General features: G+C 43.7%; 51 protein-coding genes and 1 riboswitch (1 of these 52 running past the window's edge). Of the genes, 27 read left to right on the forward strand and 24 right to left on the reverse strand.

Translation table 11 applies throughout. The annotated features are described in order from the left end of the window. The first annotated feature begins 553 nt into the window (after positions 1–553). From FTT75_RS09325 to FTT75_RS09350, 6 genes are all read left to right on the forward strand, one after another. A complete protein-coding gene (locus FTT75_RS09325) occupies positions 554–1444 on the forward strand; it encodes a VacJ family lipoprotein (RefSeq protein WP_005095841.1) in 891 nt (296 codons plus the stop codon). 102 nt (positions 1445–1546) lie between these two features. Further along, positions 1547–2515 carry an RsbU family protein phosphatase GigA gene (gigA, locus tag FTT75_RS09330; RefSeq protein ID WP_005095839.1) on the forward strand — a complete coding sequence of 323 codons (969 nt, stop codon included), beginning with the start codon at positions 1547–1549 and terminating at the stop codon, positions 2513–2515. 112 nt (positions 2516–2627) lie between these two features. Further along, positions 2628–3146, forward strand: a complete 519-nt coding sequence (gigB, locus tag FTT75_RS09335; protein WP_004647542.1) for an anti-anti-sigma factor GigB — start codon at positions 2628–2630, stop codon at positions 3144–3146. Between the two features lie 20 nt (positions 3147–3166). After that, complete coding sequence (locus FTT75_RS09340; protein ID WP_159138730.1) at positions 3167–3994, forward strand: carbon-nitrogen hydrolase family protein; 828 nt, start codon at positions 3167–3169, stop codon at positions 3992–3994. Between the two features lie 105 nt (positions 3995–4099). Continuing rightward, positions 4100–4525 carry an organic hydroperoxide resistance protein gene (locus FTT75_RS09345; protein ID WP_005095836.1) on the forward strand — a complete coding sequence of 142 codons (426 nt, stop codon included), beginning with the start codon at positions 4100–4102 and terminating at the stop codon, positions 4523–4525. A gap of 176 nt (positions 4526–4701) precedes the next feature. Continuing rightward, positions 4702–5094 carry a DUF4951 domain-containing protein gene (locus tag FTT75_RS09350; RefSeq protein WP_180186302.1) on the forward strand — a complete coding sequence of 131 codons (393 nt, stop codon included), beginning with the start codon at positions 4702–4704 and terminating at the stop codon, positions 5092–5094. Between the two features lie 49 nt (positions 5095–5143). Here FTT75_RS09350 and gspE read toward each other — a convergent pair whose 3' ends face one another. Continuing rightward, positions 5144–6631: a type II secretion system ATPase GspE gene (gene gspE / locus FTT75_RS09355; RefSeq protein WP_180186303.1), complete on the reverse strand. Its 1488-nt coding sequence runs from the start codon at positions 6629–6631 to the stop codon at positions 5144–5146. Between the two features lie 144 nt (positions 6632–6775). On the opposite strand from gspE, the gene FTT75_RS09360 reads away from it, so the two are divergent. Together FTT75_RS09360 and FTT75_RS09365 are read left to right on the forward strand one after the other, a co-directional pair. Continuing rightward, on the forward strand, positions 6776–7555 hold the full coding sequence (locus FTT75_RS09360; protein WP_180186328.1) for a hypothetical protein: 780 nt from the start codon (positions 6776–6778) through the stop codon (positions 7553–7555). 9 nt (positions 7556–7564) lie between these two features. Beyond that, positions 7565–8488, forward strand: coding sequence for a mechanosensitive ion channel family protein (locus tag FTT75_RS09365; RefSeq protein WP_005095828.1), 924 nt, complete (start codon positions 7565–7567; stop codon positions 8486–8488). A 47-nt stretch (positions 8489–8535) separates the two neighbouring features. Here the strand turns inward: FTT75_RS09365 and FTT75_RS09370 are convergent, their stop codons facing one another. Continuing rightward, positions 8536–11244, reverse strand: a complete 2709-nt coding sequence (locus tag FTT75_RS09370; RefSeq protein WP_180186304.1) for a DUF2339 domain-containing protein — start codon at positions 11242–11244, stop codon at positions 8536–8538. A gap of 161 nt (positions 11245–11405) precedes the next feature. Between FTT75_RS09370 and polA the strand changes: the two genes are divergently transcribed. After that, the gene (gene polA, locus FTT75_RS09375) at positions 11406–14168 is read left to right on the forward strand and encodes a DNA polymerase I (protein WP_180186305.1); all 2763 of its coding nucleotides are present in this window, start codon (positions 11406–11408) and stop codon (positions 14166–14168) included. A gap of 302 nt (positions 14169–14470) precedes the next feature. Here the strand turns inward: polA and FTT75_RS09380 are convergent, their stop codons facing one another. Genes FTT75_RS09380 through ppx form a run of 5 tightly spaced genes read right to left on the reverse strand, consistent with a single transcriptional unit; the run spans position 14471 to position 19590 of the window. Continuing rightward, a complete protein-coding gene (locus FTT75_RS09380) occupies positions 14471–15040 on the reverse strand; it encodes a YggT family protein (RefSeq protein ID WP_005095820.1) in 570 nt (189 codons plus the stop codon). A gap of 19 nt (positions 15041–15059) precedes the next feature. Beyond that, entirely contained in the window at positions 15060–15899 is an 840-nt protein-coding gene (gene proC / locus FTT75_RS09385; protein WP_005095818.1) for a pyrroline-5-carboxylate reductase, read from the reverse strand. Positions 15900–15901: 2 nt separating this feature from the next. Further along, the gene (gene tilS, locus FTT75_RS09390) at positions 15902–17278 is read right to left on the reverse strand and encodes a tRNA lysidine(34) synthetase TilS (RefSeq protein ID WP_180186306.1); all 1377 of its coding nucleotides are present in this window, start codon (positions 17276–17278) and stop codon (positions 15902–15904) included. Further along, on the reverse strand, positions 17215–18039 hold the full coding sequence (locus FTT75_RS09395) for an acetyl-CoA carboxylase carboxyltransferase subunit alpha (RefSeq protein ID WP_180186307.1): 825 nt from the start codon (positions 18037–18039) through the stop codon (positions 17215–17217). The genes tilS and FTT75_RS09395 overlap by 64 nt, the downstream gene beginning before the upstream one ends. Positions 18040–18069: 30 nt before the next feature. Further along, entirely contained in the window at positions 18070–19590 is a 1521-nt protein-coding gene (gene ppx, locus FTT75_RS09400) for an exopolyphosphatase (RefSeq protein WP_005095810.1), read from the reverse strand. 260 nt (positions 19591–19850) lie between these two features. On the opposite strand from ppx, the gene trxA reads away from it, so the two are divergent. The 3 genes from trxA (at position 19851) to FTT75_RS09415 (ending at position 22458) form a co-directional block, all read left to right on the forward strand. Continuing rightward, positions 19851–20177: a thioredoxin gene (trxA, locus tag FTT75_RS09405; protein WP_004278266.1), complete on the forward strand. Its 327-nt coding sequence runs from the start codon at positions 19851–19853 to the stop codon at positions 20175–20177. A gap of 322 nt (positions 20178–20499) precedes the next feature. Continuing rightward, a complete protein-coding gene (gene rho, locus FTT75_RS09410) occupies positions 20500–21768 on the forward strand; it encodes a transcription termination factor Rho (RefSeq protein ID WP_005095808.1) in 1269 nt (422 codons plus the stop codon). Positions 21769–22170: 402 nt separating this feature from the next. After that, positions 22171–22458 (forward strand): hypothetical protein, encoded by a 288-nt coding sequence (locus FTT75_RS09415; RefSeq protein WP_180186308.1) that lies wholly within the window; start codon positions 22171–22173, stop codon positions 22456–22458. A gap of 100 nt (positions 22459–22558) precedes the next feature. Here FTT75_RS09415 and FTT75_RS09420 read toward each other — a convergent pair whose 3' ends face one another. The 3 genes from FTT75_RS09420 to pheS form a co-directional block, all read right to left on the reverse strand. Next, positions 22559–22855 carry an integration host factor subunit alpha gene (locus tag FTT75_RS09420; protein WP_180051037.1) on the reverse strand — a complete coding sequence of 99 codons (297 nt, stop codon included), beginning with the start codon at positions 22853–22855 and terminating at the stop codon, positions 22559–22561. After that, on the reverse strand, positions 22852–25233 hold the full coding sequence (pheT, locus tag FTT75_RS09425; protein ID WP_180186309.1) for a phenylalanine--tRNA ligase subunit beta: 2382 nt from the start codon (positions 25231–25233) through the stop codon (positions 22852–22854). Before pheT ends, FTT75_RS09420 begins: the two co-directional genes overlap by 4 nt. A 136-nt stretch (positions 25234–25369) precedes the next feature. Further along, complete coding sequence (gene pheS / locus FTT75_RS09430) at positions 25370–26350, reverse strand: phenylalanine--tRNA ligase subunit alpha (RefSeq protein ID WP_005095803.1); 981 nt, start codon at positions 26348–26350, stop codon at positions 25370–25372. 158 nt (positions 26351–26508) lie between these two features. On the opposite strand from pheS, the gene FTT75_RS09435 reads away from it, so the two are divergent. Continuing rightward, positions 26509–27531 (forward strand): hypothetical protein, encoded by a 1023-nt coding sequence (locus FTT75_RS09435; RefSeq protein WP_180186310.1) that lies wholly within the window; start codon positions 26509–26511, stop codon positions 27529–27531. Positions 27532–27986: 455 nt separating this feature from the next. Here FTT75_RS09435 and rplT read toward each other — a convergent pair whose 3' ends face one another. From rplT to FTT75_RS09460, 5 genes are all read right to left on the reverse strand, one after another. Continuing rightward, complete coding sequence (gene rplT / locus FTT75_RS09440; RefSeq protein ID WP_005095799.1) at positions 27987–28346, reverse strand: 50S ribosomal protein L20; 360 nt, start codon at positions 28344–28346, stop codon at positions 27987–27989. An 11-nt stretch (positions 28347–28357) separates the two neighbouring features. Then, positions 28358–28552 carry a 50S ribosomal protein L35 gene (rpmI, locus tag FTT75_RS09445; RefSeq protein WP_004278281.1) on the reverse strand — a complete coding sequence of 65 codons (195 nt, stop codon included), beginning with the start codon at positions 28550–28552 and terminating at the stop codon, positions 28358–28360. A gap of 196 nt (positions 28553–28748) precedes the next feature. Next, positions 28749–29171, reverse strand: coding sequence for a YqaA family protein (locus tag FTT75_RS09450; protein WP_180040494.1), 423 nt, complete (start codon positions 29169–29171; stop codon positions 28749–28751). Positions 29172–29178: 7 nt separating this feature from the next. Next, entirely contained in the window at positions 29179–29469 is a 291-nt protein-coding gene (locus tag FTT75_RS09455) for a hypothetical protein (RefSeq protein WP_005095794.1), read from the reverse strand. Between the two features lie 75 nt (positions 29470–29544). Further along, complete coding sequence (locus tag FTT75_RS09460; protein WP_005095793.1) at positions 29545–30165, reverse strand: glutathione binding-like protein; 621 nt, start codon at positions 30163–30165, stop codon at positions 29545–29547. A 281-nt stretch (positions 30166–30446) separates the two neighbouring features. On the opposite strand from FTT75_RS09460, the gene FTT75_RS09465 reads away from it, so the two are divergent. Next, positions 30447–30902, forward strand: coding sequence for an Hsp20 family protein (locus FTT75_RS09465; RefSeq protein WP_005095791.1), 456 nt, complete (start codon positions 30447–30449; stop codon positions 30900–30902). A gap of 103 nt (positions 30903–31005) precedes the next feature. Further along, positions 31006–31557 carry a hypothetical protein gene (locus FTT75_RS09470; protein ID WP_074384065.1) on the forward strand — a complete coding sequence of 184 codons (552 nt, stop codon included), beginning with the start codon at positions 31006–31008 and terminating at the stop codon, positions 31555–31557. 43 nt (positions 31558–31600) lie between these two features. Here FTT75_RS09470 and infC read toward each other — a convergent pair whose 3' ends face one another. From infC to FTT75_RS09490, 4 genes are all read right to left on the reverse strand, one after another. After that, positions 31601–32098, reverse strand: a complete 498-nt coding sequence (gene infC, locus FTT75_RS09475) for a translation initiation factor IF-3 (RefSeq protein WP_004647518.1) — start codon at positions 32096–32098, stop codon at positions 31601–31603. Positions 32099–32157: 59 nt separating this feature from the next. After that, positions 32158–34080 (reverse strand): threonine--tRNA ligase, encoded by a 1923-nt coding sequence (gene thrS / locus FTT75_RS09480; RefSeq protein WP_005095787.1) that lies wholly within the window; start codon positions 34078–34080, stop codon positions 32158–32160. Positions 34081–34304: 224 nt separating this feature from the next. Next, positions 34305–35474, reverse strand: a complete 1170-nt coding sequence (locus FTT75_RS09485; RefSeq protein ID WP_180186311.1) for an alanine racemase — start codon at positions 35472–35474, stop codon at positions 34305–34307. 12 nt (positions 35475–35486) lie between these two features. Beyond that, positions 35487–36770, reverse strand: a complete 1284-nt coding sequence (locus FTT75_RS09490) for a D-arabinono-1,4-lactone oxidase (RefSeq protein ID WP_180186312.1) — start codon at positions 36768–36770, stop codon at positions 35487–35489. A gap of 233 nt (positions 36771–37003) precedes the next feature. On the opposite strand from FTT75_RS09490, the gene FTT75_RS09495 reads away from it, so the two are divergent. Continuing rightward, entirely contained in the window at positions 37004–38644 is a 1641-nt protein-coding gene (locus tag FTT75_RS09495; protein ID WP_005095781.1) for an acyl-CoA synthetase, read from the forward strand. A gap of 123 nt (positions 38645–38767) precedes the next feature. Here the strand turns inward: FTT75_RS09495 and trpB are convergent, their stop codons facing one another. Together trpB and FTT75_RS09505 are read right to left on the reverse strand one after the other, a co-directional pair. After that, positions 38768–40012, reverse strand: a complete 1245-nt coding sequence (gene trpB / locus FTT75_RS09500) for a tryptophan synthase subunit beta (RefSeq protein ID WP_180186313.1) — start codon at positions 40010–40012, stop codon at positions 38768–38770. Further along, entirely contained in the window at positions 39993–40637 is a 645-nt protein-coding gene (locus FTT75_RS09505) for a phosphoribosylanthranilate isomerase (RefSeq protein ID WP_100329207.1), read from the reverse strand. The genes trpB and FTT75_RS09505 overlap by 20 nt, the downstream gene beginning before the upstream one ends. A 144-nt stretch (positions 40638–40781) precedes the next feature. Then, positions 40782–40993, forward strand: a riboswitch (cobalamin riboswitch). Between the two features lie 37 nt (positions 40994–41030). Here FTT75_RS09505 and FTT75_RS09510 point away from each other — a divergent pair. The 7 genes from FTT75_RS09510 (at position 41031) to FTT75_RS09540 (ending at position 49587) form a co-directional block, all read left to right on the forward strand. Then, complete coding sequence (locus tag FTT75_RS09510; protein WP_180186314.1) at positions 41031–42884, forward strand: TonB-dependent siderophore receptor; 1854 nt, start codon at positions 41031–41033, stop codon at positions 42882–42884. A 94-nt stretch (positions 42885–42978) separates the two neighbouring features. Continuing rightward, complete coding sequence (locus FTT75_RS09515) at positions 42979–43563, forward strand: cob(I)yrinic acid a,c-diamide adenosyltransferase (RefSeq protein ID WP_005172582.1); 585 nt, start codon at positions 42979–42981, stop codon at positions 43561–43563. 142 nt (positions 43564–43705) lie between these two features. Continuing rightward, positions 43706–44419 carry a glycerophosphodiester phosphodiesterase gene (locus FTT75_RS09520; protein ID WP_005095772.1) on the forward strand — a complete coding sequence of 238 codons (714 nt, stop codon included), beginning with the start codon at positions 43706–43708 and terminating at the stop codon, positions 44417–44419. Between the two features lie 440 nt (positions 44420–44859). Then, positions 44860–46023, forward strand: a complete 1164-nt coding sequence (locus FTT75_RS09525; protein ID WP_005095770.1) for an acyl-CoA desaturase — start codon at positions 44860–44862, stop codon at positions 46021–46023. A 139-nt stretch (positions 46024–46162) separates the two neighbouring features. Next, positions 46163–47608 (forward strand): YdiU family protein, encoded by a 1446-nt coding sequence (locus tag FTT75_RS09530; protein WP_180186315.1) that lies wholly within the window; start codon positions 46163–46165, stop codon positions 47606–47608. Between the two features lie 74 nt (positions 47609–47682). After that, a complete protein-coding gene (locus tag FTT75_RS09535; protein ID WP_180186316.1) occupies positions 47683–48054 on the forward strand; it encodes an MmcQ/YjbR family DNA-binding protein in 372 nt (123 codons plus the stop codon). 48 nt (positions 48055–48102) lie between these two features. Then, the gene (locus tag FTT75_RS09540) at positions 48103–49587 is read left to right on the forward strand and encodes a DKNYY domain-containing protein (RefSeq protein ID WP_180186317.1); all 1485 of its coding nucleotides are present in this window, start codon (positions 48103–48105) and stop codon (positions 49585–49587) included. 216 nt (positions 49588–49803) lie between these two features. Here FTT75_RS09540 and FTT75_RS09545 read toward each other — a convergent pair whose 3' ends face one another. Together FTT75_RS09545 and baeS are read right to left on the reverse strand one after the other, a co-directional pair. Then, positions 49804–50490, reverse strand: a complete 687-nt coding sequence (locus FTT75_RS09545; protein WP_004278304.1) for a response regulator — start codon at positions 50488–50490, stop codon at positions 49804–49806. Positions 50491–50503: 13 nt separating this feature from the next. Then, positions 50504–52156: a sensor histidine kinase efflux regulator BaeS gene (gene baeS / locus FTT75_RS09550; RefSeq protein ID WP_180186318.1), complete on the reverse strand. Its 1653-nt coding sequence runs from the start codon at positions 52154–52156 to the stop codon at positions 50504–50506. Between the two features lie 135 nt (positions 52157–52291). Between baeS and FTT75_RS09555 the strand changes: the two genes are divergently transcribed. From FTT75_RS09555 to FTT75_RS09565, 3 genes are all read left to right on the forward strand, one after another. Then, positions 52292–52903 carry a hypothetical protein gene (locus FTT75_RS09555; RefSeq protein ID WP_180186319.1) on the forward strand — a complete coding sequence of 204 codons (612 nt, stop codon included), beginning with the start codon at positions 52292–52294 and terminating at the stop codon, positions 52901–52903. A 303-nt stretch (positions 52904–53206) separates the two neighbouring features. Further along, positions 53207–55009: an acyl-CoA dehydrogenase C-terminal domain-containing protein gene (locus FTT75_RS09560; protein WP_005172595.1), complete on the forward strand. Its 1803-nt coding sequence runs from the start codon at positions 53207–53209 to the stop codon at positions 55007–55009. Positions 55010–55177: 168 nt separating this feature from the next. Then, a complete protein-coding gene (locus tag FTT75_RS09565; protein ID WP_180186320.1) occupies positions 55178–56959 on the forward strand; it encodes an acyl-CoA dehydrogenase C-terminal domain-containing protein in 1782 nt (593 codons plus the stop codon). A 62-nt stretch (positions 56960–57021) separates the two neighbouring features. Here FTT75_RS09565 and FTT75_RS09570 read toward each other — a convergent pair whose 3' ends face one another. Next, a complete protein-coding gene (locus FTT75_RS09570; protein WP_005095746.1) occupies positions 57022–57228 on the reverse strand; it encodes a hypothetical protein in 207 nt (68 codons plus the stop codon). A 173-nt stretch (positions 57229–57401) separates the two neighbouring features. Here FTT75_RS09570 and FTT75_RS09575 point away from each other — a divergent pair, with 173 nt between their 5' ends. Continuing rightward, positions 57402–57671, forward strand: the 5' portion of a protein-coding gene (locus tag FTT75_RS09575; protein ID WP_005095743.1) for a phosphate-starvation-inducible protein PsiE. It continues 228 nt past the right edge of the window; only the first 270 of its 498 coding nucleotides appear in the window; its start codon is at positions 57402–57404; the stop codon falls past the right edge of the window.

A 57671-nucleotide genomic window follows, 5' to 3' on the forward strand; every position in this document is an offset into this window, starting at 1 on the left:
CAAACTCTTCAGTTTAAAATCAGTAGTGCCTAAAGGACACCAATCTTGGCTCATCAATTTTCTGACAAATATTTCTCAAATAAACTTCGAGTCATTTCTACCATCAATCAATGAAAATAATTTCGATCGATCAACCAGTAAAAATCCACACAAGTTGTTCTTCATAAGCTCTTAAGGATCTTCTTGCTGATTCGTCACCAGCAAGCTAGGTCGGCTATATTACACTGAATTTCTAAAGTGTCAATCCGTAATTCAAATTAATTTAAACTTAACCTACAAAACCCAATCTTAACACTTCGTGCTAAGTTACTGTTTTATCAGAAGTTTTAATCTTCATCACTGCCGATGGATGTGCATTCTACAGCATTTCAGAGCGCTTGCAACACCTTTTTCAAGAAAATTATTTTGCATGTACATTTTTTACTCTTTTTGTGTATTTTCATTCATTTTTTATACAAATTTGCTTAAATGATGTCTATTCGTGAATATAACGTTTATTATTTTTATACTAATAAGTAGTGCTCTTTACTCAGACAAGGCCTCGGGTTTCCTTATGCATCGTTCTATTTACTTATCTATATGCTTATTTTCTCTAGTATCAAGCGTACATGTTTTCGCAGAGGTCAACACGGATGTGGAAAATGAATCTTTGAAAACGCCACTCAGAACCAAAATATCGGCCAAGGCACAACAATTACAGACACAGCTAAAAGTCGATGCCAGTGCAGCACAGGCTGAAGAAGTCAAAGATCCTTTCCAACCGTTAAATAGAAAGATTTATCAGTTTAATGATGCGATTGACCGTACTGTGGTACGTCCTATAGCTGTTCAGTATGTTGAGAAAGTTCCACAGGATGTCCGCGGTAGCTACACCAATTTCCGTAATAACCTGGGTGAACCCTGGAATGTAGTCAATCAGCTGATTCAGGGCCGTCCGACCCGCGCAGCAAAATCCTTGGGACGTTTTACCATTAATACTTTAACGACCTTAGGTTTGGCTGATCCGGCACGTCGCCTTGGTTTAAGTCATGAAGACGAGAGATTTGGAACTACTTTGGGTTATTATGGTGTTGCGTCTGGTCCTTATATTATGTTGCCATTTTTAGGCCCAAGTTCAGTGCGTGGGGTGATTGGTACTGCTGTAGATAGTCAAACCCGCCCACAAAAATATCTTCTCGAAGATGAAGATGGGCTTTACTGGACCGACCAGTTCTGGCGTGCCATTGATAACCGCTCGGAAATACTGGATGTTGAAGGGGTGCTGACCGGTGATCGTTATGCCCAGATTCGGGATATTTACTTGCAACGCACCAACTACGCGATTGCTGAAAAGAAAGGTACAGAACAAGATACCCTATTCCTAGAAGATGACTTCGAAGAAGATAGTTCTGAAGATGTACCTTTTGATGAGAACAATATTGAATCTTCAGAAGAAGATCTTTAAGTTCATGCTTGATGTATGATTGCTAGTGAAATCTGTTCGCTAGCAATACCTTGCTTGTTATAGTACATCGTATAACCAACCCTGAGATCGAATCACTTTTTTATGTATTTCATTCAACCGACTCGTGATATTCCCTATTTAGATCAGGTACTTGATACGCTTCCGCATATTCAGATGATCTATCTGGATGATCATGAGCTGTATGATTCTACGATTATCGCAATTGCAGATGTACATGACTATCTGAAATATAAGTGGAATCTGCCTACCATTGTGCTGGCCTTAGAGCATGAAGGCACAGCGTTGGCTCAGGCTTGGGAGCAAGGGGCGCTGGCAGGCTGGATCTGGAATAAACTTCCTGAAAATCCTGACCTGGCGCTGCAAAAAATTGATGCGCAATATAAACGTAACCAAGATAGCCGTGATCTGCCTTCTGCGGCAGAACTACAAAAAAGATTGTTACCCAACCCGATTAAACTGACCAATTATGAGGTCGAAACTTATTTTCAGCCTTCAGCCTATCTTTCAGGAGATTGGTATGATTACTGGAAAATTAGCGACAAAGAAGTGATTTTCTATTTGGCCGATGTATCTGGACATGGCGTCACCAGTAGTTTACTCACGTCCTGGATGGCTGCTTTTCACGGTCGCTCCAAAACGCCGCGCGAGCTGATTAAAAAGCTTAACGGCATGCTAATGCAGGAAAATATTGAAAAGCACATCACCATGATTGCCGGGATTTTAAATCTGGAAACCCATGTATTAAAATGGTCCAGTGCCGGACATTATCCCCCACCGATTATATTTGAACCCAATCAAGAGCCTAAGATTTTCTCTACCAGCAGCTTCCCTTTAGGTCTGACCGAAGAGCTTGAGGTTGAAGAAAACGAATGGGTATTAAGCCCTAATGCCCGTTTTATCATCTGTTCAGATGGTGCACTGGAACCCTTTGATGGTGGATTAAATGAGCAATTTTCGCAATTATTACATCACTTGCAGAATGAGTCATTTCAGGCTCCAGAACATGTGGCCGACGATATCGCCTTTTTAAGCTTTATCCGCGTAAATTAGCAGTATATTTACAGACTTTATAAGCACTTAATTTGATTACCACTTTCAGCTACTTGAGTATCAATACACCCTATGGGATAATTTAATATCCTTCTCTGCAAATGGCATTTATATGTCAACAGGTCATGTTGAATATGCAAGTCTGAATGGAACGCATATTTTTAAGCTTATCGGCGAAGTGCGTGCCCAATCTTGTATTAGTCTAGACAAATTACTGAACAAAATTGAACAGCAGGACAACGTAGTTGGCGCTATCGTTGATCTCACCGAAACCAGTTTTATTGACAGTACCGTACTCGGTGTTTTGGCCAAGTTAGGACTGAAACTCAAGCAAGTACATAATATTCAAGCTGTTATGCTTTCTACCAATTCCGACATTACTACTTTGGCCAACAGTATGGGACTGAGCCAGGTGTTTGTGATTCTGAATTATTGTGGCGATCCGAATGTCTGCACCCGTGCGCTGATGGAAGAACATGTGACGCATCAAAATATGCTCAATACCGTTCTGGATGCGCATAAAACCTTGATGAAGCTAAATCAAAGCAACCAGAATATGTTTGAACCTTTAGTCAAACAGTTACAGAAAGAGCAAGACAATTTAGATAAAATCTCCGAGCAAAAGGTATAACGACTATATAAGAGGACCGCATGACTTTACTTTCTGTTGCACAAATGAATTCTCAAAATGAAATTGACGCCAATTTTGTGGAGATTGAGTCTTTAATTCAACAAAGTAAGGCCAATGGTGCTGAGTTAATTGTTTTCCCGGAAAATTTCGTCTGTTTCGCAGCAGGCAAACAACGCGAAACTGCTGCACAATTTGAAGTCATTCAACAACGTCTGGAACAACTTGCCCATCAATATCAAACCTGGATTGTGGCCGGGACTTTGCCCTGCCCTTATCGTCCGGATGGTTCAATCATTCAAGATGGCCGGGTGCGTACTGTCAGTCTGTGTATCAGTCCTGAACGAACCGAAGCGCGTTATGACAAAATTCATTTGTTTGATGTGCAAGTCGGCGATGCTGTCGGTGGTTATCAGGAGTCTAAATTCTTTGAACCCGGCACAGATGTGGTCGTTGCCAAGACTCCTTTTGGCAATATCGGCTTGATGGTCTGTTATGACCTGCGCTTTCCAGAACTGGCTTTAAGCTTACGTGCTAAGGGTGCAAATCTCCTGACTGCGCCTTCTGCATTTACCTATACCACCGGTGAAATGCACTGGCAGTTATTGCTGCAAACCCGTGCCATGGATAGCCAGTGTTCGGTACTTGGCGCTGCTCAACAAGGCTGGCATGGTGAAAAACGTCAGACTTGGGGGCATGCAGCTGCCACCAATAGCCGCGGCCAACTGTTGAATATGATCCATGCTGATGGCGCACATTTGATTACGGTGGACTTTGATTTAAGTGAACAGCAAAAAATCCGTGAATCCATGCCTTTAATGCAACATCGTAAACTGCTACAACTTTCTTAAGAAACCTGCCCGGATACTTGCATAAATTAACAAAATCCCTGCTTATTCTTCAGGCAAAATCGCCGAGCATAGAAGCTCCATGAACAATAAATAGGGATTAAGCTCATGTCATTAGAAAAAGCCGTCTATACCGCACATGCCAAAGCCACAGGTGGTCGTGATGGCCGCGCCACCTCTGACGATCAGATTTTAGATGTACAATTGGCCGTGCCCAAAGAAATGGGGGGACCTGGTGGTGGAACCAACCCTGAACAGCTCTTTGCCGCAGGTTATTCGGCATGTTTCTTGGGTGCGATGAAATTTGTTGCCAATCGTGACAAACTGAATATGAGTAAAGATGCTTATATCGAGGGTGATGTAGGAATTGGTCCAATTCCGACCGGGTTTGGTATTGAGGTGACTTTAAATATCCATCTTGAAGGTATGGATCAGCAAGAAGCGCAAAAACTGGTAGATGCCGCGCATATTGTCTGTCCGTATTCAAATGCAACCCGCAATAATATTGATGTGAACTTAAACGTCATTACTTAATTTTTCGATTCAACCGCTATCCTGAAAAAATGCTTCAGGATAGCTAGAGCGCTATTATAAAATTTTAATCGCTGCATCTTCCCTTAAAGGCCAATTCTATTTTCAAAACAAAAGCAAAAATCTTAATACTTATATATAATGATTCTTATTTGCAATAATTTATTTTAAATCACCTTATGTTTAAATTATTTATTTCTAGTTCTCTCCTGTTCAGCATTGCGACTGCCTCTTTTGCAGAGCTGCAAATTTCAGAAAAAGTTCACCCCCAAGTAAAATCTGTAGTTAATGCCGAGATTGAACGTCTGCCCATTCCTGCAACACCCAACAATATGATTCTGCCTGAATTTGGTAAAGGTATCATTGGTTGGGGTGCTGGCCCCAAAGATGCCGAAGTCCGTTTCCAGCGTGTCACCATAACCGATGTTGAAAAAATGAAACAGGATGGGGTTACTTTAGAAATGGCGCAGGCCTGGCAGACCTTCTATGAAAATGAAACTCAGCGGAATCCGGGTAATCCGACTGCACCTTTTCGGGCCCAACTGATGAAAAAAATCGTCAGCCTCTGGTAAATATCCAGATATCCTGAGGACAAGTCATTAAAAGCAGCAGATTAGAAAATTATTCTGCTGCTTCATTGGTGACCCGTAACACTTCTTCAATGGTAGTTTTCCCTGCCAATACCTTGCGCAGACCATCATCCCGAATCGAACCGGATTGCTGCCGTGCATAGTTTTCTATTTCGTATTCGGCCGCATTGCCATGAATCAAGCGGCGCATGTGATCATCGACTGGCACAATTTCATAAATCGCGGTACGACCACTAAAGCCAGTATTGCCACAACGTTCACAGCCTTGAGGTTGCGGTAATCTTAACTCTTGGGGATGCTCAATATTGCCAAATAGATTCTTTTCGAAAGCATCTGCTTCATGCCAGGTCGCGCAATGTGGACACAAGGTACGCACCAGACGTTGGGCAATTACTCCAATTAAAGAACTGGACAGCAAAAATGGCTCAATGCCCATATCTTTCAGACGGGTCACTGCACCAATGGCGGTATTGGTATGCAAGGTTGATAAAACCAGATGCCCCGTCAATGAAGCCTGCACGGCAATTTCTGCCGTTTCCAGATCACGAATCTCACCAACCATCACTACATCCGGGTCCTGACGTAACATGGCTTTTAATGCACGGGCAAAGGTCATATCCACTTTGGTATTGACCTGCGTTTGTCCAATGCCTTCCAGCTGATATTCTATCGGATCTTCAGCCGTGAGGATGTTTTTGGAACCATCATTCAAGTCTGAAAGCGCCGCATATAAAGTGGTGGTTTTACCCGAACCGGTCGGGCCGGTCACCAGAATAATCCCGTGCGGGCGATGTACTAAGGTCTTGAGTCGATCATAGTCATTATTCATCAAGCCCAAATGGGTCATGTTTAAACGGCCGGCCTGCTTGTCCAGCAGACGCATCACCACACGTTCACCATAAGAAGATGGCAAAGTGGATACACGCACATCAACTTCACGACCAGCCAGGCGCAAGGAAATACGGCCATCTTGTGGGATACGTTTTTCGGCAATATCCAGTTTGGCCATGACTTTAATACGTGAAACCAGAAGCGGTGCCAGTTCACGGCGTGGCTGGACAATTTCGCGTAACTGGCCATCGACCCGTAAACGCACCGACAGTTTTTTCTCAAAAGATTCAATATGAATATCGGAAGCCCCGACACGAATCGCTTCGGATAATAGTGCATTGATCAGACGTACAATTGGCGCATCATCTTCCTGATCCATCAGGTCTTCAGCTTCAGGTACGGAATCGGCCAGACTGAGTAAATCCGGATGATCTTCCAGGCCGGCAGCCACCTGCTGTGATTCCCCGCTATCGCCGGCAAAACTGGAACTAAGTAACTGGTTAAATTCCTGGTCACTACACAGCTGAAAATGAGCCGGATAACCGAGCAGACGGCGAGCTTCCTGCAATGCAAGCATCGAGGTATTGTCACGACGCAGAATAAAGGCCTGATCTCCCTCATAACGCAACAGCACACCATGGCGCTTGGCAAAGCTATATGGGATTTGTAATTGTTTAAGTACTTGCATCGCAGATTATAATAATGATGAAAAAATTTAAATTGAGTGTACTCTAAGCATATGACAGCGTGAAGTATGTTTTCAAAGATTTAGCAAGAAAGGGTGCCAAGATTGCCGCAAGATAAAGATGAATTAATCCCGAATACAGCAAAAATGCGCTGGTGGGGGGAACAGAATTTTGAAATAAATCAGTCTAAAGCCTGGCAGTTTGGCTCCTTGCTGTTTCGTCTGACCCGAGGGATTCAGGAATGGCGACTGGAATATTTCCGTCCTTCTGTGCAATACGATTATGAGCAGCAATGGCATCAGATTGATGATCCGAATTTTGCCTTTCCACCGCCCATGAAAATTGAACGCTATATGTTCAAATCCACACAAAACAAATTGCAACTGATGCCTCGCCTTGCAGACCGATCTGTGGTGATCAAGCCGGTCGATCCGATTTATATTCCTGCCGGACAGCGCGGTACGCTTTATATCAGTACGCCTTTATGGATTGCCGGTTTTATTGAGGGTCAACGTGAACCGATTTTCGACTTGCCGATAATCTTGCCAAAAGACACCTGGTTTGGACCGAATCATCGCTCGGGGGAAATCTGCTATGCCACTGCAGTCGATGGCAGAACCGAACTGAAACAGTTACATCCGCGGGCCTTTCGTGCAGTCACGCCGATTGAGTTTCACAATACCAGTAACCAGCAATTGCGCTTTGACCGGATGAATGTTCCGGTACCTGCCCTGCCGCTTTTTTACAGTGAAAGTACCGGTCGCTTATGGACCTCACAAATCCGGGTCTTGCATGAAAGTTCGGACCGTCCACCGCGTATTCGGGTGGAGAACCGTACCCCGCCAAATGCCGGTGAAGTCGCCTATCTGCATCCACCGCGTGATCCGGCGGGCGCTTTATTTAATATGTTTGATTCATTTTTCTAAGGGCGTCTGATGCCAAGTTCAAATATTCCGACCGAAGTCACCAACAGCCTGAAGGGAGTATTTACCAATATCAATACCGACCGTTTAACCGAAATTTTGGTCGCGGTGGTGTTATGTTTTATTGGTTTCCTGATTGCGCGCTTTATTTCCAATACCTTTATTCGGACCATTGGTGTACGTTTTAATGCCCATCAGAAGCTGGTCTGGCGCCGCGGGATTTTCTATTTTATTTTCCTGCTGTTTGTAATGGCCAGCCTGAAAGAAGCCGGTTTTAAACTGAGTGTCTTCCTCGGGGCTGCCGGGATTCTCACCGTAGCCTTGGGTTTTGCGTCACAAACCTCGGCATCCAACCTGATCAGCGGTCTGTTCCTGATTGGTGAGGGTTCTTTCGAAGTCGGCGATACTATTCAAATCACCTTGATTCGTGGGCATACCATTGAAGGTGAAGTGATTTCGATTGACCTGCTTTCAGTCAAACTCCTCACGCAGGATAATATCTATGTACGTTTGCCGAATGAACAGCTGATTCGGGCACCGGTACAGAACCTGTCAAAATTTCCGATACGGCGTATTCCGATTACGCTGGCGATCAATTTCCACGAAGATATTATTAAAGTACGAGAAGTGCTGCTGGATGTCGCCAATAAGTATCCATTAGTTTTGGCTGACCCGAAACCTGCAGTCACCGTTACCGCCTTTCGTGAATCATCCATCGAGTTGTTATTTGCGATCTGGTGCCAGCAGGAAAATTATCTGAAAGTACGCGATGAAATGCAGGAACGGATTCGTAATGGCTTTGTCGATAATCAGATTGAAATTCCAGTGCCGAAAATGGGCTTTGTCGACCATCCATTATCTCGCCCCTTAGAGAATGTTGATATTGACCAATACGCCAATGACAAGGCCCTCAAAAGAGAGCCTGATCTAAAATAACCCTTCGATTCCCTCTCCTTTTTAAAGGAGAGGCTTAGGGAGAGGATTCAATCAGTTTTCTCTGGCATCGGTGCAATATAGGCAATCAGCAGCATCACCCCACCTGCCAGCAAGAAGGAAATGACTCGCGTCAGGGTGCCAATATGCGACAGGTCAAAGAGCACCAATTTTAAGGTCACAACCACCAGAATACTGCCGCCTAAAATCCACATCGGCTTCAGGTTTTTTAAGGTTGCCGTCCACATGGTGATCCAGGCCAGTAATACCCAAAGTACAGTCAAGCTGAGTTGCACCGTCGCATTACCCCATAGCTCCATATCATTAAACGGCGTGTGTAAATACACATGTAAAGCTCTTAAAACCATATAACTGGAAAGCCATAACAGGCTCAACACCATCAAGACTGCGATCATGCCCTTATCACGGCCAACCTTAATCTGTTGCAACAGCATCCAGATAAAACTGGCAAACATGGCGATACTGATCAGGTCAAAAGGATTCAGAATCGGCAACCAGTAATACTGGAATGCTTGCTGACTAAATAACTGTGAACATACCAGCCAAGTGGCCATCAGCAATAAACAACACTTGGTTTGCCAAAGCTGCTGCCAGCCTGATTGCAGGTCCTGTCGATAGCACCACAGGCAAAACAATAAAGGTAAGATCACCATACTGAAATAAGGCATGCTCGGGATCAGACACAGACTGGCCAAAGCCAAACTGCTAAAAACGCCCAAACTCATCCATTCTTTGGATAGCTGCAAACCAGCCAGCGGTCTGAGCCACAGAATCGCTAATAGCATCGCCGAAAGGGCAAAAACCCCGCGCTCCAGACCGCTATCCCAGACAATCACCGCATTTTGACTGCGATCCAGTGTCAGAATCACTGCAATGACCAGCAAGGGTGAGATACCACTCCACTTCGGTAGCAACCAGGACCATTGCTGATTTTTGCGCAGAATCATTTCATTCAACAGCACATAGCCCAGTGTGATGATGAATAAACTCAACACATAGGCTTGCTGACTCGAAAATTCATCTTCCAGCAAGGCAAAGAGCATTAAACTGGCTGCAACACTTAAAGTACTTAAAAAACTGACACTCAGACTATCCAGTTGCTGCTGGTATTTTTCTTTAAGCTGACTGATCGCCACCACTGCCACATAACACAGACTCAAAATCCAGAAAATCATCCGCGGTGTGGGATTGATTTCGACCAGATAATACAGGCTGCTAAATCCGGCCATCAACAATAAGCCCATACTTAAATAATGCGCCACCCGGACATTTTTCTCTAAGGCCCACAGATAAATTAGTACCCCTTCCACAGCCCAACCAACCACACTCCATTGTTCGGTCAATAAGATCGGTGGCACCAGTGCCAGAAAAATTAGCATCAGACTCAGATAACTTTGTGAAATAAGCTGAATCGTTTGTTTTTGGCGCAATAAAGTCCAACAAGTGGCAAAGACCCCTGCGAACAACAGACTTAGACCGGCTTGCCAGAGTTTTTGATCGGGCTGATTAAAGTGAATCAGATACAGAAAAATATAAGCAGTAATCGGTGCGGCAAAAATCAAGGCCAAGTCGAGTACCGGTTTTAGCTGAAAACGGGACAAATCCTGTCGTGCCAGCAACTGGCTAAAACGAAAACCCAGCCAGATAAACAGCGCACTATGCGCCAGAATCAGCGCAGTCATGGCATAACGCTCATGAGTATCACCATGAATCAGGCTATACATTCCACCGACAATCGCCGTAATTAAAAAGGCAATCTGATTGAGAATTTTCCAGGGGCGGAAGCTGCTCAGCACTGCCACCCCGACATTAATCAGCAAGTAATAACTGATCAGCTCAACAGCGGAAGCATCTCGGATTGGCAAGGTAAACGGCGCCAGATAAGCAATCAGCAAAGCCATTATGGCCAGTTCGATACTTTCCTGTTTCAGACTTAAATACAGCGTCATTGCCAAAATGATGATAAATACACATGCTGCCAGCGGTAGGGTTGGAATCACCAGATTGTAATAGGCAAAGAATAAAGTCAGGAACAGACTCCCTAAACCTAATCCTTCCAGCGCCAAAGCAAAACTGCGGTTTTTAGGAATCAGCCGATAGCCCAGTCCTGTTACAAACAAACTGGCCAGCGCAACCAGACCTAATTTAGCAGCCAGACTCAGCTGCCAGTGCTCGGTGGCAAAACGCAGCAACAAAATAACCCCGATCACTAAAATACTAATGGCGACTTTTAAGACCGGATTACCCTGGAAAAGCCAGCGCTGCACTTGATCGATGAGATTAGGCGTGGACTGAGAATTTAGAGCCGGTTGAGCAGTCACAGGTGCAGCATCAGACCAGTTCGGTGGTGTCGAGGGTGGTGGATCGGCAGAATAAGATTGCGACTGTAACTGTATCAAGCGTCCTTCCAGACGTTGCAGCCATCGGAGTAAAAAGAACACCCAAGCGGTAATCCCGATGCCCATCAACCAGTCAAGCTCGGCCAGCCCACCAACAATTGCAATAATTGAAGAGACATATAAAGGAACTTTTGAATTGCGTTCCAGAGACCTCTGCTGCTGTGCAGCCAGTTGCTGTAGCGGGGCTTCTACTGCGCTGACATATTGCATCACACTGAAGAGAAAACCCACGCCACACAGATAAGTCACAATCTGATAATCCAGATACCAGGCACTGATCCCGACAATTAGCAGAGTAATCAGCCAGATCATGCGTAACTCATTGCGTCCTGCAGCCATTCTTATATTTCTCTTTCCTGAATCATTCCATCATACAACAGCTTGTGCTGCTTATTTCATCTTCAGCCGATATTCGCTAAGCTGTAAACTCAGACTCGCCTCAGCGAGCGCAGTAAAAATCACGTACAATAGCGCTGTATTTTGAATAAGGAATTGATTACATGCCACCATTTGTCTTGGTCGATGGCTCTTACTTTTTATTTCGTGCCTTTCACGCACTGCCACCATTAACCACGTCAACCGGTTTACATACCAATGCAATTCGTGGTGCGATTTCTGCTATTCAAAAACTGATGCGTCGGATCCAACCGACCCATATGGCGGTGATTTTCGATACGCCAGAACCGACGTTCCGGCATGAGCTTTCACCGATTTATAAAGGTGACCGCCCGAGCATGCCGACGGAATTATCCGAACAGATTCCTTATTTGCATGCCTTGATTCGTGCACTGGGTATTCCCCTGCATACCTTGCCGGGTGCCGAAGCCGATGACATTATCGGAACATTGGCCAAACGTGCCGAAGCCCTGGGACATCAGGTGCTGATTTCGACTGGTGATAAAGATATGGCGCAATTGGTCACAGACAAAGTGACCCTGGAAGACAGCTTTAAAGAAAAGCCGCTGGATGTCGATGGCGTGTTTGAAAAGTTTGGCGTATGGCCAAATCAGATTATTGATTATCTGGCCCTGATGGGCGATGCTTCTGATGGCATCATGGGCGTGCCGGGTGTCGGTGCCAAAACCGCGGCAAAACTGCTAACCGAATATGGTTCGATTGGCGGCATTTTAGAAAATGTCGACAAGATCAAAGGCAAAGTTGGTCAAAATATTAAAGAGCATGTGGATGGCATTGCACTGGACCATCAACTGGCCAGTATTGTGATCGATCTGGATCTTAACTTTGGTTATGACGATTTAAAACTGGGTGAGCCGAATGTCGAGACCTTACGTCATTTGTACACCGAGCTGGAATTTCGTAATCAGCTACAATCCTTAGATCACCCAAACAACCCGAATCATTCAAATTATAAACAGGCGGCAAGATCCATTACCGCCAAACCGGCAACTCTGCCAGACACCACAGAAGATCATGCTTCTGTGACCAGTGGCGATGATCAGCTAGGTCAAGCAACCTATCATAGTGTGTTAAACCAGCAGGACTGGGACAAGCTGTTTGCGCGCTTAAGTAGCGAAAAACGTTTTGCCTTTGATACTGAAACCACCAGTCTGGATTATCGTATCGCGCAGATTGTCGGCTTCTCGGTCGCCTTTGATGCCAACGATGCCTACTATGTTCCTTTGGCCCATGATTATGAAGGCGCACCGGAACAGCTCAATCGTGAAGTCATCTTGGCACAGATCAAGCCGATTCTGGAAGATGACAGTGTACAGAAAATTGGGCATCATCTGAAATACGATGCGCATGTACTGGAAAACCATGGCATTCATTTGGCAGGCTGGTATTTTGATACCATGCTGGCATCGTATGTGCTGAATTCTGTGGCAACCCGTCATGGTATGGATGATGTGGCGCGTCTGTATTTGAGCCATCTGACCACGACCTATGAACAAGTTGCCGGTAAAGGAGCCAAACAGAAAACCTTTAACCAGATTCCGCTGGAAACCGCTGCACATTATGCTGCTGAAGATGCTCATGTCACTTATCGTCTTTATGAAGTTTTGGATGAAAAACTCAAAGTCCATCCTGAATTAAGTCAGCTTTTGCATCGCATTGAAATGCCGGTGGCACGTGTATTAACGAAAATGGAAGAAAATGGCATTCAGTTAGATGTGCATTTCCTTGACCAGCTCAGTGAAGAATTTGCACAAACCATTCAGAATCTGGAAAACCAGATTATTGAATTAGCAGGCCAAAGTTTTAATGTCAGCTCACCAAAACAAGTCGGTGAAATTTTGTTTGATAAGCTGGGCCTCAAAGGCGGCAAGAAAACCTCGACTGGCCAATACAGCACCAGTGAAAGTATTTTAGAAAAACTGGATCATCCGATTGCCGCATTGATTTTGGAATATCGTGGCCTGTCTAAACTGAAAAGCACCTATACCGATGGTTTATGCAAACAAGCCAATAATGACAGTGGCCGCGTACACACCAGTTATCATCAAGCGCTGACTGCAACGGGTCGTCTATCTTCAACAGATCCAAATTTACAAAATATTCCCATTCGCGAGAAAATTGGCCGTCAAATTCGTAAAGCTTTTGTAGCACCGAAAGGTCGTGTGCTGCTCGCTGCCGATTATTCACAAATTGAATTACGCCTCATGGCGCATTTTTCCCAAGACGAAGCCTTGGTACATGCCTTTAATCACGGTCAGGACGTGCATCGTCGTACTGCAGCAGAAGTTTTGGGCATCGCTTTTGAAGAGGTGACAAATGATCAACGTCGCCAAGCCAAAGCCGTGAATTTTGGTCTGCTCTATGGCATGTCTGAATTCGGTCTAACCCGTCAGTTGGGCTTTACTCGTCAAGAGTCACAAGAATACATTAAACAGTATTTCCATCGTTATCCGGGGATTTATGAATATATGCAACGCACCCGTCAGGTGGCACTCGATCAAGGTTTTGTCGAAACCGTTTCTGGTCGTCGTTTATATACACCGGATATTGATGCTCGTAATATGATGGTGCGTAAAGCGGCAGAACGTGCTGCAATTAATGCCCCGCTACAGGGTTCGGCTGCAGATATCATTAAAATAGCAATGATTGAAGTCGACAAGATGTTGCCAAAAGATCAGGCCAAAATGCTGTTGCAAGTCCACGATGAACTGGTGTTTGAAGTCGATGAAGCTATTGCCGATGAACTGGCACCGAAACTGGCTGAAGTCATGCAATCGGTATTGCAGATTTCTGTACCGTTGGTGGTTGAAGTCGGTAAAGGTAAAAACTGGGATGAGGCGCATTAATGCGCTTCTAAGCCCCTTCCTCCTTATAGGAGATGAGGCATATATTCGGCAAGGGGATGCAGGTTGGTTTTAAACCCCTCTTCCCTTACGAAGCAATGTCCTCATCCCAAAGGAAGAGAAAATTTCATTTACTTATTCCTATGCCTTTCTTGAAGTCCATAATTTTGAGTTGGAAGATGTAAGGTAAAGCCCCTCTTTGAAAAAGAGGGGTTTGGGGAAATTTAAACCCCTCCCAACCTCCCTTTAGAAAAGGGAGGCGCAAATAAAAAGGACGCCTCAGCGTCCTTTTTATTTGAATCCGATTAAAGTCCGGTCAACAATACAATTGCCACCTGATTCATGATCATTTCAATGATGATCAAGGTTAAAATAGCAAAAATTGGAGAGAGATCGATCATCCCCATATTTGGCATAATCTTACGGAAAGGTGCCAGCAATGGTTCAGCCAACTCCTGAACCACTTCAATATACGGTGAACGAGACTGAGTAAACATCACCACCCAACTTAAGATAATCGTAGCGAAAATCAAATAACGACAGAAACGGATCAAGTCCTGCATCATGGTGACAAAGGTCAAAATCAGTAAATGCACAGGACCATTCGGCATGCCACCAGAGAGATACATCATGCCGAAAATTTTCAGCAAATACAGTACCACCAATAATGCCAAAGCGGCAGTATTGACACGGCCTTTGGCCAAAGTTGGGAAAATTCGACCAAACACATCTACAATTTTAGTGGCTTTTACAGTCGAAAGAACCACGGGATTGTAGGGGCTGACAGCAGCCAATTGCATTAAAAATCGGAAGAATACGAGCAAAATCGCGACGTTAATGATAATGCCAAAAATTAGCGCAGAATTTGCACCCATACTTGAACGTTCCTAAAAATTAAACTGAAGATTTGCTGCTTTCACTGAGCTCTTGTGCCAGTTCTTGACTGCGTTTTTGTGCAGCAGCAAGTGCGGCCTGAATATTTTGAGAAATCTGGGCGCGATCGAAGACTTCAAGTGCTGCCTGTGTCGTTCCATTTGGAGAGGTCACATTTTTACGCAGCTCGGCTGGGGTGTTCGAACTGGTGATCGCCATTTGTGCCGCACCTAAAGCCGTTTGCAAGGTCAGCGCCGTAGCCACTTTTTCATCCAGCCCTAAATTTTTGCCCGCACGAATCATACTTTCCATCATATAGAAAAAGTAAGCCGGCCCCGAACCCGATACAGCAGTCACCGCATCAATTTGCGCTTCTGAATTCACCCAAATGGTCAAGCCCGTAGAGGCTAAAACCTGACTGGCCAAATCACGGTCACTATTTTCTACATCTTCATGGGCGTATAGACCATGCGCCCCGGTTTGTACCAAGGCTGGCGTATTCGGCATGACCCGTACAATACGCGCTGTCCCCAATAAGCTTGCCAATGTCGCTATTTCCGCACCGGCAACAATGGAAATAATCAGCTTATCATTGACCAGACCTTTTAAAGGCTGTAACACTTGTGCCAAAACTTGAGGCTTTACCGCAAACACCACAATATCTGCATCCTGAATTGCAGCGCTATTATCATCGGTCACGTTGATTTCTTTTTCCGCCAGTAAGGCACGGACTTGTTCGACCGGATCAGAAACTGTAATACGTGTTGTTGGCAAACCACGCGAAATCAGGCCACCAATTAAGGCTTGGGCCATATTACCGCCACCAATAAAACTAATATTACAATTTAAAGCTGCACTCATGTTTAATGCTCGTTGTTGAGTTCTAAAGTTGAAGAAACCGAAATCGGCAGCCATCCCCCTGCTTCACAATATGCAGATTGGGCCAACCAAAATCCTTTAGGGGTAAACACGCCTAGCATAACATTATCTGTGCTTAATATTTGAATAGTATGCCGAACCCAAGGAAATATTTGCGCTTCCTGAATGGCTTTTTTCAGCGGCCAGGCGCCAACACGACCATAGAGATGGATCTTTTCACCCCCCTGACGCTGCTGCAAGTATAAGGGCTGCTGCAATAATGCTGCGGATAAACCCACCTTTGCAGATTCAATGACATATTTTCCGGACAAGACCTGCACATGATCTTTTAACGCAATTTTCAAGGTTTTTAGGCCAGTTTGAAGCTGTTGCTGCTCGGCCAAATAAACCTCTGCTGTCAAACGATATAGTTGCTGCTGATAGCGTACATAGTAATAATCTTTCCAGTGTAAGGCCGCCTGAGCATCGGGTTTGGCATGAATCACCTCGCGTTGCAAACGCTCGACCATATCTAAAGAGGGACGATACTGCGCTTCGCCTTTCATCCAGGCGGAGAGTAACTGGCGTTGCCGTGATCTTGAAAGTTGTAGAAGTTTAGACAAATCAAGTTGCGTATCGGTTCCACACGCCTGTAAATCTTGTTGTAGCACTTCTTGCAAAATTTGCTGGGCATCTTGCATCAGTTCACTGGTGCGTACCAGCGCAGACTGCATTTTCGGATAACGTTCACTCAAAACTGGCCATAAGGTCTGGCGTGCCCAGGCCCGGTCATAATGGGTATCAGCATTGCTCGGATCTTCAATATTTTGAATATTTAAGTGTTTTGCCCATTGGCAAATCTGTTCACGGGAAATATCCAGCAGTGGCCGCCAAATGGTGAGATTTTCACGTACATCAACCTGTTTCATGGCCGCCAAACCATCCACGCCAGTACCAGACAATAAACGTAACATTAAGGTTTCTGCCTGATCCTGTTGATGATGCGCCAGCACCAGAATTTCATCCGTTTGCAAATGTTGTAAATAAGCCTGATAACGGCAATGACGCGCTTGCTGTTCCAGATTACCATGAGCCACATGAACGGGCTGGAGGATGCAGGGAATATCCAGTTGCTGACACTGCTGCTGGACAAAAGTGCCCCATGCACTGCTGATACTTTGCAGCTGATGATCCACATAGATTGCCCGAATTTTTCCCGGGCACAAAAAAAACATCAGATGCAGAAGCAGCATAGAATCTACGCCGCCACTGCATCCGATGAGAAATTTTGTTCCTGCAGGAAATTCCTGCAGCTGCTTTAAGATGCCAGACCTAAATTGTCGCTGCCAAACTTCATTAAACGCTGGTAACGTGCTTCGCATCGTGCTTGTGGTTCCATAGCTTGCAGTTCATTTAAGGCTTCTTTCAGTACCGCTTTCAAGCTGTTCATGACCTGATCCGGATTTAAATGAGCACCTTCACCCTCATCCACCACATATTCTACAATACCCATCTTCTGCAGTTTTTCTGCAGTCAGCGCCAAGGCTTCACTGGCCTGTTCGGCTTTTTCGGCAGTTTTCCAAAGAATCGATGCACAGCCTTCAGGTGAAATCACTGAATAGATACTGTGAGACAGCATCACCACACGGTCTGCCACACCAATACCCAGTGCGCCACCTGAACCGCCTTCACCGAGTACAGTTGCAATCACCGGTACTTTCAAATTGGAAAGCTGCGCCAGACTGGTGGCAATGGCTTCAGCCTGACCACGTTCTTCTGCACCAACTCCCGGATAAGCACCCATGGTATCAATAAAGGTGAAGACTGGCAGATTAAAACGTTCAGCCATATCTAACAGACGCTGCGCCTTACGATAACCCTCAGGGTTACTCATGCCAAAATTATGCTGTAATTTTTCACGGGTACTACGACCACGATGCTGACCGACGATCATCACCGGTTGACCATCAAAACGCGCCAGACCACCGATCATCGCACCATCATCACCATATAGGCGGTCACCATGTAAAGCATCAAATTCAGTGAATATTTCACCCACATAGTCCAGAAATTGTGGACGTTCCGGATGACGTGCAATCTGCACTGTCGCCCATGCTTTTGATGGAGTCGCTTTATTTTTCATAGGTTAACCGTTTTCATCCCTATAAAGGTATTAATTAACAAACTGTTCGGATTGAATCGAGAGTTCAATCTCCCAATTTTTAAATTGCTGCTGTTCATCATGCAGTTCAGCCACCAGCAATGGCCATTGTTTGGCATCACCAGACACGCTGAGCTGCCATTGTTGCGCATTTTCAACCTTGAGTTCAATGGCAGGAAGCATCTCATCACTACGACTGTGATTGACCAAAACCGACAGACGAAGCAGCAAACATAACCATAAAAGTTTCGATCCACCGACTTTCATCACATCATGCTTGGCATCAACGCGCAATTTGCGGCGATGGTGTGCGACCAAATGTGACAAATGATTTTGGTCGACTTGTGAGAAACCGGCAATATCCGAGTGTTGTAATAAATAGGCACCATGACGATGATAACCACTATGGCTGATCGCCAAACCAATCTCATGCAGATAGGCAGCACGACGTAACAGATCGCTATCCTCTATCGTCAGGCCCAGTTCATGTTCCACGTCATTAAACAGTTTTTGTGCAGTCTGGACCACACGCTCGGCCTGTTTGGCATCGGCATTATAACGACCAATCAGGGCATGTACGGAACGATCACGGATATCTTCATGCTTGAAACGGCCAAGCAAGTCATACATCACGCCTTCACGCAGCGCACCATCCGAATAAACCAGATGATTAATTCCGAGCACATCAAACACAGCATAGAGAATGGCAATCCCAGCCGGCAATACCGCGCGGCGGTCTTCTTTGAGACCTTCGAATTCCATATCCGAGACATATTTATATTTGAGCAGTTTGTCTTTGAGTTTTTCCAGGCCTTCACGGGTGAGCTGTTCTTTGTCATTGCTCCAGCCCATATTGATACAAATCTGACGACAGGCCTTGATCGTGCCACTGGAACCGACCACCGCATCCCAGCCGGCTTCTTTATAGGTATTGGCAATTCCGGAGATTTCTTTACGCGCCGCAGTAACCGCTTTATCAAAAGCTTTGGCACTGATCTCACCATCCTGAAAATAAGCCTTGGTAAAGGCGACACAGCCCATCTGCACCGATTCAGTATGAATCGGCTCGAACTCTTCACCAATAATCAGTTCAGTCGAACCGCCACCGATGTCAACCACCAGACGACGACCACTGTTGGCCATGGTATGCGAAACCCCGAGATAAATCAGACGGGCTTCTTCACGGCCGGCAATAATTTCGATTGGTTTGGGTAGAATTTCTGCAGCTTTTTGAATAAATTCATGCCCATTTTTGGCTTGACGCAAGGCATTGGTCGCCACAATCCGTAAACGATTTGGCTGAACTGCACCTAAACGTCCGACAAAACGTGCCAGACAGGCCAAACCCCGTTGCTGTGCAGCTTCGGTTAAATTTTTATTTTCATCGAGTCCGGCGGCAAGCTGAACTTTTTCTGACATTGATGCCACTTTTTTAACTTCGCCATGATCTACACGTGCGATGGCCAAATGAAAGCTATTTGATCCCATATCGATGGCGGCAAGTAATTCTTCATCAATCAAAAAGTCAGACATTCCGGAAATAAACCTTTAACGAATTGTGCTTAGAGTAATTCACATGCATGCAATTTAAAAGCCATTTGTAGCGACAATTTGATGCATGATTCTTTTTTATATGGAGAACAATAGTGAGACACGATCATCACTATCGTGATCATCCATTAGACAAAATAACATTAAGCATTGAAAATTTACAGATTCCCCTACATTGTTAAAGATGGCTATGTAATACTAATAATTAGTTATCTTTAAAATATTAATCTGGAGCACATTCCATGTCTGGCAACATCGTAAACACTACTGACGCAAACTTCGAAGCAGACGTTCTTCAATCAGACGTACCTGTACTGGTCGACTTCTGGGCGGGCTGGTGTGCACCATGTAAAGCAATTGCACCCGTACTAGAAGTGCTTGCTGATGAATACCAGGGCAAAGTTAAAATCGTGAAAGTTGACGTAACTTCTTGCGAACAAACTGCCGTAAATTTCAACATCCGTAATATCCCGGCTTTGTTGATGTTCAAAAATGGTGAAGTTGTTGCAACTCAAGTGGGTGCTGCGCCAAAATCTAAACTGACTGCGTTTATTGATGACAATATCTAAGCCCAGCATTTTCAGTAAAAAATACGCGACTGACAATCGCGTATTTTTTTCGGCTATAAATTGACAAAGCCGACATTTTCTCTTATATTTGCTACTCAAGAGATAAAGGATCTTAAATCCTGCCAATTTCTTACAAGACACATTACATAAGATGCCGCTCGGCAATAGAAATTGTTTTTCACATTTTTCTTTGAAACACTCAAACAGATCTCTGAATTGTTCTTTTGCAAATTCAATTGCTTTCGTTTGAATGCTTGTATGCGGCCGAATGTTACTCCCTTTCTAACCTGTACCTCAGAACTTTGATTCTATCTGACCACCTATGAATTTAACCGAACTCAAGAAAAAACCGATTGGCGAACTCATCAAGATTGCCGAGTTTATGGGCCTTGAAGGTATGGCTCGTAACCGTAAGCAAGACATTATTTTTGCCATCTTAAAACGTCATGCAATGAATGGCGAAGAGATTTTTGGTGATGGCGTTCTAGAAATTTTGTCAGATGGTTTTGGCTTTTTACGCTCAGCCGCAGGTTCTTATTTAGCAGGCCCTGACGATATCTATGTCAGTCCTTCTCAAATTCGTCGTTTTAACCTACGTACTGGCGACACCATTACTGGCACTATTCGTCCACCAAAAGAAGGCGAACGTTATTTTGCCTTACTTAAAGTTAATCAGATTAACTACGACACCCCTGAAAATTCACGTAATAAAATCTTATTCGAAAACTTGACCCCATTGTTCCCGACTGAACAGCTGGTGATGGAACTCGGTAATGGTACCACTGAAGATTTAACCACACGTGTGATCGACTTGGTGGCACCGATTGGTAAAGGTCAACGTTCAATCATTGTGGCACCGCCAAAAGCCGGTAAAACCATGTTGCTGCAAAGTATTGCGCAATCGATTGTTCGTAATAACCCAGAAGCTATTCTGATTGTGCTTCTCATTGATGAACGTCCAGAAGAAGTCACCGAAATGGAACGTACCGTTCGCGGTGAAGTGGTTGCGTCGACCTTTGATGAATCACCTGCACGTCATGTTCAAGTCGCTGAAATGGTGATTGAAAAAGCCAAACGTCTGGTTGAGCACAAAAAAGATGTGGTGATTCTACTGGATTCGATTACCCGTCTGGCACGTGCGTATAACACGGTGATTCCTTCATCAGGCAAGGTTTTGACCGGTGGTGTAGATGCGCATGCATTAGAACGTCCTAAACGTTTCTTCGGTGCTGCACGTAATATTGAAGAAGGTGGTTCACTCACCATTATCTCTACTGCTCTGATTGAAACAGGCAGCAAGATGGATGAAGTGATCTACGAAGAATTCAAAGGTACAGGCAACCAGGAAATTACTCTGGATCGCCGTATTGCTGAAAAACGTGTCTTCCCTGCGATGAATATCAAGAAATCTGGTACTCGCCGTGAAGAACGCCTGATGTCAGAAGACAATCTGCGCAAAGTCTGGATTCTGCGTAAGCTGCTGCATACTCAAGATGAATTGGCAGCGATGGAGTTCTTACTGGATCGTATGAAAGAAACCAAGACCAATGATGACTTCTTTGATCAGATGAAACGCAAAGCCTCGAATTAAAATTTCAAATGAAAGGTCACCTAAGCGGTGGCCTTTTTTTAGGTTGACATAAATTACACAATGAAACAATCGAGCCTCATTTATGTAAACTTATTTTTAAGTTTTTGATTAATAAAATAATCAAATTAAAAATTGTATAACTTTTAAAAACTTAACAAGCCTTTCTCCAATCTAAATGTTTCATTCCATTGTTATTTTCTGTTAAAAACTTATGATTTTTTAGCATTTTTCAGTACTTTTTTGAGTCTTGCTAGTAGCAATTAAAAAGGCGCAGTGATAGCATATTTGCAGACCAGTTAGACTGCTCCTGCGTTGTTAGTCCCTAACACAATTAGGAACAATAAAAGCACTTAACAGACTAACTTAGGTTTTTTTTAATCTCAATTTTTAGAGAGTGATGCCATGTTATTCAAAAAAATCGCTATTGCTGCTGCAGTTGCTACTACTCTAGCTTTCGTTGGTTGTGCTAAAAAAGCTGACGACGCTGCTGCTGACGCTAACCAAGCTGCATCTGAAGCTGTAGAAGCTGCTTCTGAAGCTGAAGCTGCTGCTGACGCTGCTGCTGTAGAAGCTACTTCTGAAACTGTTGCTGAAGCTGACGCTGCTGTTGCTGAAGCTGACGCTGCTGCTGCTGTTGCTGTTGACGCTGCTGCTGACGCTACTGCTGCTTCTGAAGCTGCTGCTCAATAATCTTTTAGATTATTCAGTACAAAAAAAGAGAGCCTTGGGCTCTCTTTTTTTTATTTTAAAAACTGAAATTTAGAAAAATAACAGAATTTAAAAAAGCAGATCAGCTGATCTGCTCATTTCCCACACGTTGACGGAACTTCTGTCCCGCACGGAAGGTCACCACACGGCGTGCAGAAATCGGAATTTCTTCACCCGTTTTAGGATTACGGCCTGGACGTTGACGCTTATCACGCAACTCGAAGTTACCAAAACCCGAAAGTTTTACTTGTTCGCCTGAGATCAGCGCTTGGCTAATCTCATCGAAAAACAACTCAACCATTTGTTTTGCTTCACGACGGTTTAAACTCGTGAGCTCACTTAAATGATCAGCCATTTCTGCTTTAGTTAGTGCTGTCATGAAGCCCTCAATGTCGCTTGGTAAGTGTTTTCTAACACTTGAAGGATATTATCCATACCTGATTTAATTTCAGCATCTTCCAGTGTACGGCTTGGATGCTGCCAGAGAAGTGCAAATGCCAGTGAGCGTTTCCCTTCTTCTACTCCTTGTCCAGTGTACACATCGAATAACCACGTCGAGTCTAAAAGCTCCCCACCTGTTTTTTCGATAAGTCCCTGAATTTCGCTAACATTAATCTTATCACTAATTAAAAGCGCAATATCACGTCGAACCGATGGAAAACGTGATAATTCTGTAAAATTAGATACATAAGTTTGCAAAACAGCCGTTTGATCCAATTCTGCCACCCAAGTCGTTGCCAGATCAAGCTCGTCTTCCAGAGAAGGATGTAGACGCCCTAGGTAACCAATTGATTGACCATTCACGAGAATTTCTGCGGATTGACCTGGGTGTAACCAGCTACGCTCTGAACGTACATATTCCACTTTGACACGGCCGGCAGCCAGAATTTCTTCTACATCACCTTTAAAGTCAAAGAAGTCCATTGCAGCAGGTTTAGCATGCCAAGATTCAACATGACGTGAACCGGTTGCAATCAGCGCAAAGGTTGGAATCTGTTTTAAATCATGAATGCTGCTGGCTTCCTGATAGTCAAAACGTAAACCCAGTTCAAAGAAGCGTACACGGCTTTGCTGACGGTTAACATTGTACTGAACACAAGGGATCAGACTAGACAACAAGGTAGAACGCATGACAGCCAAATCACTTGAAATTGGATTTGCTAATGCTAATGGATTCACACCGGAATTAAGTTGCTTTTCAAGCTTCAAGTCAGCGAAGCTAAAACTGATCGCCTCTTGATAGCCTAAAGTCACCGCCGTTTGACGTAATTGACCCAGTTCAAACTGATCCTGGTATTTTGCCAACTTCACATCAATCACAGGCAGACTGATTTGAATGTTGTCATAGCCGTGAATACGTGCAACTTCTTCAATCAAGTCCTGATAAATCGCCATATCATAACGATGTGATGGCGGAACTACAGACCATTCGCCTTCTGCTTTTACCGTCACCGTGCAACCAAGGCGTGTCAATGCATCAGTAATAAAGTCGCTTTCAACTTTATAACCTAATAACTGATCGACTTGAGCTTGGTTTAATTCAATCGCATCACGTTTTGGCAAAAGTTCAGCTTTTTCCGCCACGGTGATTGGTCCGAATTCACCACCAGCCAGCTCAGAAATAAGCTGAGATGCACGGTGCATTGCAATTAATGGCAATTCAAAGTCCACACCACGTTCATAACGTTGTGAGGCATCCGTATGTAAACCAAAGCTACGGGCACGACCGGCAATATGTAATGGTGCGAAGAAAGCAGATTCCAGGAAAATTTCAGTGGTTGCATCGCTGACTGCTGAAGATAGGCCACCCATAATACCGGCAATCGCCAATGCTTTTTCGTCATCCGCAATCACCATCACGTTGTCAGAAAGCTCAACTTCTTGCTCGTTTAAAAGCACAAGTTTTTCGTCCGCAGTGGCTTGACGTACATGGACTGCACCTTGCACTTTAGCAGCATCAAATGCATGTAGCGGTTGACCCAGCTCCATCAAGACATAGTTGGTAATATCGACCAGAATACTATGCTGACGAATACCTGAACGTGCTAATGCGCGTTCCATCCATACAGGAGTCGCTGCCTTGGTATTGACGTTTTTGATCACACGACCTAAGTAACGTGGACAGCCTTCAGTGCTGACTACAACCTGCTTTTCATCAGCAATGGTTGCAGTCACTTCTTTAATTTCAGGCGCAGTCACTGGCAATTGGTTAATCACACCAATTTCACGTGCGATCCCGCGAATGCTGAAACAGTCACCACGGTTCGGCGTGATACTGATGTCAATCACATTGTCATCAAGATCCAGATATTCACGAATGTTGACACCCACAGCTGCGTCGTCTGGTAGCTCTAACAGACCGTCAATTTTATCTTCGAGATCAATCTCAGAAGCACCGCACAGCATCCCTTGAGACTCAATACCACGTAGCTTGCCTTTCTTGATTTTGAAATCACCCGGCAATACCGCACCAATGGTTGCTACAGGCGCTTTCATGCCTGCACGTACGTTTGGCGCGCCACAGACGATTTGTAATGGCTCAGCTGTACCGATATTCACAGTGGTCACACGTAAACGGTCTGCATCCGGATGCTGTTCTACTGTCAGAACTTCACCAACCACTACGCCTGTAAATGCTTTTGCTGCAGGTGCAAGTTCATCGACTTCAAGACCTAACATGGTCAATTGATCAGAAAGTTTGTCGCTATCGATGGCTGGGTTGACCCATGTGCGTAGCCAATTTTCGCTAATTTTCATTGATATAAAACCTGTAATTCAAATCTCTAGAATCCCCCTCTGACTCCCCCTTTTCTAAGGGGGAGAACCCCATTTATTTCGTGGAGTCCCTCTCCTTTCTTAAAGGAGAGGTTAGGAGAGGATTAAATAAAAAGTTTTAAGCAAACTGGCGTAAGAAACGCACATCATTCTGGAAGAACATACGTAAGTCGTTCACACCGTAGCGCAACATCGCAAAACGTTCTACGCCCAGTCCGAAAGCAAAACCTTTGTATTTCTCAGGGTCAATGCCGGCAGCTTGTAGCACATTTGGATGCACCATACCGCAGCCCAAAACTTCTAACCAGCGACCGCGTTCATCCATGATATCCACTTCAGCACTCGGCTCAGTGAACGGGAAATAAGATGGACGGAAGCGTACTTTCAAATCTTTTTCGAAGAATTCATTCAGCAGGTTAATCAACAAACCTTTCAGTTCCGCGAAGCTGGTATTTTCAGCCACATACAAACCTTCGATCTGATGGAACATTGGCGAATGGGTTTGATCCGAGTCACAACGATAGACACGGCCCGGACACACGATCTGGATCGGTGGCTGTTGTGTTTCCATCGTACGGATCTGTACACCAGACGTATGCGTACGTAGCAAATGATTTACATCGAAGTAAAAGGTGTCATGCATGGCACGCGCCGGGTGATGCCCCGGAATATTCAGCGCTTCAAAGTTATGATAGTCATCTTCAACTTCAGGACCAGTCGCTACCGTAAAACCGGCTTTGGTAAAGAACTGACAAATACGCTCTTGTACCTGGGTCACAGGGTGGATACTGCCCACCTGTTGACCACGACCGGGCAAGGTAATATCAATGGTTTCGCTTGCCAATTTTTGTTCTAACGCCGCTTTATGCAGTTCAGCTTGACGTGATGTTAATGCAGCGGTAATGGCTTCACGCACAGCATGGATTTGTGCACCGAAGACTTTACGTTGTTCAGGATCCATTTTACCAAGCGACTTAGATTGTTCCGCGAGCTGGCTTTTTTTCCCCGTAAATTGCACTCGTACTTGATCAAGTGCAGCAAGGTCTTCTGCTGCTGCAATCGCAGCGAGCGCTTCAGTGGTCAGGGCTTCCAGTGACATAGTAACTCTCAAAGCAACAGGTTAAAAAATATTTTAAAACCCCACATTCTAACAGTTTTTAGACACTTTGATGAAGATACGTTTTAAGGAAAATTAGATTGGCATGATTAAATATAAAAAGTATAAGATAAACACAATATCAATCAGATCAAATCACTATGGCACTCGATCAAATTTGGAAACAGCAGCTGACCTTGGTCACTTATGGCAATGAGTATCTGACTCAGGACCTGAGTTTCAATCGTTGGATTCAACATTCCATTTTTAATCAGCATCAGTTTGCCTTCCGGGATCTGATGTCACAGCACCTATTGGCCCAGCATTTTCAGATTTGGCTGGAAGGACTGAAAAAACAAGGGGTTCGCCGACTGAGCTTGCATCGCTCGGATTTACTGGTTGATGAAAAAAATCCGAATGCCAATGTCGAGCTGCTACCTCTGGCGCATTTTATCGTCAGCCATGGTGCCAAAGCCAAAACTGCCTGGATTATTGGCAAAGAATTGCCGGAATGGTATAGCGCGGACAATGATTACGAAGCGCCTAAATCGCAGCAGTTCCCTTTACGTCATGAAACATTCTGGTGTTATGAGCTGAATCCCAAACTGGCCAAGCGTATTGACACAGATCTGGAAGCACCGAACTGGGACGATATCCAGGCTTATACCAATTATGAGTTATTTGAAAGCAGCCTAGCTCAAGATTTTATAGAACCGGCGTATACCAATCTTCCATACTACGGCACGATACCGGCAATTCAGGCAGATACAGAAAGTCATTTGGCCTTGATTCCGACCGACTATTCAGCTGATTATGCGCATCAGACTTTATACCGGCTAGATGCCTTAAATGAGTTTATTCAAACTAAAATTCAACATCCCTATACGTCAGATGGTGAAGTCCTGAGCTCAGATCAGCAGCTCAATTTACGCCACTTTTCACAAAAAATTGATGATTTAAGTGCCAAATTCATCAGCAAAGTTGCCAACCACTATAAAACTGCACAGCTCACCCCAAAAGTTGCGCCTGACCCATTTGTGGGTATGAGTACCGAACACCGTTCGCCCAAAATATCTAAAGCGGAAAAACCTCAAAATCCGGGCAAATCTAATTCTGCAAATGTACTGACCTTGATTGTGATTACCGTGATTATCTGTCTGATTGGCTACTATTTTGGTCTTTAAGATTTCAGCAAGAAAATATTAACTTCTTGGATAAAACTTAGCCGAATCCAGTGGATATGTCGATATTCGACAGCAGAGATGAGCTTGAAATAATGCTGTCGGTTTTCGCGATGAGTTTTGATCATCCATCAAACAATTGAATCTCGACTCAACCAGGGTTTGATATTTTTTCGATTATTTGAATTTAATCGCAATTATTTTTTACTCAGCGCTCGAGATAATGCTCTTTTTATTGATCAGTAAAGATGGGAATAAAAGGTTAAATTCAAGCAGATTACAGTATTAGTTTCAGCCCATTTTTCTGAAATAGTATCGATGTCGTTATTCGCAAACTTAACTTTTTTTAGTCTGATCGATGGGCGACCATATTTCACGAAAATCGCGCATTAGCTATTTCCCATTTTTCAGGCAAAAAAAGACCGCCAAATGGCGGTCTTTTTTCAAGTCATAAAGACTTATGCAGCCAACGCATCTTTTGCTTTTTGAGCAATCGCAGCAAACGCAACTGCGTCATGCATAGCGATGTCAGCAAGAACGCGACGGTCAATGATTACTTGAGCTTTTTTCAAGCCAGAAATCATGCGGCTGTATGACAAACCGTTTTGACGTGCACCAGCATTGATACGTGCAATCCACAAAGCGCGGAATTGACGTTTCTTCTGACGACGGTCACGGTATGCATATTGACCAGCTTTGATTACCGCCTGGAACGCTACGCGGTAAACGCGTGAACGAGCACCATAGTAACCTTTAGCGCGAGCAAGAATTTTTTTGTGACGGCGATGAGCCTGTACACCACGTTTTACACGAGCCATTTATAATCTCCTTAGATGTACGGGCACATACGACGAACTGAAGCAACGTCACTTACGTGAACCATTACACAGCCGCGCAATTGACGAATACGCTTAGCAGATTTTTTGGTCAAAATGTGGCGTTTGAACGCTTGTTTACGCTTAAAACCGTTAGCAGTCGCTTTAAAGCGTTTAGCTGCACCACGGCGAGTTTTCATCTTAGGCATAACAACCTCTTTTGAACACCTGTTCGGCTCGTTTGCACCATTACAAAACGACCTGCAGGTAAGGGAGCGAGTATTCTAAAGCATCTTTGTTTAAAACAAAAGCATCTTCATCCAATAAGCGAATTTAAACAGGATGGTTTTATGATTTCACTTTAAAAATAGTGCGCAAAACGGAATCAGAAAAATCGCTTCAGGTTTAGAACAGGGCAAAAGCCGCATAAATAAACAGATAACGTCCAATTTTCGCCAGGCTAACAATGAGCAAAAATCGGGCAAAGTTTTCTTTCAGTAATCCTGCAATTAAAGTAATGGGATCTCCAATAATAGGCACCCAGCTCAGCAGCAAAGACCAATAGCCATATTTCTGATATATCACTTGTGCCTTGAGCATCTTGTCTTCTGACACCGGAAACCATTTTTTATTTTTATAATGCTCGATTTTGAGCCCCAGATACCAGTTGACACAGGAACCCAGAATATTCCCCAGACTGGCCACCGCAATTAACAGTGCCACACTATGGCTTGCCTGTACCAAAAGACCAAGCAGCACAGCTTCAGACTGTAAAGGCAGTAATGTCGCTGCACCGAAGGCTGATAGAAAGAGCAGAAACAGGCTCATGCCAGTATTAATGGCTTAAACGCAGTTTTTTCTTGGCTTTGCTATATTCCCAGCTGGACCACAGTACTGCTGCCACCATTGCCATGATCCGTCCCCATTTATACTGCTGGGTAATGGGTTCAATCGCTGCACGCAAAATCTGCTGATCTTTGGTATTGAGAGCAGCAATTACCTGATCGATATGTACAATTTCAGCAATATAAAGTACTAAACATGCAGCAATACCGAAGAGAATACTCCAGTAAATTCGGGTATTGCTTTCAACAATCTTGGTAAAATTCAGAAGAAAATCGTTCATATATCCATCCAATAAAAAAACCACCTTAAGGGTGGCTTTATTTGTTTAAGGCTATTTTAGCATAAAGGCTGCAGCTTAACTGACCTGTATGGCGAGCGCTTTCTGAACTGCAGGACGTGCATTCAAGCGATCGATATATTTAGCCACTTCAGGATAATCTGCCAGGTTAATCTGCTGCCAGTCGTGTCGCAACAACCACGGGAATATCGCCATATCGGCAATCGAGTATTCACCAGCCACATAATCCTGCCCGACCAGCTGCTTGTTTAGCACGCCATACAGACGTTTGCTTTCATTGACATAACGCTCGGTGGCATAGGCGATACGCTCAGGCGCAAAACGGCTAAAGTGATGATTTTGCCCAAGCATCGGGCCTAGTCCACCCATTTGCCACATCAGCCATTGTTCTACCTGAATACGTTTGATTTCATCTGTCGGATAGAACATGCCGGTTTTACGACCTAAATACTGCAAAATCGCACCCGATTCAAAGATTGAAATCGGCTGGCCATCTGGCCCTTCCTGATCGACAATCGCCGGAATTTTATTGTTAGGAGAAATAGCCAGAAAGTCAGACTGGAACTGGTCATTTTCCAGAATATTAATCGGAAAAATTTGATACTTCAGCCCCATTTCTTCCAAAGCAATGCTAATTTTATGGCCGTTGGGGGTGCCCCAATAATATAAATCGATCATTTTTTTAATACTCCCTGCACTTTATCTATGCCATGATGCATTCAACATAGAGGATTCAGCCAGAAACAACAAGCCTGTATTTCAAAAATATTTTTATATAAATATCATTGTCTTAATAAAAATTCATGTATTTTTTTATTTTTTATCTTGAAAATTTTTACAGCAGACACATATTTATTTGTGCATAAGGATTGCGTCAATCTTATGTACTGTCGATGTCTGACATGACAGATCTTATTTTCTTGTTTTTATAACTTTGCTTAATCGAGAAGGTTCTAATCATGAGCAACTTAAATCTTCATCCTCTGTTTCGTCGTAGTATCGGTTTTGATCGCTTGAATGACTTTATTGACTATGCCATGCAAAGTGATGCGCCGAATTATCCCCCGTATAATATCGAAAAGCATGGCGAAAATAATTATCGGATTGTGGTCGCAACTGCGGGTTTCCGTCAGGAAGAACTCGACATTCGTCTGGAAAATAAGTTACTGACCATTTTAGGTAAGCCTGAAAACCAGAGCAATGACCATACCGAATTCTTGCACAAAGGCATTGCACGACGTACATTTAAATTGTCTTTGCGTCTGGATGAATATATTGAAGTACAACAGGCAGATTATGAAAATGGTCTATTGATCATTGACTTGCAACGTATCATTCCAGAAGAGAAATTGCCGCGCCAAATTCCGATTGGCAATAAACTGCTGATTGAAAATGATGAAAAATCAGTTGAATAAGCCGGATTTGACTTAAAAGAAGGGCCCAAAAGGGCCTTTCTTTTTAACTCCAGATTCTCTAAGCTCATTAAAATAATACGCTTTATGATCATAAAAATAAGCTATGAACGCGTCAGAAAAAATCCTGTTTCATCAGAGTAGTCCGATCATGCGCGCTATCGGATATTTACTACTCTGTTATCCGGTTGGCATATTCAGCATTTTTTATTTAAGCAGTCTGCGTAGCAATTCCAGCTTTCTGCAAGGATTGTTATTTTTATGGCAGGAGTCGCCTGGCTTTTATGTTTATATCGGCGGCTTTCTTGGTCTTTCGCTGCTCATGCTGGGAACCAAACTAAAAATAACGTCTCAGGCAATTTATTATACTTTGGCCGGTTTCCGGATCAGCCTCTGCTTAAAACGACACTCGGTACACTATAGCTTTCTGAATCCGCGATACGATTCTCTCAAAGCCCATCTCAAGCGCTGGCTGAGTAGAACTCCAGCGCATCTCATCAGTCAACGCGATGGCACGCTAGATTTTAGATTATGCCAGCCTGATCTGATCAATCAAATCTGTCTCGGATTTTTCCGGATTCAATTGTCAATGTTTTCCCGGCAACAGGCTCAACAGATTATGCAGGCCATACAAACTGCCTGGAATTTTAGGGCATAAAAAAAGCCCTGCATCTGCAGGGCTTTTTTCGCTTCATGATTGCTTACTTTTTCTTTTTAGGACCAAGCAGCATACCCATTTGACGGCCTTCCATTTTCGGCATCTGTTCAACAGTACCGAATTCAGCCACGTCAGCTTCAATTTTTTGCAATTGAGCCAGACCCAACTGTTGGTGCGCCATTTCACGGCCACGGAAACGAAGGGTGATTTTCACCTTGTTACCTTCTTCAAGGAACTTGATGATTGCACGTAGTTTTACGTTGTAATCACCAACATCAGTACCCGGGCGTAGCTTGATTTCTTTCACCTGGACTTGATGTTGTTTTTTCTTCGCTTCTTTCTGCTTTTGCTTAAGATCAAACAAATGCTTGTTGAAGTCCATGATCTTACATACTGGTGGCTCAGCATTGGCTACGATCTCGACAAGATCAAGTTCCACACTTTCTGCTGCGCGCAGGGCTTCAGCTAAGCTTACAATCCCTTTTTGCTCACCATTTTCGTCTACAAGACGGACTTCTTTCGCACGAATTTCATCATTCAAGGCAGGACGGTTTGATTTGTTACCGCCCTGTTGATTACGGTCAGGCTGTTTAATCGCTGTTACTCCACAATGTACCGGCCGCGTTCGGCAACGGCTGCTTTTACTAGGTCAACGAAAGCATCGATTGACATAGTACCCAAATTTTTTCCTGAGCGGGTACGGACGTTTACTGTACCTTCTTCAACTTCCCGGTCCCCAAGTACCAGTAAGTAAGGAATACGCTCTAAAGTACGTTCACGAATCTTAAAGCCGATTTTCTCATTTCTCAAGTCAGAAATTGCACGAATACCGTTTTCTTTAAGTTTTGCGACAACTGACTCACATGCTTCTGCCTGAGAATCGGTAATATTCATCACACACGCTTGCATCGGCGCCAACCAAGGTGGCATGAAACCTGCGTAGTGTTCAATCAGTATACCAATAAAACGTTCAAAACTGCCAAGAATTGCACGATGTAACATTACTGGCTGATCGCGGTCGTTATCTTCTGTGACATAAGACGCATCTAAACGTTCTGGCAAGTTAAAGTCACACTGAATGGTACCACACTGCCAGACACGCCCCAGACAGTCTTTCAGAGAGAATTCAATCTTTGGACCATAGAATGCACCCTCGCCCGGCTGAAGCTCCCATTCAAGACCCGCAGCATCTAAAGCATCTGCTAAAGATTTTTCAGCCATATCCCAAAGTTTGTCATCACCGACACGTTTTTCAGGACGTGTTGATAATTTCATTTGTACTTCTTCGAAGCCAAAATCTTTGTATACGTCGAGTGTCAATTTGATAAAGTCTGCAACTTCAGGCCCAATCTGTTCTTTGGTACAGAAGATATGCGCATCATCTTGGGTAAAGCCACGTACACGCATAATGCCGTGTAAAGAACCTGATGGCTCGTTACGGTGACATGAACCAAATTCTGCCAGACGTACCGGAAGATCACGGTATGATTTTAAACCCTGGTTGAACACTTGTACGTGACAAGGACAGTTCATTGGTTTAACCGCGTAGTTACGGTTTTCAGAATGCGTGGTGAACATGTTGTCTGCATAGTTGGCAGCATGTCCTGATTTTTCCCACAGCGTGAAATCAACCACTTGCGGGGTACGGATTTCTTCATAGCCGTTGTCTTGCTGAACTTTACGCATGTATTGTTCAAGTACCTGGTAAATGGTCCAGCCGTTCGGATGCCAGAACACCATACCCGGTGCTTCTTCTTGCATATGGAACAAATCAAGCGCTTTACCAATTTTACGGTGATCGCGTTTTTCTGCTTCTTCAATACGTTTTACATAAGCTGCAAGCTGTTTCTTGTCTGCCCATGCTGTACCGTAAATACGTTGTAACTGTTCATTCTTAGCATCACCGCGCCAGTAAGCACCAGAGATTTTAGTCAGCTTGAACGATTTTAAGAATTTGGTATTTGGAACGTGCGGACCACGGCACATATCCAAGTAATCTTGATGGTAGTACAAGCCCATTTGTGTTTCTTCAGGCATGTCGTTGATCAAGCGTAATTTGTATTCTTCGCCACGCGCTGTAAATTCTGCAATCACTTCGTCACGCGGGGTCATTTTTTTCACAACATCATAGTCTTGATCGATGAGCTTTTTCATACGCTCTTCGATGGCTGCCATGTCGTCTAATGTGAATGGACGTGGCATCCAGATGTCATAGTAGAAACCTTCTTCAATGACCGGACCAATGACCATCTTTGCTTCTGGGAACAGTTGCTTAACCGCATGACCCACCAAATGCGCGCAAGAGTGACGAATAATTTCGACACCGGCTTCGTCTTTAGGCGTAATAATTTGTAAGGTTGCATCTTCAGTGATGAGATCAGACGCATCCACTAAACGGTCATTTACACGACCAGCAACGGTATTTTTTGCAAGACCAGGACCAATGCTGAGTGCAACGTCCATCACAGATACGGCTTGATCAAACTGTTTTTGATCGCCATTTGGCAAAGTGATAATTGGCATAAGAAATCCTTAAGGAGTGATGCCCCGTACCATGGAGCATGTCACCGCGAGATTATGATCGAGGAAAACCTCAAAAGATAAAAACGGTGGATAAATAAAATCGATTCGAATTTTACACGGCTTGGCCGCATGATTAAACCTTTTCCCCAATAAAAATCAGATTTACCCCCAAATCTTTCCCTGATCTTTAAAGACTTAGGCTCATCTCTTAATTCAAAATGTGGTTATTCCCGGAAAGTCTGCCACTCAATAAATGTTCTCTCACGATAAACATAGAGCTGGGCAAATTGCGGAATGATGGCTTCACTTTGTGTCGGCCTTAAAAACACATAATCATCGACATGAATATTGCATTGCCTAGGTACCTGAAGCATTTCCTGATTACTACTGCGACCATACAACAGATGCGGCCGGCTTTTTTCAGGATAAATATAATCTGCCTGCCAATAGCCACCATAGATAAACAGTGCTTTATGCCGATGCGGCAAATGATTCAGCATTTCCAGACCCGGAATCTGGCTATAAGACAATACCTTTAAAATCGGTGTGGCAATCCAGAGCGCACATTTTAAAGCGGATAAATTGTCCAGATCGAAGTCACTGGGTTTGAGCAGCATCGAGCCAAAAGCCAGATCATTACAGACACTCTGCTGGCAATGCTGCATAAAGGTCGGACTGCCACCACCGTTAAAACACAAATCTGCCCGCCATAAATCTGGGAATTGCTGCTGAATAGTATTTTTATATTGTTGATAAATCTGCTGCGATTGCTGATAACTTTTTTCGGGGCTTTTCAAAATATTCGGCAATTTGGCGACATGTGCATCATAGCCCATCAACCCCGAAAGCCTGAGAGCGTCGGGATGTTGCTGAATGAGTTTGAGTAAGGCTATTAACTGTTGCTGGCTACTCACCCCACCACGATGTAAGCCGACATCAATTTCAATATTGATATTTAACTGAAGATTAGATTCTTGAGCGAATTGCAGATATTGCTTCAAGCGTTTTATGTCATCGACCAGCCATTGAATATTGCTTTGATCATTTGCTTTATTTTGTTCAGGAACGTTTTGATAAAAACCTTGTACCGCATGAATCGGCATTGGCTTACCTAGCAAGATATCGGCCTGTTCAAATGCTCTCATCATTTCTAAAAGATGGGGTAAATGAAATACCATAAATCGTCGGGTATTCAGCTTTTCACTGGCCAGTTTGAGTAGCTGGATACTGGCTAGAGACTTCACCACCAGACGCGGCTTGAGCTGCGCAGGGATTTTTGCCTGTACAATCTCCAGATTCTGCTGATATTGAGCCAGATCCAGAATCAGTTGCGGTGTACCAGTTCCCTGCTGCTGCAAATCTTGGGTCAGTTGCTGAAAATACTTCGATTGCATAATTCGCTCCTGCTATTCAGACAAAAATAATTGTTTTAAATAGGGATTCAGCCATTTTTGCTGCGGATCCAGTTGCTGGCGCAATCTCATAAAATCATCCCATTTTGGGTAAAGATCACACAGCGAAGCGGCTGTCATGCTGTGCAACTTTCCCCAATGTGGCCGTCCCTGATACTTCTGAAAAATCGGCTCGACCAGATCGAAAATAGCTCGGCAATCCTGTTTATAAAACTGATGAATCGAAATCGAAACCGAATCACGCTGATAAAAAGGACTCAGCCATATCTCATCGGCTTTGACATAACGAAACTCGACTGGAAAGAACATCGGCACATTCTGCTTCCTTAAGGTGGCTAAAACCTCCTGCAGACACTGCAAGCCGGAATCGACCGGAAGCTGATATTCCATTTCATTAAATCTGGTCTGACGCGGAGTCGGAAAAATCCGGGATGACCAATCCACATAACAACTCGGTTTAACAAAAACACCCAATAATTTTTGCAGATAAGGATTAGATGCAGGAATAAATCGGGTCAATTCAGAACACAAAGTCAATAATGCATCTTCAGATGGCCAGTTCTCCTGCCTTGGCTGAATTTCATCATTCGTTTCATCCAGGGTTTTTAGCATGACCTGATCAGAATGAAGAAAAGCCCAAAATTCAATATGCCGGTGCTGATGTTTCCATTGATCGATATGCGCAAATACTTCTTTTAATGGACACAGCCGAATCTGTTCTTTTAATTTATAGCGCGGACGATTTTGCAGGGTAATTTTGGTCAATATCCCCAGACTACCTAACGCCACACGCCCCGCTTGAAATATCTCGGTATTCTGCTGATGATCACATTGCAATAGCTCTCCATCTGCAGTCAGCAATTCAAAACCGTCCACAAAAGCAGATAAACAGGGTAAATCGATGCCGGTGCCATGCGTTCCCGTGGAAATCGCTCCCGCCAGACTTTGCTGATCAATATCACCCTGATTGGGTAAAGCTTGATTGATCGGGGCAAGATATTCACCTAAATCATATAAACGCGTACCAGCGTGCACGGTACATTGAACTTTTGCCTCATCCAAAGCCACCACACCTTTTAAATGATCGAGATGAAGCAGCACATCATTGGTTTTAGCCAAAGCACTAAATGAATGCCCCGCACCTACTGCACGAATCTTTGCCTGTGACTTCACCAAACCTTGTAATTCGCTTATTTCTCTGGGCTGAAAAACTTGAGGAGCGCTGTGCTGACTCCCTGACCAGTTTCGCCAGACTGCATTCGCCTGTTGTATTTTCATTATTATTCTCTGGCTCATATTATTTTACTGACTCAATTAGAGTAAAATACCTAAAAAATCAAATATGGGAACCCACGGGTTCAAAAAAATCAAATAGGGCTAAATATTTTAATTAATATTCAATGACTTAAAATTTATATTAATTTACTCGACTAAAGCATAAATGCAAGATTTCGAAGAAGTGCATATCTTTTCAAAAGGATATGAAAATAACGATACAACGGAGTTTTACCATGGTTAGCGCATACGATGAATTACCGCGTACCCCCGCAAATTTTGTAGCCTTGTCACCTTTACGCTATCTAGATCGTGCAGCTTATATCTATCCGAATCAAAATGCGATTATTCATGGTCAGCGCCGCATTACCTGGCGTGAAAAATACAATCGCTGCCGTCAGTTTGCCAACCAACTCCAAAAATTAGGCATCGGTAAAAATGATACCGTGTCTGTCCTGCTGCCTAACGTCCCTGCCATGATTGAAGCGCACTTTGCTGTGCCGATGGCAGGTGCGGTACTCAATACCTTAAATACCCGTCTGGATGCCAAGACGCTCGCCTTTATGCTGGAACATGCTGAAAGCAAAGTCTTATTGGTCGACCCTGAATTTACTGCACTTGCGACCGAAGCACTGGCGCTGGTTTCACAAGAGATCTATGTGATTGATGTGGCCGATGCAGAGTTTGAAGGTGAAGACAGCCGTATTGGTCAAATCGAATATGAAGACTGGATTGCCCAAGGCGATGCAAATTTTGACTGGCATTTGCCTCAAGATGAATGGGATGCGATTAGCTTAAGTTACACCTCTGGAACCACGGGTAATCCGAAAGGTGTGGTTTATCATCACCGCGGTGCCTACATTAATGCAGCCAGTAATATCATTGCTTGTGGCATGATGCCTCGCGCGACCTATTTATGGACACTGCCACTGTTCCACTGTAATGGCTGGTGCTTTGCATGGACTATGGCGGCCAACGGCGGAACCAACGTCTGCCTGCGTAAAGTCGATGCCGAACTGATTTTCAAACTAATTGCTGAACATAAAGTCGATTACTTCTGTGGCGCACCGATTGTCCTGTCGATGCTGATCAATACGCCTGAAGAGAAAAAGACCAAAATTGACCATCGTGTCGAAGTCATGGTGGCGGGTGCTGCCCCGCCGGCTGCAATTATTGAAGGCATGCGTAATATCGGAATTAACGTCACACATGTCTATGGCTTGACTGAAACCTACGGCCCTTCTGCGCTCTGTGCATCACAGGCCGGCTGGAGTGATTTGTCTATTCAGGAACAGGCGCAATTGCATTCACGTCAGGGTGTGCCATATCCGCTACAAGATGGTATGAAAGTGCTTGATCCTGACACCATGCAGGAAGTTCCGCATGATGGTCAGACCATGGGCGAGATCATGTTCCGTGGCAATATCGTGATGAAAGGTTATTTGAAAAATCCGGAAGCGACCGCAGAAGCTTTTGCCGGTGGCTGGTTCCATACCGGCGATCTGGCCGTGTGTCAGCCTGATGGCTATGCCAAAATTACTGACCGATCTAAAGACGTGATTATTTCCGGAGGGGAAAATATTTCCTCGCTAGAAGTCGAAGAAGTGCTGTATCAGCATCCTGCCATTTTAACGGCAGCTGTTGTGGCCAAGCCGGATCCACGCTGGCAGGAAGTACCATGTGCCTTTGTAGAACTCAAAGCAGGACAAACTGCAACAGCGGAAGAGATTATGGAATTCTGCAAACAGCATCTGGCACGTTTTAAAGTGCCTAAAGATGTTGTGATTACCGAAATTCCAAAAACCTCGACCGGAAAATTGCAGAAATTTGTTTTACGCGAATGGGCCAAAGAACGCGCTGAAGGTGAGTTTTCTTAATTCCATACCAGTGTGTTTTTTCAAAATCTACTCAATAAAAAATCGTGCCAAGTTTTCTTAGCACGATTTTTTTTAACTTACCCTCTCCAAACCTATCCCATAGGGAGAGGCTGATCAGAACAGTTACATCTCAACCATTTCCACGCCATCAATACGTGCCACAGTCATCAAGTCTTTATCACCACGACCTGAAACCGTCGCAATAATGATTTGATCCTTGTCCATGGTCGGTGCAAGTTTAGACACATAAGCCATGGCATGTGCGCTTTCAAGCGCCGGAATAATGCCTTCAATCTTGGTTAAATCACGGAAACCCTGTAGGGCTTCATTGTCCGTGATCGGTACATAGTTCACACGTTCCATATCTTTCAGGAAGCTATGTTCTGGCCCCACACCCGGATAATCCAGACCGGCAGAAATTGAATGCGTTTCAATGATCTGACCTTCTTTATCCGACATCAGGTAAGTTCGGTTTCCATGCAGTACACCGACATGACCGGCATTTAACGGCGCAGAGTGCTTACCAGTTTCAATACCCAAACCTGCTGCTTCTACTCCATACATTTTCACGTCTTGATCGTTCAGGAATGGGTAGAACAAGCCCATGGCATTGGATCCACCACCAACACATGCGACCAGTGCATCTGGCAGACGGCCTGCCTGCTCCTGAATCTGACGGCGTGCTTCACGACCAATGATCGACTGGAAATCACGAACCAGCTGCGGATATGGATGTGGACCTGCCACAGTACCAATCACGTAATAAGTAGAATCGACATTGGTTACCCAGTCACGCATGGCTTCGTTCATGGCATCTTTCAAGGTTTTAGAGCCACTTTGTACAGGCACAACTGTCGCACCGAGCAAACGCATACGGTACACGTTCATGGCCTGACGTTTGACATCTTCAGCGCCCATAAATACCACGCACTCAAGACCTAAACGTGCTGCAATTGTGGCAGTTGCTACACCATGCTGACCGGCACCTGTTTCGGCAATAATACGTTTTTTACCTGACAATTTTGCAAGCAAGGCCTGACCAATAGTGTTGTTGACCTTATGCGAACCGGTATGGTTCAGGTCTTCACGTTTCAGATAAATTTGCGCACCACCCAACTCTTTCGACCATCGTTCAGCATGATATAAAGGACTCGGACGACCGACGTAAAACGCCAGATCACGGTCAAATTCTGCCAAAAACTGTGCATCATCTTTCATACGGAAGTAGAGCTTTTCCAAGTCTTCTAAAGCCGCCATGAGTGTTTCTGACACAAAACGTCCGCCATGAATACCGAAATGCCCGCGTTCATCCGGGAATTGGGTATAGTCAACTGCCTGACTGTTCTGGCTAGTATTTTGCTGATCCACGATGGACTCCTTGCATAAAGCGTTCTATGAGTTGTTGGTCTTTAATACCTTTTGCGGACTCGACACCGCCACTCACATCTACGGCATAGGCCTGTGTGGTGAGAATTGCCTGTTCGATATTGTCAGGATTTAAACCGCCTGCCAAGATCAAGGGAATATCAAGTTTGGGAAATGTCTCCCAATCGAAGCTGTGGCCCGTACCACCTTTCAGATCAGGATGCCATGCGTCTAACAGCACTGCACTCGCACCAGCATCTTGATAACGTTGAATTTCTGTAACTACGTCAAGATCAGGTTTGACCTGAATGGCCTTGTACCAGCGGCGTCCGACCTGTTGAGCGATTGTCTGACATTGTTCCGGCGTTTCATCACCATGGAATTGCACAATATCAAGATGAACCGTTTGCAAGATATCCTGAATCTCATTAGCTGAATGATTCACGAACAGTCCAACCACTTGCACATAAGGTGCAATGGCTTGAACCAGTTGAGCAGCTTGCTCTGCTGTAACAGCTCGGGGACTCGGTGGATAAAATACGAATCCTATCGCATCTGCACCTGCGTTCACCACAGCATGAACATCTTCGACTCGGGTGATTCCACAAATTTTGGCACGGGTTCGCATATTATGTTGGCTCTAGATCTACCAATGTATTGAACAATCTATAAGATTGGGGCAAATCATTGTAATGCAATTTTTCTGACTTGCGTAAAGTTCATCCGGATTATTCTCTATGCAGATTGTATATAACTCATACTGACTTTATACTGCGCTCACTTTGCAGCAAGTCCAAGCCTTCAGGCTTTAGGGAAGCTGGTGTAAATCCAGCACTGCCCCCGCAACGGTAAAAAATGAAACGTCTATCAATTTAAACTCTTCGGTTTACACCACTGCATCTTGATGTGGGAAGGTGGATATACAGCAAAGTCGCTGCTTTGCACATTTAAGTCCGGAAACCTGCTTGTTGTGTTCTATAACTCAATCATTCACGGGGAAGTGAATGTAGGGAGCTTTAACATGTCACTTCATTGTCAACCTACTGCCTTAGTAGGTGCGATCGCACTTGCCTTGGGTTTCACTTCATCTGTTCAGGCTGCCGAGCAAAAAGTTGCGAAAGCCTCTTTAGATACCATTGTGGTGACTGCCACACGTTCTGAAGAAAAGATAGAAAATGTACCTGCGCGGATTTCAGTGATTGATGAAAAAACCATTCAACAATCTCCTATTGCAGATTTAGGTTCTCTACTGAATAGAGAAGCATCTATTAACATTGTGCAATCAGGTGGTATTGGTCAAACGACATCTGCGTTCCTTCGTGGTACAGATTCAAAGCACCTTCTATTTTTAAAAGATGGCGTCAGTTTAAATACCGCTCTAGATGGTGGCTCTAATATTCCTTATATAGATTTAAGCGATATTGAACGTATTGAAGTCTTAAGAGGTCCTGCATCCGTTCAGTATGGTACAGATGCGATTGGTGGTGTCATCAATGTGATTTCTGCTACACCTAAAAAAACAGGGATATCATTAACCAATGAAATTGGTGAAAATCATACCTATAAATCTATTATTGGTGCAGATTTTGTAGATCAGTCAGGTTTATATGCTCAAATTAAAGGTCAGCGCCTTGAAAGTGATGGTACGCCTGTAACGAACAAAGCTAAAGTAAACGCGGGATACGATCAGAAAGGCTATAGTGCTAAATTAGGCCTCAATAAAGAAAAATATAGTGCAAGTCTTAGTTTTAGTGAGAATGAAGGAACTAATATTTACTATGGCGGCTCACAAGATTTTTTAAACCAAGTCCTTATTGCTAAAGCAAGTGCTCAAGTTTCACCGAACCTTTTACTGAATGGACAATACTCAAACTTCAAAGATGAATTATTAGGAGCCGGAAATAGCTATCTATTTAACACTGAACGTGATGAAGCTGATTTAAGTGCAAAATGGAAATTATCTAATACACAGCATCTTCTTTTAGGGGCCAGTTTAAACCAGACGAATATTGAAAGTTATTCAATCTTGGGGCAAAAACAAGATTTAGACAGTATTGGATATTATGTGCAACATAATTACGATACCAATAAAGTTCATACGCAAGCTGGTTTACGCCTAGAGGATCATGATGAATTTGGTAGCCATATTGTAGGTCAACTTGCAGGTCGATATAATCTAAATGCTAAAACTAGTATTTACAGCAATATCGGAACTGGTTTTAAAGCACCTACAGGTAACCAACTTTACTATTCTTACGATAATGCAACTTGGGGAGGTACTTACGGAAATCCTGACCTAAAACCTGAAGAAAGTATTTCGTATGAAATCGGTTTAGATCATCAGCTCACAAATAGTTTATCTTTAAACGCAGCACTCTATGAAACTCAGGTTGATAACCTAATTGATACTCGCCTGATCGAAGTAGGGAAGAAAGATAAGACCTATGACAATATTAGAAAAGCCCAAATGCAAGGTGGCGAATTCGGCTTAACATGGCAAAAAGATGATTTCTTTATAATTGGCGAGTATGCTTATGTTAGAACTGAAAATAAGGATACTGGCTTAGAACTTATTCGACGCCCTCGTCAATCACTTTCAACAACGATTGGATTAGAAAATAGTTTGTATGGTTTAAGCGCCACACTCATCGCAAAATCTACCTCTAAAATCTCTAATGTTGCTGATTCGGAAGAAGTTCCCGGATATGCAACTGTAGACCTAAATGGCTATTGGAATCTTAATCCTAATATTAAGTTATTTAGCAATATCAAAAATATTGGTGATGTGAAATTTAAAACTGCTTCATATGGTGGTGATGAATATTACATCAACGGTGGTCGCCTCGCATCTGCCGGTGTGACCTTTAAATATTAAGCCCATCCAAGTTCAAGCAAATACTTTTGGGATCATGTCATGGCTATGGCATGATTCTTTTTATTTACAGCATTTCATTATTTAAGGAACTTACATGGGTCACCGCTTAAGTAAAATTTATACCCGCACAGGCGATTCAGGCACCACAGGTTTAGGTGATGGTTCTCGCGTTGCCAAAGACGATTTACGTATTGATGCGCTCGGTGATGTGGATGAACTCAATGCCGTAATTGGCGTATTACGTGCACAGATTTCAGCAAGCACGATTGAAGATAAAGCCACTTGGGACAAATCTTTAAGCCTAATTCAACACTGGTTATTTGATCTCGGTGGTGAAGTGTGTATTCCGGGTTTTAATCTGGTACAACCTGTGTCGATTGATTTTCTAGAAAATGATATCGACCGGATGAATGAAGCCTTGCCAATGCTCAAAGACTTTATTCTGCCTGCTGGCACTTTAGTCTGCAGCTTTGCCCATCAGGCGCGCGCAGTCTGCCGCCGGGCAGAACGTAGCGTGATGTCAGTCCACTCTCGCGACCAGAATATTCAGGCAGCGTCGCTACAACTGCTGAACCGTTTATCAGACTGGCTATTTGTAGCATCGCGCACCTTGCAACGCAGCGAGGGCGGTTCAGAAGTGCTGTGGCAAAAAAATATCAATGACAGCATCGAAAACTAGAATTATTTCTTGATTCTAAATCTAAAAATACGCGTCAGATGTATCTTGATTTTACAGTGCATCTGACGACAATAAGCCTTATCATCTTTTTGTCACATAGCACGCATACAATGAAATCAACTTCTCAATTTATGGGCAGTCTATGCGCATAATTGGTCATCGTGGTGCACGTGGCGAAGCCCCTGAAAATACCCTAGGCGGTTTTCAATATATTCAAGACATCGGTATTCGCGCCGTTGAGTTTGATGTGCGTCAGCTCAAAGACAATGCCTTAATCATCATGCATGATGATGATTTTGTGCGAACCACAGGTTTGCAAAAGCATTTATATGAATGCAATCGTCAAGATCTTGCACACTATAATCATGCTGTGACCTGGTCAGACTGGAATAAAGTCGAAGCCACTCCCCTTTTAAATCAGACCTTAAATGTCATTCGAGACTTTGAGCATATTGAAGTCGAAATCAAAAGTGTCGATTCCGAAGCTGCGGCTGAGAAAATTGCACTGGGCGTTGCACAGCAACTGCAAGGCTATGAGCAGGCGGCCATCATTACCAGTTTTGATGCCAAAGTCCTGCAAGCCTTCAAACAGCAAAATTCCCGGCTAAAACGCGGTTTACTCATCGAAACCGACCTAAAATATCAAGCGATTGATCAGGCGCTAGAACTGGATTGCTGTCATATTGGCTGGATGAATGAGCTGGCCAGCAAAGACCTGATTCAGGCCACCCAGGCTGCTGAATTAAATATCAGTGTCTGGACGGTCAATGATGTGAGCCGAGCCAAAGAGCTGCGTGATTGGGGAATTCAAGGGCTAATTACCGATTACCCAAAACTGATGCTGCAGCAACTCTAAAAAACAGCCTGATTATTGATCAGTTCAAATCGTTTTATTTAAGACAGCTCGATTTCATGTCAAGCTATTAAAGCGTGTCTGACTTTTAGATTGATTCGACTTGAATGTTAAATTAATTGTCTATGAGATATATTCTGCAAATTTTCTGGCAATATTGTAGAAATGATGAACAGTTAAATCGCTTAATATTAGCCCAATTAAATAGTCTAAAAGACCGATAATCCTCAGTCACTTAGTCGGAAATCAAGCCCCGTCTAGACTGGCAAAATGGTCGTTTTTGCCCTACTTATCCTGTTACTGACAAGTACAATACAACCGTACAATAATGCTAGTGATGCTATAGGCCACATGCTAATATAAACAAGATAGGCTGCTGTTAAAATCAACAGTGGTTTCTGCTTTTTGTTAAACCTTCCGAGGTTCTAGGAGTGCTGTTGGAGATGAATGCTCCCTTACCCAAAGCCCCCATTAACTGGATTGCGGTGTTTGCATTGGTGTTATTACCCATTGTCGCCCTGATTGCAATTCCGTTATATGCGTATCACCATGATTTTAGCGCCGCCGCTTGGATCAGCATGTTTGTTTTACTGGGCGTAAGCAGCCTTGGCATTACAGCAGGATACCATCGCCTGTGGGCACATCGTGCTTATGAAGCCACTCTACCATTAAAAATCATCTTAATGATTATGGGTACATTTGCTGTACAGAATAGTATCTTGTTCTGGGCATCTGGTCACCGTACTCATCATCGTCATGTCGATGATGTGGATCAAGATCCGTACTCGATCAACAAAGGTTTCTGGTATGCACATATCGGCTGGATGTTACGTGATTATCCATCAGGTGTGGCAAACTATAAAAATGCGCCAGATCTGTTAAAAGACAAAGTCGTCATGTTTCAGGACAAATACTATATTCCATTAGTGATTGCCGTTCATGCTGCTATTTTGCTTCCAATTGGCTGGGCAGTTGGCGATGTCTGGGGAGTCTTGCTGCTGGGTGGATTAGTGCGTTTAATCCTAAGCCATCATGTGACTTTCTTCATCAACTCGCTGTGTCACATGTGGGGCAATCGTCCTTATACCGACGAGAACACTGCACGTGACAACTTCGTACTTGCGATTGCCACCTGGGGTGAGGGTTATCATAATTACCACCACATTTTCCAGTACGATTACCGTAATGGCGTGAAATGGTGGCAATACGATCCAACCAAATGGTTGATCTGGACCTGCTCTAAACTGGGTTTAGCCAAAAACTTACGTCGTATTCCTAGCTTTAATATCAAAAAAGCGGAACTGGCGATGAAGTTTAAATATGCTGAACAGGATCTTGCGGTCTATGGTCATGATGTTTCTGAAGACATCATTACTGTGAAAACCAAGATTGCACAGGAATATGATGCCTTTACCCAAACTTTAAATGACTGGGCCAAACTGAAAGAGCAAGAAATTCAGGTGAAAAAGGCTTCTATGGCAGAAAAAATTCACCAGATGGATGACAAACTGAAAGTTGAATTCCAGCTGGTTGAACAGCGTTTATCCCATCACCGGGCAACCTTAAATCTACTGGTTCGTAATTTGAAAAAATCAGCAGTATCTTAATAAAAACTGCTCACAAAAAAGCCCCAATCGGGGCTTTTTTTATGTCTGAAAGAAAGATAACTTGAACTCTCGTTTATACAACAGTTTTCTACAGGCAACTTTGTTATAGTCAAGGTATTCCAAGCCTGTACTGAGTGCCATGTATTTTAACTCTCGTTATCAAACCCTTCCTGCTGCCCTTTACCACCATCAAGTTCCGCTACCGTTGAAAGGCGCAAAAGCCGGGCATTTTAACGTAGCTTTGGCAGAACAACTGCAATGGTCAGATGAAGACAAAGCGCAATGGGTCGAGATGTGTAGTGGTCAGAAAGTCTTTGCTGAGTTTCAACCCTTGGCCATGGTCTACGCAGGTCATCAGTTTGGTCAATGGGCTGGACAATTGGGAGATGGTCGCGGCCTGTTAATTGCACAGATCCTTGATCAGGAAGGTCAGATTATTGACCTGCATTTAAAAGGTGCGGGTGCAACGCCCTATTCGCGTATGGGTGATGGGCGTGCAGTGCTGCGTTCAGTGATTCGTGAATATCTGGCGGGTCATGCATTAAATGCTTTGGGTGTAGCATCCAGTAATGCAGTAGGTTTTACTTCCTCAATGCAAGGTATTCAGCGCGAAAGGCTGGAGCCGGGTGCGATGATGTTACGTACCTCAGACTGTCATATTCGTTTCGGGCATTTTGAATGGATCAATCAGTATCAGTCGGATCTGCTGGCTGAATTTACCCAGAAATGTATTGAATGGCATTATCCGGAATGCCTGCAAGCCGAACAGCCGATTCTGAGCTTTGCCACCAAAGTTATTCAGCGCACTGCCGTCATGATTGCCAAATGGCAACTGGTTGGCTTCGCGCATGGCGTGATGAATACTGACAATCTGAATATTACCGGCTCGACTTTGGACTTTGGTCCTTATGGCTTTATGGAACGCTTCCGTCCGAACTGGATCAATAACCATTCGGATTATCAGGGGCGTTATACCTATCAGCAACAACCAAGTATCGGGCACTGGAACTTGTGGCAATGGTTAAACAATCTGGTTCCCCTCTGCCCTGTGAATTATGACAAAGAACAATGGAAACAGGATCTGGCCGGCTGTCTGGAACATTATGAGCCGACATTCTTGGAACATTACAAACACGGTTTAAACCAGAAAATGGGTTTACCAGGTTTCCATAAAGACAGTTTTGACTGTGCGATGGCATTTTTACGAATCTTGCAAAGTGAGCAACTGGATTACACCCAGAGTTTTATCCGCCTGCAAAATAAAGACTATGACGCTATTAAAGATGATTGTCTGGATCGCCGTCAGTTTGAAGCTTTCCTGACACAATATGAAACTATTCGTGCACATCAGGATATTGAAGAACTGGATGCCGCCATGAAGCAAGCCAATCCGCATTACATTCTGCGCAATCACATGGCACAGAAAGCCATTGAACGGGCAGAGCGTGATGATTTTTCCGAAGTCGATCGTTTGTTTAAATTGCTCAGCCAGCCTTATCTGAAACAGCCAGATCTGGAACATGCTGAAGATTTAGCACCATTGCCAAGTGATGTACCGGAAGTGATGGTGAGTTGTTCGTCTTAATTTATTCACATCAAAAACAAAAATTGTGGATAATTTAAGCGTTATCCACAATTTAGCCTCTATAAAATCAGCTTATGCCTTTACATGAACTTGCCACAGAAACAGCGATAAAACTTCCTGAAGTCACAGTGACACAGCCTTTTGGCGAGGATTGCGATGCATTTAAAGTCATGGATAAAGTCTTTATGTTGGCTTTTCATCTGCAAGGCAAAGCTGCTATCAATTTAAAAGTTGAGCCTGATCACGGTGCAATGCTACGGGATATTTATCCTTATATTCATACGGGCTGGCACATGAATAAACAGCACTGGATTTCGGTCTATGCTAACGAAGATTTGGATGAAGCTTTGATCAAAGATTTAGTACTGAATTCTTATGAGTTAGTTGTGGCAAAATTAAAGAAAGTTGAAAGACAGAGAATTTCTCTATTAAGAACCAAAAATTAAATAACCTAATACTTCAAGAATAAAATTTCATTGCTCATGTGAGGATGCATGTCAAACATAAAAATGATAGGGATTGCTTTAACCATACTAGTCTTAATCTATCTATTTCCTCAATTCACCAAACCTACTTTAAGCAAGGAGGAACGCTTAGCGCAATTCTCCCCTCCAGGACTCATCACAGATTATTTTGACCGTACAGGGGTCGCTCTTGTTAAAAATGAATCGTATCATTTTCAAAAATTAAATAATCAAATTTATTACTTTTTCCCCATTCCACTTGCTCGATATGGCGTTCCCATTCTAGAAGCAGATGTAAACTCATTTAAAACATTGGCTCAACATTTCCATTGGAAAGATTCTTTTGATCAAGATCAAAGTCGAAGAAAAAATATAGCCCTAGATAAGAACAATGTGTATTGTGGATTTCAAAAAATTCCTAATCTAAGCCCTTCTCGTTTAATTTATCTGGGAGGGGGCTATCTGACTGATCATCAAAATACTTATTTTTGTGATTGGAATTTTAGGGCAAGTTCAGATTCGATCGATCCTACTTTATCTGAAAAAATAGATGCGATGTTATTGGGGGAAAAAATTACAAAATCAGGATACCACTATCCTCTATATCAGTTAAAAAATGGTAAGCAAAACTATAAGCTAATAATTAAAAATATCGTGACGAATGGTGAATCGACCTATGTTGAAGGACAACAATTAAAATCAACAGATCCATATCACTTAAGATATTTAACCTCCTTTCAACCCCATGAAAAAATCTGGCAAGAAAACAGCTATATCACAGATCAAAAAAATGTTTTTTATAAACATGAAATTTTAGATTTAAATTACAATGACGCTTTAAAATCCATTCCATTTGACTTCGAAATTTACTTATATGACCCACTAAGCGATCGCTATTTTTATCAATCACATAAAATTGATTATCCAAATCTAAAGATAATTAAAAAAGATGACAATCATACCTTTTTCCCAATTTTTACTTCTGAGGATCAAATCGCTTTTTTTAATACTCAAAAGCTTCAACTCGAAGTCCTCAACAAAAATTCCTTTATCTCAGAACTTCACAGATTATCCCCAAGTGTATTCAGTAATGGTAAGCACATTTATTTTTTTAGAAAATATCAAACCTTCTCAAGCACTTTATTCATGTTTTTTTCTGAATTATGCTCAACAACTTCAGAAATTAGAATGCTAAACAATATGCCCTTCTCTCAATGGAAAAAAGAGGAAGATCTGTTCATTCAGCCTCCCTTATACAAAGGGATTCCAATCAAAGGGAGTTTTTGGACATATGGAGATCGACTTTTTTACCTCCCGGAATATGGAAGCTGGACTGAATCTATGTTTGAGGTGAGACAGAGCACTACAATTGATCAATTACGCAAAAATCAACTGAGTTACACTCAGGCAGAAGAATTATTAAAAAACCCGGACATATTCAAGTCAGTAAAAGGTAAAACATTCAGCAAAATTAAGGATGTTCAACGTTTTTGCTTTAAAAACATTTTTTCTTAATGCAATCCCACCGCCTACTTGATATCTATTTATGTAAGTGAACATTTATTTAGTGATAAACTTTTATGAGTTGTCAATAGTAAAGTTAAAAACAACTGAGATACTGAGGATTGCGCTTTTGAAAAGTGCAGTGTTCTCTGTCTAATCTAGATGTTAGTGTCTAGTCCCAAAAAAAAGCGAACCATACCTGATTCGCTTTTTTATCTCAATCCCAAATCAATCTTCAGGATATTCAAAACGGTAACCGACACCGTACACTGCCTGAATCCACTCATGACGATTGCCGGTTTCAGCCGCATCTGAAATCTTACGGCGCAAATTCTTGATATGACTGTCAATCACACGGTCTGCCACATCAAAACTGTCCGGATTAATATGATCCAGCAATTGTGCACGTGAATATACCTGTCCGACATGTTCCAAGAATAACTCCAGCAAACGGAATTCGGTCGGCGTTAAATTCAAAGCTTTTTGCTGGTACCAGATACGCTGCTGGGATTTGTCCATACGGAATAAATCATTGCTTTCCGGTTCTGATTTACGATCCAAACGACGTAACACAGCCTGTACGCGCGCAACCAGTTCTTTCGGACTAAATGGTTTACAGAGATAATCATCTGCCCCCATATTCAGACCCAACACACGGTCAATTTCTTCAGTACGCGCGGTTACCATAATAATCGGCAAGTCTGACTGTTCACGTACTTTACGGCAAATGGTCAGGCCGTCCATACGCGGCACCATCAAGTCCAGAATCATCAGACTTGGTTTACGCTGGGTAAAACTGTTATATGCTTCCTGCCCATCATGAAACATACTGACCTCAAAACCAGCAGCTTCCAGATAGTCTCGCACCAATTGTGCAAGTTCGATTTCATCTTCAACCAGCATGACATGTTTCATCAATATATTTCCTTTAGGGTTTCATTTGTTTAGGAAAACTCAGTTTGCAGCGTAAACCACCGAGTGGTGAATGCGCAAAGCTTAAGCTGCCACCCAGCGCCTGCGTAATTTTACATGATAATGCCAAACCAAGCCCAGTTCCGCCAGTCGCCCGGGTACGCGAATCATCGACACGGTAGAAACGCTCGCCAATCCGCGCCAGTTGCTCATCGCTCAAACCAAATGGACTGTCATCGACATATAAGGTCCATTCTTTCTCATCCTGCATGCTATGAATATGCACCTGCCCGCCCGCTTCAGTATAGCGAATACTATTACTCAGCAAGTTGGCCACAATCTGTTTAAAGCGGTCCAGATCCAGATTTAACTCAGTATCTTCGCCATTTGCGGTGACCGTCAATTTGGCCTGTTCAAAGTTTGGCTGGAAGTTGATCAGTTCCTGCTGTACCACCTCCCACGGATTCACCGTCGAGAAGTAAAATTGCAATTGCTGCGCATCGGCCTGTGCCAATGCGGCCAGATCCTGTGTCAGTTTTTTCAGGCTGGTGACCTGCGCCAGCATGGAAGCAAAATGTTCAGGGGTGGGTTTACGAATCCCATCCTGCATCGCTTCAATCTGTGCCTGCAATACCGCCAGTGGCGTTTTCAATTCATGTGAGGTATCTGCCACCCATTGACGGCGTGAGGTTTCATGCTGATCCAGAATCACAGCCAAGGCATTTAATTCATTGGACAAATCACCCAATTCATCATTGCGGTTGACTTTGACCTGATACTGATAATTGCCTTGGGTCAGAGCACGCGTACCATTCAGCAAACGTTGAATTGGTTTCTTGAAATAAGTCGCCAATAACAAGGAGGCAATCAGACTGGCCAAAATACTGAGCGCATAGACCAAGAACAAATAACGCTTTTGATTACTAAAAAAATTAATACTTAAGGCATCATCCTGATCCAGAACCGGCTTTAAGCCCAAATAGCCGACAATCTGATTATTCACCATAATCGGGCGATAGGAAATCTGCTCATCTGAAGCCTCACCGACCACAAAGCGCCGTTTTGCATCATACAGCGAAAGACGTGAACTGAGACCAAGACGATCCGGCATCTGGATAAACTGCTTCTTGCCGGTCGGCTGCTGTGCTGCTTGTTCGCCATTCTTACGGTCAGTTCTAAACAGATTCTGATTGGAACTCAGCGGAAATTTTAGGCCTTCAAAGGGCTGAAACTGAGAGGGTAGATTGGAAGCCAGGAGGCGTAACTCTTCTTCATTGACCTGACGCGGTGGCAAAGCCGGATCGACCATACTGGGTGCGACTTGAACCAGGGTCTGTTCCTGAAAATAGCGCTGCTGCAAGGCAATATCATACTGACGGCGCAGCCACCAGCGTGATAAACGATCATAATCATCTGGCGCAGCCTCCCCTTCCATTTGTAGAATCTGGGCCTGAATCGCATTGCCCCAGTCCTGATACACCGCATAGACATCCGCCAGATTTTTAATCACATAATCCAGTTTCTGCATTTCGACATCAGCCACATAGCGGGCGAAATTACGCTGCATATTCAGATGCAGTACACCCAGACTCACTGTGGTAATAACCAGCGTGGTCAACAGTACGGTCAAAAATAGACGTAATGCAATCGGAATACGGCGAATGTTCAAAACAGAAATCTCAATTTTTCTTCTATATTCATTATTGTAGCGAACATGGCATCAAAAAACTCTTCATTGTTTCTTCATCTTTATTGTTTAATCTTTACCTGACATAAAATCAGGTTCTTGACGGGAATAAATACAATGCAAGCCATGACAAAAATAGCCTTAATCAGTGCCAGTGTTCTTTCTATGGGTGCTTTGACTGCCTGTCAATCTACCAGTAATGTACCGAACAATGATCATCGCCAAATGATGAAACATCATCATGAGGGTAAAAAACAGCATCATCTTTCGCCTGAACAGCGCGAGCAGTTTAAGGAAAAGCGTGCGGAACGTCTGCAATTTGCCAAACAGCTGCAACAGGCCTGTGACAATAAAGCCGTAGGTTCAGCGGTTCAAATCAAGGCCGGTGATAAAACCATTGATGGCAGCTGCACTATCGTTTTTAAAGCCGATCGTAAAAACATGCAAGGCCAGCGCGGTGAACACCGCGGCATGAAAGGTGAACATCGTCCAATGCGTGCCGATGTCCGTGGCGGCATGATGCGCGGTGAAGCATTAACTGATGCAAAACGTGCAGAATTGACCAAACAGTTTGATCAACGTCTGGCTCAGCGTCAGGCACAACAACAAGCGATGCTGCAAGCCTGTCAAGGCAAGAAAGATGGTACGGCTGCACAGATCAAAGTAGGTGAACAAACAGTGAATGGTCAATGTCATGTTCGTTTCCAGCCCAAAACATCTGCCTATTAATGCATAGGAATCAATGATTCACGACAAGCACCTTCGGGTGCTTTTTTATTGCGTGCTATTTACCTTGGATAGTTGACTATTCGTATCATACAAAATATGACTAAAGCCTTTATACTCAATATGTTTAATACGTCATGCATATTAATCTTTGACTTTACAGTCACCAAGAAATCCCCCTGAAAAGCTTGTACCGCAGGGGAAGATGTTGCAGGATTAGAATCATTCCAAACCGTGTCAGTGAAGATACGTTTTTAGTTCATCTAAGATTATAACGCTGGTTAAACCAGTATTGAGGAAACCGATATGCCACAATACAAAGCGCCTTTACGTGATATGCAATTTGTGTTGCATGAATTATTAAATGCTGAACAACACTATGCAAATCTCCCTGCATTCCAAGAAAACGTAAGCCGTGAACTGGTAGATCAGTACTTAGAAGCTGCGGCTGATTTCTGTGAAAATGAACTTTCTCCGATTAACCAGGCGGGCGACCGTGAAGGTTGTACCTGGAATGACGGCGTGGTGACTACACCAACAGGCTTTAAAGAAGCGTATCAAAAATACATCGAGCTTGGCTTCCCTTCACTTTCTGCTGAAGAACAGTATGGCGGTCAAGGTTTACCAAATTCTTTAGGGATTACCATTTCTGAAATGGTCGGTACTGCGAACTGGGCATGGGGCATGTACCCTGGCCTGTCTCACGGTGCAGTTCGTACTTTAGAACACCACGGTTCAGCTGAACAAAAAGATGCTTACCTGCCTAAACTGGTTTCAGGTGAGTGGACGGGTACCATGTGCCTGACCGAATCGCATGCAGGTTCTGACCTGGGTATTATCCGTACCAAAGCCGAGCCACAAGCAGATGGTAGCTACGCCATTTCTGGCGAGAAAATCTTCATCTCTGCGGGTGAACACGACATGGCTGAAAACATCATCCATATCGTACTGGCACGTTTACCGGGCGCACCGAAAGGTACCAAAGGTATTTCATTATTCATCGTACCGAAGTTCAACCTAAATGCCGATGGCTCTATTGCCGATCGCAATGGCGTACGTTGTGGTTCAATCGAACATAAAATGGGGATCCACGGTAACGCAACCTGTGTGATCAACTTCGATAACGCGAAAGGCTTCCTGATTGGCCCTGAAAACCGTGGTCTGAACTGCATGTTCACCTTCATGAACACCGCACGTATCGGTACGGCAGTACAAGGTCTGGCAGCGTCTGAAGGCTCTTTCCAGGGTGCACTTGCCTACGCCAAAGACCGTCTGGCGATGCGTTCACTGTCTGGCCCTAAGAGCCCGGAAAAAGAAGCAGATCCAATCATTGTGCATCCAGCTGTACGTAACATGCTGCTAACCCAAAAAGCATATGCTGAAGCAGGTCGCGCACTGGTTTACCTATTGGCGCAATATGCGGACGTGGTTGAACATGCTGTAGAAGAAGCCGATCGTAAATTTGCAGACAATATCTTGTCTCTACTTACCCCAATCGCAAAAGCATTCCTGACTGAAACCGGTTCTGAAGCTGCGAAACACGGTGTGCAGGTCTTCGGTGGTCATGGCTTCATTTCTGAGCATGGCATGGAGCAAATCGTACGTGATACACGTATTGCCTGTTTGTACGAAGGTACCACTGAAATTCAGGCGCTGGACTTGTTAGGTCGTAAAGTGTTGGGTACTCAAGGTGCGATGTTGAAAGACTTCACCAAGATGATCCACAAATTTGCTGAAGCACACAAAGACAATGCTGCAATGAAAGAATTCGTTGAGCCATTGGCTGCCTTGAACAAGGAATGGGGCGACCTGACCATGCAAATTGGTATGCGTGCGATGCAAAACCCTGAAGAAGTCGGTGCAGCTGCGGTCGATTACCTGTACTTCTCTGGTTATGTCACCCTGGCTTACCTATGGGCACGTATGGCACTGGTTGCTCAAGAGCAACTGGCTGCTGGCACCACTGAAGTTGACTTCTACAATGCCAAAGTGACCACTGCACGCTTCTACTTCAAGAAAATCCTGCCACGCGTTCGTTCACATGTTGACGTGATCGCAACAGGTGTAGAGCCATTGATGAACCTGGATGCAGAACATTTCGCATTCTAAGTTAGAATCAGACTAATCGCATCACAGAAAAAGGACGGTCAATGAACAGACAGTCCTTTTTCTTTATAACGAGTTACAGAATTAACCTTTAGTCGTCTAACATTCAGATTTTGAGTGTTTTAGACTGATTAAAACTTATTTAATCAAACAATAAACAGGTGACACACCATGCCAATTTATAACGCGCCACTTGCCGATATGAAATTCATCCTCAACGATGTCTTTAATGCAGAACAATTCTGGCAAGCCAATGAAAATTTAGCGCACCTCGATGCTGCAACAGCAGAAGCTATTCTGGAAGAAATGGCGAAATTTGCGCAAAACGTGACCCTGCCACTCAACCGTAGCGGTGATGAAGAAGGCGCAAAATATGAAAATGGCAATGTGACTACCCCTGCTGGCTTTAAAGAAGCCTTTAAACAATATGCCGAAGGCGGCTGGATCGGGTTGGGCGCAGATACCGAATGGGGCGGCCAGGAAATGCCGAAAATGCTAACGGTACTTTCTGATGAAATGCTGTTTGCCACCAACCCGTCTTTCATGCTGTATCCGCTGCTGTCTGTCGGTGCAGGTATGGCCTTAAACAGCTATGCTTCACAAGCGCAAAAAGAAACCTATTTACCTAAAATTTATTCGGGTGAATGGTCGGGCACCATGTGCTTAACTGAACCACATGCCGGTACTGATCTGGGGATTATCAAGACTAAAGCTGAACGCAATGAGGATGGTAGCTATAGCATCACCGGCACCAAGATTTTCATCACTGGTGGTGACCACGACCTGGCGGAAAACATCATTCATTTAGTTCTGGCCAAAACACCAGATGCACCTGCGGGTTCACGTGGTATTTCCCTGTTCATCGTACCGAAATTCCTGGTCAATGAAGATGGTTCTGTTGGCGAACGCAATCCTGTAGGGCCAGGTTCTATCGAACACAAAATGGGCATTAAAGCTTCTGCGACCTGTGTCATGAATTTTGATGGCGCTAAAGGTTATCTGGTGGGTAAAGAAAACGAAGGTCTGGCTGCGATGTTCGTGATGATGAACTACGAACGCCTGTCCATGGGAATTCAGGGCTTAGGTGCTTCTGAATTTGCTTATCAAAATGCTGCACAATACGCGACCGATCGTTTACAGGGTCGCAGTGCGGCTGGTGTTCAATCACCAAGCAAACCGGCAGACAGTATTCTGGTGCATGGTGATGTACGACGTATGCTCCTGAATGTACGTGCCAATAATGAAGCTTCACGTGCATTCGCGGTATATGTAGGTCAACAGCTAGATATCACCAAATTCTCTACCGATCCAGAAGCGGTGAAAAAAGCCAATGACCGTGTTGCGCTATTAACACCAATCGCGAAAGCGTATTTAACGGATACCGCATTCCAGGCGACATTAGATGCACAAATGGTCTTCGGTGGTCATGGCTATATCCGTGAATGGGGCTTGGAGCAATGTATCCGTGACCTGCGTATTTCCCAGATCTATGAAGGCACCAACGGCGTACAGTCACAAGACTTGATCGGCCGTAAAACTATTAAATGTGGCGGTGAATATATCTCTGAATATATCTCTGAAATCCGTGACTTTGCCAATAGTCTGGATGCAGACCTGAACTTCATTAAAGATGCCACACTGGATGCAGCGACTGAAGTTGAATCAGTGACTCAATACATTCTGGAAGCAGCAAGAGAAAGCCATGACTTCCCGAATGCGACCGCAGTGGACTATCTGCACGCTGTAGGTCTGTTGAGCTTCTCTTATATGTTCGCGCGCATTGCCAATGCAGCGAAAAATAAAGAAGGTGAGTTCTATCAGAACAAACTCGCTCTGGCACGTTATTTTGTGCAACGCATTCTGCCTGAACTGGCATTACGCATTACTAAAGTGAAATCAGGTTCTGACGTCATCATGAACTTCTCTGAAGATTATTTCACGACTCAAGCTTAAGCTGAAACAGCCATAAACAAAAACGCCTGCTTGATGCAGGCGTTTTTATTACAATTCGAAACTTAAACTTTCTGAATCATTAAAGAATCCGGTTGATTATTGCTTTTCGGATTCAGATGTTTATTCACAATTTTGATATTCCCCTCTGACTCTAAAGACTCGCAGAGTTCCACCACCTTTTGCATATCTTCAGCCTTAATGCCTACGCCGAGGATTAATTTTTTTCCGGCTTCTAATTGGTCAATTTTTGTTTGAATTTTATCTAACACTTTTTTCTCCTATTTATTCAATGTACCACCCATACAATATAGCAATTTAGTCTAAAAAAAGCGCAAAAGTTCAAATAATTTAATCTTTATTTTTCATCCAATCATTCTGTGCATAATTTTTGCAGGTTATTCTCTAAGTATTGTTTATATCATATAAAAATCAGGAGGATCTTATGCCGAAACCCCATCCCAAAGTTGAAAAACTTGAAGCCCTCCTCGACCGTTTTGGTAATCTTGCTGTAGAAAGTTTTCATTATATTGCGCTGTTTATTATTGGCTGTATGGTGATCTGGTCCGCCGGTCATACCGTCATCGATATTCTGACTGTTAAACAGTTCGCCACCATTGACGATATTCTTTTACTGTTCATCTATCTCGAACTCGGTGCCATGGTGGGGATCTATTTTAAAACCAATCATATGCCGGTACGCTTCCTGATTTAT

It is taken from the genome of Acinetobacter sp. YH01008 (assembly GCF_013420435.1).
GTDB classification, from domain to species: domain Bacteria; phylum Pseudomonadota; class Gammaproteobacteria; order Pseudomonadales; family Moraxellaceae; genus Acinetobacter; species Acinetobacter pseudolwoffii.

Coding starts and splice junctions, on each gene's coding strand:
- FTT75_RS09325 (WP_005095841.1), top strand. CDS start 554: ATGCATCGTTCTATTTACTTATCTATATGCTTATTTTCTCTAGTATCA.
- gigA (WP_005095839.1), top strand. CDS start 1,547: ATGTATTTCATTCAACCGACTCGTGATATTCCCTATTTAGATCAGGTA.
- gigB (WP_004647542.1), top strand. CDS start 2,628: ATGTCAACAGGTCATGTTGAATATGCAAGTCTGAATGGAACGCATATT.
- FTT75_RS09340 (WP_159138730.1), top strand. CDS start 3,167: ATGACTTTACTTTCTGTTGCACAAATGAATTCTCAAAATGAAATTGAC.
- FTT75_RS09345 (WP_005095836.1), top strand. CDS start 4,100: ATGTCATTAGAAAAAGCCGTCTATACCGCACATGCCAAAGCCACAGGT.
- FTT75_RS09350 (WP_180186302.1), top strand. CDS start 4,702: ATGTTTAAATTATTTATTTCTAGTTCTCTCCTGTTCAGCATTGCGACT.
- gspE (WP_180186303.1), bottom strand. CDS start 6,631: ATGCAAGTACTTAAACAATTACAAATCCCATATAGCTTTGCCAAGCGC.
- FTT75_RS09360 (WP_180186328.1), top strand. CDS start 6,776: ATGCGCTGGTGGGGGGAACAGAATTTTGAAATAAATCAGTCTAAAGCC.
- FTT75_RS09365 (WP_005095828.1), top strand. CDS start 7,565: ATGCCAAGTTCAAATATTCCGACCGAAGTCACCAACAGCCTGAAGGGA.
- FTT75_RS09370 (WP_180186304.1), bottom strand. CDS start 11,244: ATGGCTGCAGGACGCAATGAGTTACGCATGATCTGGCTGATTACTCTG.
- polA (WP_180186305.1), top strand. CDS start 11,406: ATGCCACCATTTGTCTTGGTCGATGGCTCTTACTTTTTATTTCGTGCC.
- FTT75_RS09380 (WP_005095820.1), bottom strand. CDS start 15,040: ATGGGTGCAAATTCTGCGCTAATTTTTGGCATTATCATTAACGTCGCG.
- proC (WP_005095818.1), bottom strand. CDS start 15,899: ATGAGTGCAGCTTTAAATTGTAATATTAGTTTTATTGGTGGCGGTAAT.
- tilS (WP_180186306.1), bottom strand. CDS start 17,278: ATGCGAAGCACGTTACCAGCGTTTAATGAAGTTTGGCAGCGACAATTT.
- FTT75_RS09395 (WP_180186307.1), bottom strand. CDS start 18,039: ATGAAAAATAAAGCGACTCCATCAAAAGCATGGGCGACAGTGCAGATT.
- ppx (WP_005095810.1), bottom strand. CDS start 19,590: ATGTCTGACTTTTTGATTGATGAAGAATTACTTGCCGCCATCGATATG.
- trxA (WP_004278266.1), top strand. CDS start 19,851: ATGTCTGGCAACATCGTAAACACTACTGACGCAAACTTCGAAGCAGAC.
- rho (WP_005095808.1), top strand. CDS start 20,500: ATGAATTTAACCGAACTCAAGAAAAAACCGATTGGCGAACTCATCAAG.
- FTT75_RS09415 (WP_180186308.1), top strand. CDS start 22,171: ATGTTATTCAAAAAAATCGCTATTGCTGCTGCAGTTGCTACTACTCTA.
- FTT75_RS09420 (WP_180051037.1), bottom strand. CDS start 22,855: ATGACAGCACTAACTAAAGCAGAAATGGCTGATCATTTAAGTGAGCTC.
- pheT (WP_180186309.1), bottom strand. CDS start 25,233: ATGAAAATTAGCGAAAATTGGCTACGCACATGGGTCAACCCAGCCATC.
- pheS (WP_005095803.1), bottom strand. CDS start 26,350: ATGTCACTGGAAGCCCTGACCACTGAAGCGCTCGCTGCGATTGCAGCA.
- FTT75_RS09435 (WP_180186310.1), top strand. CDS start 26,509: ATGGCACTCGATCAAATTTGGAAACAGCAGCTGACCTTGGTCACTTAT.
- rplT (WP_005095799.1), bottom strand. CDS start 28,346: ATGGCTCGTGTAAAACGTGGTGTACAGGCTCATCGCCGTCACAAAAAA.
- rpmI (WP_004278281.1), bottom strand. CDS start 28,552: ATGCCTAAGATGAAAACTCGCCGTGGTGCAGCTAAACGCTTTAAAGCG.
- FTT75_RS09450 (WP_180040494.1), bottom strand. CDS start 29,171: ATGAGCCTGTTTCTGCTCTTTCTATCAGCCTTCGGTGCAGCGACATTA.
- FTT75_RS09455 (WP_005095794.1), bottom strand. CDS start 29,469: ATGAACGATTTTCTTCTGAATTTTACCAAGATTGTTGAAAGCAATACC.
- FTT75_RS09460 (WP_005095793.1), bottom strand. CDS start 30,165: ATGATCGATTTATATTATTGGGGCACCCCCAACGGCCATAAAATTAGC.
- FTT75_RS09465 (WP_005095791.1), top strand. CDS start 30,447: ATGAGCAACTTAAATCTTCATCCTCTGTTTCGTCGTAGTATCGGTTTT.
- FTT75_RS09470 (WP_074384065.1), top strand. CDS start 31,006: ATGAACGCGTCAGAAAAAATCCTGTTTCATCAGAGTAGTCCGATCATG.
- thrS (WP_005095787.1), bottom strand. CDS start 34,080: ATGCCAATTATCACTTTGCCAAATGGCGATCAAAAACAGTTTGATCAA.
- FTT75_RS09485 (WP_180186311.1), bottom strand. CDS start 35,474: ATGCAATCGAAGTATTTTCAGCAACTGACCCAAGATTTGCAGCAGCAG.
- FTT75_RS09490 (WP_180186312.1), bottom strand. CDS start 36,770: ATGAAAATACAACAGGCGAATGCAGTCTGGCGAAACTGGTCAGGGAGT.
- FTT75_RS09495 (WP_005095781.1), top strand. CDS start 37,004: ATGGTTAGCGCATACGATGAATTACCGCGTACCCCCGCAAATTTTGTA.
- FTT75_RS09505 (WP_100329207.1), bottom strand. CDS start 40,637: ATGCGAACCCGTGCCAAAATTTGTGGAATCACCCGAGTCGAAGATGTT.
- FTT75_RS09510 (WP_180186314.1), top strand. CDS start 41,031: ATGTCACTTCATTGTCAACCTACTGCCTTAGTAGGTGCGATCGCACTT.
- FTT75_RS09515 (WP_005172582.1), top strand. CDS start 42,979: ATGGGTCACCGCTTAAGTAAAATTTATACCCGCACAGGCGATTCAGGC.
- FTT75_RS09520 (WP_005095772.1), top strand. CDS start 43,706: ATGCGCATAATTGGTCATCGTGGTGCACGTGGCGAAGCCCCTGAAAAT.
- FTT75_RS09525 (WP_005095770.1), top strand. CDS start 44,860: ATGAATGCTCCCTTACCCAAAGCCCCCATTAACTGGATTGCGGTGTTT.
- FTT75_RS09530 (WP_180186315.1), top strand. CDS start 46,163: ATGTATTTTAACTCTCGTTATCAAACCCTTCCTGCTGCCCTTTACCAC.
- FTT75_RS09535 (WP_180186316.1), top strand. CDS start 47,683: ATGCCTTTACATGAACTTGCCACAGAAACAGCGATAAAACTTCCTGAA.
- FTT75_RS09540 (WP_180186317.1), top strand. CDS start 48,103: ATGTCAAACATAAAAATGATAGGGATTGCTTTAACCATACTAGTCTTA.
- FTT75_RS09545 (WP_004278304.1), bottom strand. CDS start 50,490: ATGAAACATGTCATGCTGGTTGAAGATGAAATCGAACTTGCACAATTG.
- FTT75_RS09555 (WP_180186319.1), top strand. CDS start 52,292: ATGCAAGCCATGACAAAAATAGCCTTAATCAGTGCCAGTGTTCTTTCT.
- FTT75_RS09560 (WP_005172595.1), top strand. CDS start 53,207: ATGCCACAATACAAAGCGCCTTTACGTGATATGCAATTTGTGTTGCAT.
- FTT75_RS09565 (WP_180186320.1), top strand. CDS start 55,178: ATGCCAATTTATAACGCGCCACTTGCCGATATGAAATTCATCCTCAAC.